Origin of the sequence: Microcystis sp. M144S2 (assembly GCF_020246065.1) — a bacterium.
Classification (GTDB): Bacteria; Cyanobacteriota; Cyanobacteriia; order Cyanobacteriales; family Microcystaceae; genus Microcystis; species Microcystis ichthyoblabe_A.
The window spans coordinates 1-42957 of sequence record NZ_JADBTR010000010.1 but is presented as its reverse complement, the minus strand read 5'-3'; the positions used below and the strand labels follow the sequence as shown (position 1 = coordinate 42957).

Sequence of the window (42957 nt, the reverse complement as noted above, 5' to 3'; positions counted from 1 at the left end):
CTTAAATGTATCTGGATACACGCCACACAAGCGTTTGAACTCTGTTGGCTTTAAAGTTTTTACTTGTTCGTAAGTCATCTTTCAATCTTAACTCTTGGACTATTTTATCCTATTTTGTCTAGACTTATGCAAGAGATCTACTGATGAGCGATCCGATCGCCACTCGTCCAATTCCCGAACATTTGCAAGAAGATCAGCGTTTAAGGGCTATGTGTCTATCGGGGGCCTTGACCTACGATGATTATATTCAACAGTTGATCGCTGCTGGTTTTGGTCAGGTAGAAATTCGGGCCCGTCGTCCCTATCGTTTACTGGACTGTCAGAGTTATAATTTAGCCGAGCCGCTCCTCTTAGAAAGTTTGGATTCCGTTGCTTTTAAATTAGCTATTCCCGAAGATGGGGCCTGTATTTTTACGGGCAGAACTGCTATTTATACTGGTAGGGAGGCAATTTTCGATGATGGTGCAGGGCATATTTTAGCCAAAGGATTGCCAGTGGCCGTCTGTGATAAAACTGCGAGCAACTTAGCTCGTTTCTCTCCCCAAGATATCCTCATCACCGAGTCCACTTGGCACTATAATGGGGGCGGTTGCTGTTAAAAAAGCACGGTCGAGGCAAGTTCGATCCCTAAGTTACCAGTTATCATTGATTAGTGATTGGTCACTGTTCACTGTTCACTGAAAAAAACTAGCCTTGCACTACCTGTTTAAGGGTGGTAAAGGTTTCTAGGTTGATTAACCCCCGGCGCTGGCCTTTTTGGTTGGAAATGCCCAAAAATACCGATTCTCCCTGTTTGGGATTGCGATCAAATCGGGGTGAAGAATTGATATAAACTAAAGCACTATCGGACTCCATGGCGAATTGACGACTTTCTCGATAGGATTCGGTGACAATACAATCGGCATGACCGCTACTATACTTATTAATCCAAGCGATCGCATCAGTGAGGGTATCCACTAACCTAAAGGCCACCGTTTTTTCTAAATAGGGTCTTTGCCAATCATTATCGGTAGCAATAGTTAAATGTTCCGGAAAATCCGCCGCTAATCGGGTATCTCCCCGCAATTTAAAGCCTTTTTCCTGCAAACTTTTAAACAAACGACTTAAAGTCGAAGAATTGTGATGGGGACTAATTAAAACTTTTTCGATCGCGTTAACCGGATCCGGTATGCTGCCATGACTATCGATAATTACCTGACGAGCTAACTCCAAATCGCCACTAGGAGACCAATACAAATAACAGTTTCCCATGGCCGCACGCAAAACGGGAACCGTTGCCAATTGACTCACCCGACCGATTAAACTAGGGCGACCGTAGGGAATAATCAAATTAACATAATTTTCTTGGGTCAGCAACTCCTCTAGGGAGGGACTAGAATCACAGGGTAAACCACTCACACAATCCACGGGTAAACCCACATCTTCCAATGCTTCTTGGATGATTTCCGTAATCACCCCATCGGAATGACTAGAGGCATTGGAACCGCGAATAATCAAACTATTGCCACTTTTTAGGCAAAATCCCGCCGCTACCATCGCTAATTCCGGAAAACCTTCATAGACGAAGGCAATCACTCCTAAAGGCATCCTTTGGCAATAGGTTTGGGAAGGATTGAGTTGATAGGCTGCGTTAATTACCTGTTGCAGCGGATCCGATGCTTCCGCTAGTTGTTGCAATACCTCCACCGTCGTCTCTAAACGTTCGGGAGTTAACCGTAGCCAGCGAATCATTTGTTCTGAGACAGCCATCTCTCGACTGACTTCTAAATCGAGGGTATTGGCTTCTAAAATACGATCAAAGCCAGTTTTAATGGCATTAGCGATCGCAATTACTCCGCGATTTCTTTCATTGCCATTAAATTGACCTAGAGCCAGAAAAGCATTGTATGCTTGCTTAAAGATCGTCAGGGGCGGGGTGGAGGAACTTTCGATCATAGATTCTTATCTAGCGTCGATAGGCTAACCAAAAGATGAACGCGGGCAAAATAACTAATAGCATAACTAGAATTGCCCCAAAAATCACGCTTACCCCCGCTTGCCCTGAGCCAAGTCGAAGGGGCGGTGATTTTAAAATTAAGGGTAGCCAAACGATCGATAATAACAGAATTATCCCCACCATCAGGGGTAATACCTCTTGTCCAAGTCGCTGATTGGTACTCACCCAACGAAATCCCGTCCAGCGCCAAGTGCGTTTATAGGGATAGTGGGAGGCTAATTGTTCGATAATTTGACCGTTTTCCTGTAGCACAAATATTTGTTGACAGCGATCACAACCAAAGGCATCGGTCAATAAAATTGGGCATAATGTCCCTTTCCGACGACAGGGACAGGGATAGTCTTGGTGTAGGTCGATTTTGGTATATTTATGCGGTCGCACAAGCTAAATTTTGTTTATAAACGGTTGTTTTTAGTCGCTCGTGGTCAATAGCTCAGGGATTCAATGGTTGCCCAAAATCCTCAACCCTATTGCTCACGGATAATTCCCATCTTAAGGGATACCTCTAAATTATTCACCCCAATCTTAAGGTCTATTTTAAGATTTTCCCAAGCGGGCAACGCGATTCGAACGCGCGACATTCACCTTGGCAAGGTGACGCTCTACCACTGAGCTATGCCCGCAAGCAGTTTTTTTACACTTCTATAAGTGTGCCAAATCTCAGAGCATTTGTCAAGTAGTTTGGAGCATTTTTTGACAATGATTCATTTTCTGGCAAATCCCCCAAACCCGTAATAGCTTCGAGAACCACTTCTATCTTAGCCTGTAGTCGGTTGAACTGATGTTCCAAGCGATCAAAGTGCTTGTCAATGGCGGCGAATTTTTCAGCGATATGGCGTTCCATAGCCTCAAAAGCTGCCGTAATCCGCCCCTCTGGTTCTAAATCTAATTCCAGAGTCTTGATTCTCTCGACAGCGTTGACTAATTGCCCTCTGAGTTGGTTAATATATTTGTTCTGTTCAGCTTCGCTCATCAGTGGAACTCCGGGGGAGTGGGGACACCTAAAACCCTAAATTCTCGGGGAATTTTCTTAGCCTTCTATCAGTGCCTGTGGGGGATTATTTTCCAATAATTCTAGGGGTTTATCTTCATCCCGGGGGCGCAATTGACGCATGAGACTAGCCATTTCTAGGGCAGATAGGCCATAATTCCAGCCCAAATTACTTTTAATCCCGGCCCGTTCGAGGGCCTGTTGTAGAGTATCAGTGGTGAGAATACCGAAGACAACGGGAACACCTGTCTGAAAAGAGGCCGCAGCGATGCCCTTAGCAGCCTCGGCGGCAACGTAATCAAAATGGGGCGTTTGGCCGCGAATAATTGCCCCTAAACAAATAACGGCATCGTAACGGTGGGAAAGGGCGACTTGACGGGCTACCATTGGCACTTCAAAGCTACCGGGTACCCAGATATAATCCACTTGTGTGCCATCGGGATTAACATCAACCCCGTGACGCTTGAGACAGTCTTGACAGCCTGATAACAGTTTATCAGTGACGAGATCATTAAAACGACCAATCACGATCGCAAAGTGCCAAGAGGATATATCCTCGGTAAAATTTCCCTCAAAAACAGTCATAGGTGGAAGGGGATAGGGGTTGGGGAGTGGGGAGTGGGGAGATGGGAGTGGGGAGATGGGAGTGGGGAGAATCAATAAAAATAGTCTCCTGTCTCGGAGTCTCCCGTCTCCTGAACAAGACTAAATCACTAAAAAGTTTAAAATAGCGACGGCAACGACTAAAATCGCCCAAATTGCCGAACCCACATAAAGAAGGGGTTTCGATTGATCCCAGTTTTGGGGGGAAGCATAGGCAACGGGGACACCAATAACCATCAGCAAGGAAAATAAAACTAGGGCAATGAGAAAAAATTGAAAGACAATAGACATGATTGGGTTCTCCTAAAACACTTGATATTAGATAATTCTCCCTGATATAGTACCCTACCAAATTTTGTTACTTAATGGAAATGTGGGGGAGTGGGGAGAAAAAAGCTGATTACTGATTACTTTTTACTGAAAAGCCCCCAACCCCTAAAACCTCAAAAAAACTATGGATTTAATTTTATGTCATCAAACGGCGGATTTTGACGCTTTGGGGGCAGCGGTGGGTTTATCGTTGCTGAAAGCGGGTAGTCGCATTGTGTTAACGGGGGGAGCGCACCCGACAGTGAGGGAATTTTTAGCCCTGCATCGGGATGAATTTGCTTTAATTGAAATGCGTAGTGTCAATCTGAACCGTATTCGCTCTTTAATTATCGTTGATAATCAGTGGCGGGAGCGTCTGGGAAAAGCTTCCCAGTGGCTCGATTTAGGGCATTTACAGGCGATCGAATTGTATGATCATCATTTGGATAGTGAAAGCGATATTCATGCCTCTAGCGTCCATTTAGAAGCGGTGGGAGCCACCACGACTTTAATTGTTGAAGCTTTACAAAAAGCCCAGATTAAACCAAACTCGATGGCAGCGACGGTAATGGCGCTCGGTATTCATGTTGACACGGGTTCCCTGACTTTTGCCGGTAGTACCCCCAGGGATGCCTATGCTTTGGCTTGGTTAATGACCTGTGCTGCTAACATTAAAACGATCGCCCAATACTGTCAACCGAGTTTTTCCCCGCGCTTACAGGAGTTATTTAGCCTTGCTTGGGAAAATCTAGAGATTAAAACGATCCATGACCGTAAAATCGCCCACGTTCTCCTCCATACTGCCGATTTTATCCCCGGTTTGTCTAGTGTGGCCGAGCGCCTACTGGAATTATCCGATAGTGATGCGCTACTTTTTGGGCATAGTTATAGTAAAGACGAGGAAGATAATTCCCGACAGCGTTTAACCGTGATCGGTCGCTCTAGAATCGATGGAGTGAATCTATATCAGCTTTTTTCCCCCTATAACGGCGGTGGTCATGCTCAGGCCGCTTCGGTGAGTTTTCGCGATGTTCAGCCAGTTCAACAGTTAAACCAACTACTGGGGGACTTAATTGCTCAAATTCCTCCTTCTCCCACTGCTAGGGATTTAATGTCTTCTCCGGTGCGGACAATTCGTCCCGATACTTCCATATCTCAAGCCGAGCGCATCCTTTTCCGTTACGGCCATTCGGGGTTATCGGTGGTAGATGAGCAGGATCGCTTAGTTGGGGTGATTTCTCGTCGTGACCTCGATTTAGCTCTCCATCACGGCTTTTCTCGCTCTCCCGTGAAGGGATACATGACTTGTAATCCGAAAACTATTACCCCCGACACTTCCCTTCAGGAAATCGAGTCGCTGATGGTAACGTATGATTTAGGGCGTTTACCTGTACTAGAAAACGGGCAGTTAGTCGGTATCGTCACTCGTACAGATGTATTAAGACAGATTCATCAAAATGAGCGGGTGCGTTTTGAAGGGGTTGCTTTGGTTTCCTGTCTTTTACCGACGATTAAAGAGCGTTTAGAGTCGATTTTATGGTCATTTCTGCAAGCTGCCGCCGCTGCCGCTCAAAAACGCGGTTGGCATCTCTATCTGGTTGGGGGTGCAGTGCGGGATTTATTGTTAGCCACAGAAAGGGATACTTTACTGTTACAGGATATCGATTTAGTGGTGGATGGCTGCCATCGTGCCGCCGGTGTGGGTGCGGGGGTAGAATTGGCTAATTGTTTACGCGAAATTTATCCGGGGGCCCGGTTATCGATTCACGGGGAATTTCAGACGGCGGCTTTGTTATGGCACAAAGATGAGCGTTTTGGCTCGTTATGGGTGGATATCGCCACGGCACGCACGGAATTCTATCCCTATCCCGCCAGTAATCCCCAAGTGGAGGCTAGTTCGATTCGACAGGATTTGTATAGAAGGGATTTTACAATTAATGCTCTGGCAATTCGCCTAACTTCGCCGAAAGAGGGGGAATTACTCGACTTTTTTGGCGGTATGTTGGATTTACGCGCCCAAGAAATCCGGGTTCTCCACGCTAATAGTTTTATTGAGGATCCGACGCGCATCTATCGAGCGGTGCGTTTTGCCACTCGGTTAGGATTTGTTATTGAACCCTTGACAGAAAGCTATATTAGGTATGCGATCGAAAGTGGAGTTTATGATCGCTCACGGCAACAAAATCAGAATGCACCCGCTTTACAGTCCCGTTTAAAAGCGGAGTTGAATTATATTTTAGAGGCGGATTACTGGGAAAGTGCCTTAGAAAAGTTGGCCGATTTGGGGGCTTTGCACTGTTTACACGGGGATTTAAGTTTAAATCGGGCTTTATGGCGACAATTGCGCTGTCTCAGTCGTTGGTTAGATTGTTTAAGTCTGGAATTGCCGGTGAATGCTTGGTTAATGCGGTTGGAATTATTAATCGCTTCTCTGGCTGTGGGGGAAAGAATAGCGATCGCTAATAATTTACAATTGCCCAAAGATACTGTGGAGCGTTTACAAAAACTAGAAGTTATGGAAAAGGAGATTAGCAATAATTTTGCTTATGATCGACCCGTTAGTCAAATTGTCAGCTTTTTCAATGGTTATCAGGTTCCTAGTTTGTTATTGGTGGCGGTGAGGAGTGAGACTAGGATTCGGGGTTTAATCTGGCAATATTTAACTAAATGGTCGCAGATTGAGGCTCCTATCGACGGCAATGACCTAAAAGCTTTGGGTTATCAACCGGGTCCCCAGTTTAAATCGTTACTTGCGGCGGTGTTGGGGGCGACTTTAGATGGAATGGTCAGCAATAAAAGCGAAGCTATGGCTTTTATTGCTAGATTAACTAAGTCAGCAGATTAGGTATCGGCTGCCCCTTCATTTTCCGAAGATTGTCTTTGATCGCTGGAATAACCGCCTCTACCTCCTCTGGTGGTGGTACGATTAGAGGCAGCCCGGAATTGACGAGCGTAGGCACGGTTGCGTTCCGCTTTTTCTTTTTTCAAATTACGACGTTTAGCCACAAGAATCTCCTTGGGATATTAGATAGATAAGCGGGGAAACGAGCGATCGCTTCCCCCATTGACAATGAAAAGAAGTTAATTGACATACCCCACGCCGTAAACGGACGTGGATTCTTCTAGCATCACTGCTGAGAATTTCTGGCTCAACGAGTCCACTTGAATTAGATTCCTGGCGAAATCTCACCCAGAGGTGGTTCTCTCCTCAGACTTTCGCGACCTTACAGAAGCCTGTTCTCGTATGCCCTACGATTATAGAACCCCATAACTCTAGTTTTCAAGGCTTCGGCCGTGAGCTCAGCCGAACGGTGCGTTCATCCGGCGATGACTGGGTTTTTTAAGCGGTTGCTTACCCTGCCCGCTATTCCTAATAGCATACATCATAATAAAGTCGCCCTAAAAGGGTGAGGCTTTAAACCCAATTTTTCGGTAATCATAGCCTAGAAGCGACGATCATTGGGACCTCTTGGACGAGATTGATTGACTCTTAATTGCCGTCCCTTGAATTCGGCGCCGTCAAGAGAGCCTATAGCACTCGCTTCTTCATCTGGGGTTCCCATTTCCACGAAAGCGAACCCGCGTTTTTTTCCCGTTGCCCGATCCGTGGGAATGTCAACGTACCTGACTGAACCATATTCGCTAAAAAGCTCCTTTAAGTCTTCTTCGACAACCTCCAAGGAGAGATTACCAACATAAATTGACATAAAACCTATCCTCGCACAGATAAAAACAACAGATTTATTGAACACCATTGACTGTCGGAAATTTTGAGATGACGGAGTAGGAAGTTTAACCTGCTTCCTCACGTTCTCACGGTTGGCAACCTGGAGCTATTCTGGCACAAAGCTGGCCTAAAAGAATGGGGTTTTCAACCCAAATTTCCGATAACCTAGAATGGTTACGATCGGGGATTAGTAGCGACGATCTCGATTGCGATTGCCACCACCGAAGGAAGGTTTGGGTTCTCTTTCACGAGCTTGATTGACTTTTAATTCCCGTCCCATCCATTGGGCGCCGTCAAGAGCGGCAATAGCCTTCGCTTCTTGCTCTGGGGTTTCCATTTCCACGAAAGCGAACCCGCGTTTTCTTTTCGTTTCCCGATCCATGGGAAAGTGAACGCGCTTGATCTCACCATATTCCTTAAAAACCTCAACCACGTCGTCTTGGTCAACCTCGAAGGGGAGATTACCAACATAAATTGACATAAAACCTATCCTTGCACAGATAAAAACAACAGATTTGTAGAGAACCAAGATTTCGGGAACTAGCTGAACCAATACTAAACAGAAACGCTTTGACCATTAATACTGACAACGAGCCGCAGTGCCGACTTTTATTCTCAACTTCCATCCTAGCACATAGCTATTAGCTTTGATCGATTCTGCCTGTCTCGCCACGGGAGCAGATAAACTAGACTAGAATGCTGCCCTATAAAATGCCCTAATTATGAGTTTATCCCCCCATCCGATCGAAACTGCCCTAAAAACCCTGGCAGCGAAAGCGGAAAATTCCATCGAACAAACAACAACCCTAGAAGACTTAGAACAGCTAAGGGTGAATTATCTCGGTAAAAAAGGAGAATTATCGCAGATTTTACGCGAAATGGGCAAATTAACCCCTGAAGAGAGACCGCGCCTCGGTGCGATCGCCAATGAGGTCAAAGAATTAGTACAATCGCTGCTGGAATCCCGGCGAGAAAGTCTCCAGAATGCCCAAATTAAGGCGAAATTAGCGGCGGAAACCCTCGATGTCACCCTACCTGCTCTGAGCCGTCCTTTAGGGCGAATTCACCCCTTAAATAGCACAGTTGATCGCATGATCGATATTTTCGTCGGTCTGGGTTACAGCATCGCCACCGGGCCGCAGGTAGAAAGCGATTATTATAATTTTGAGGCTTTAAATATCCCTGCTGACCATCCGGCCCGGGATATGCAGGATACTTTTTTCTTGAGGGATGGTCGTTTATTGCGGACCCATACCTCCCCGGTGCAGATTCGCTACATGGAAAGTCACGAACCCCCGATTCGGATTGTGGCCCCGGGCCGCGTTTATCGTCGCGATACCGTGGATGCAACCCATTCCGCGGTTTTCCATCAAGTGGAATTATTAGCGGTGGACCGGGGATTAACCTTTACGGATTTGAAAGGAACAATTAAAGAATTTCTTAAGCAAATGTTTGGGGCCGATTTACCAGTTAAATTCCGCGCTTCCTACTTCCCTTTTACCGAACCCTCGGCCGAGGTAGATGTGCAGTGGAAAGGCAAATGGTTGGAGGTGATGGGCTGTGGTATGGTGGATCCCAATGTCTTAAAAGCAGTCGGTTATGACCCCCAAATCTATACGGGTTTTGCTGCTGGTTTTGGTGTGGAAAGATTTGCTATGGTATTACATGAGATAGACGATATTCGCCGTTGTTATAATAGCGATATCCGCTTTCTCCGCCAATTTTAGGGGGATAAACCCGATGGTCATGAGTGAAGATTTAACCAAAAAAAGACTCCTATCCGTGGCTTGTCATGCTTCGATCTTTTTGAGTGCTACGCTGGTATCGGTGGGGATTCCCTTAGCTATTTATTTCATTTCTGATGATGAAACGGTGAAGGAAAACGCCAAAGAAGCTTTAAACTTTCACCTGAATATGTGGTTATACTACCTAATTGCTGGGATTCTGGTTTGGGTTTTAATCGGTTATTTGCTCTTACCGATTCTTGCTGTGGTGAATATTGTTCTCCCTATTCTTGCTATCCTGCAAGTCTGGAAAGATGCTTATAAGGTTTTCCGTTATCCTTTTATTTTCCGGGTTCTGTAATTAATTATCAGGGTTGAAACCTGTTCAACCCTGGGTGCATCTCATTTTTGTCAATCTGTTGAGTTGGGATTTTTAAATGCAAACTGTCTTCTAAAATTGGTAATTACTTCCGATTTTATCACTCAATCCAAGTCTTTGGGGGGTTCTACCCCCCAAACCCCCCGCGCATTAGTTTTTCGGTGGGATGCTTACACGCAGCTGCTGATATATTTGTAATAATTTAAAAGTCACTGATAATTGCTGATTGTCCGTATTTCTGCAAATGTGAGATGCAGCCTCAACCCCTTTTTAGTCCTATTCCCACTGGAAAAATAGCCTCTGGAGTTTATAGAGTTCTTGCATAATTAATTTTTGAGAGTGCAAAAATGAGAAAAATAGACATAAAATTGCGTAAAATCCCTAAATAGAGCATTTAATTGATTAATGCTCATTCTTAATTCTCCTGACGACCGGCTACTGGCTCCTGACTCCTCACCTAAAGGAAGATTTTTGATTTTTGCAAGAGGTCTTATGACTAAAATTGTCATCATCGGTGCGGGGATAGTGGGGGCCACCATTGCCTACGAATTAAGCGCCATCAAAGGATTAGAAATTACCCTCATCGATGAAAAAAAACCGGGACAAGGAGCAACCGGGGCAGCTTTAGGGATTTTAATGGGGATTATCAGCCATAAAACTAAAGGTAGAGCCTGGAAACTGCGGCAAGAAAGTTTAAAACGTTACGAAACCCTCCTTCCTGAGCTAGAATCCCTCACCGGACTGACTATTCCCTGTAACCGTGATGGTATTGTCCTACTGCGATCGAGTGCCGAAGACGAAGAAAATTGGCGCAAGTTAGCCCAAATCCGCCAAGAACAGGGATATTGTCTAGAAATCTGGGATAAAGAGACTTTAAAGCAAAAATGTCCCCAGGTGGCTGGGGAGCATCTCCAGGGTGCTATCTATTCTCCCAGTGATCGTCAAATTAATCCAGTCCTGCTCACGGAGGCTCTCGTCTCTGCTGCGGCAAGAAGGGGGGTTAAATTTCAATTTGGGGTAAAAGTTGAAAATTTCGGGAAGACAGAGCTTCAAGGCTCTAATTTGAGGCAATGCACCCAGGTTTATAGTTCCAATGGTATAGAGGAAACTGACTTTTTGATTCTTTGTGCGGGAATTGGTTCCACTGCTTTAACCGAAACTCTTACCCATCCAGTGGAGATCCGACCGGTTTTAGGGCAAGCTTTGCAGATAAAATTGACGCAACCCCTAGAAAGTTCCGATTTTAAGCCGATTTTAACGGGAAATGACCTGCATATTCTGCCTTTGGCTGGAGCAGAATACTGGATTGGAGCAACGGTGGAATTTATGGACGAAAAGGGCGAAATTATCGCCGATACTGCCCTATTAGAACAAGTGTATCAAAAAGCGATCGCTTTTTGTCCCTCTTTGGCCGCGGGTGCGATCGTGCGTACTTGGTCCGGTAAGCGACCGCGACCGGAGAAAAAATCCGCTCCCATCATCGAATATTTGCCCGGATACGATAACGTTATTCTGGCCACGGGACACTACCGCAACGGGGTTTTATTGGCCCCCGCTACCGCTAAAATCGTCAGGGAAATGTTAAGTGATAAGTTAGGGTTGGCTGAAAAAGTTTGTTGATGGGGTTAGGGGTCGGTATTCGGCTTTTTTCTCCCCTCTCTACAATAATTACTCGCAGCCAGAAATACGTTGGGGGAGTATCATACTTTGTGCTTTTTGTCAAAAAAACTTTTTTTTTGCAATAAAACTACATAAAAAAAAGATCATCGTTGTGGGTGAAATTGACTGATTTACCCGTCTTAATTAGGATCACCTTCTAGGTCTGGCAAGGGTTTCAACCATTGCTGCCCAAAAAAGCACAGAAAAACCCATTATGAAATTCTATCAAATCGCTGTAACCTTGATAACATCGTTGTTAAATAAAAATCTTTCTCAATTAATTCTTAAGAATTTATAAATATTGCGGAATGTTAATTTAAATATTCTCAAGTTTTTGCAGTCAATAAATAATTTTTGCTTATCTTTGTCGGAAAATAGAACTCCTGCAACAATCCAACATCTACCATTGGGTTAGGAGTCAGTTATCAGTTATCAGTTCACTGAGAAAACTCCCCACACCCTACACCCTACACCCTACACCCCACTTCCCCAATTCCCCAATTCCTGCTATCGGCAGCCGATGACCCTATCTGACCAAGAAAGACAACAACTCTGTGACACTGCTCGGGAAGTGGCGAAACTTTCCTATTCTCCCTATTCCTGTTTTCGGGTGGGGGCGGCGGTCTTGACAGATAAAAAGATTTATGCTGGTACTAATGTGGAGAACGCTAGTTATGGCTTGAGTTTATGCGCGGAAAGGGCAACTTTAGCGCAAATAATCGCAGCGGGCGATCGAGAAGTACGGGCGATCGCTATAGCCTGTATCGATGGGGTGAACAAGGATGATATTAGTCAGTTAACTCCCTGCGGAGCCTGTCGTCAATGGATAGCCGAATTAGCACCGCAAGCAGAGATTATTGTCTGTGGAACCCAGCAAAATTATTGTTTTAATCTCTCGGATTTACTGCCTTTTTCCTTTCGTTTTTAACTGTGGGTATAAAAAGGCGACTTAGCAGCTTGATTAGTCATATTTTCTTGTACTTGTTGCCATTCCAGGGTGATTTCTTGGTCAATTTCTTCTTGATGGTCAAAATAGTAACCCATGGCTGCATGAGCTTCGGCTAGGGTTAAATAAAGGTGTTGACGACAGATTTCTTCTACCGACCAACCATAGGCGATGTAGTCCATGACAATTTGAGCAACGCGGATACGCGGTAATCTTTGTAAATGTGCGGGTTGGTCGTCACTTTTTTCTATGTGTGGATAGGTTAGAGCTAACATAGGGCCTCTAGTTAATTGACTTGACCCATTCTAACAGTTTTAGGCGTTGCTGAATCAAGATATGAATGCTAATTGTGCATCCTATCCAAAAGTTATAGTCATTTCAGATAAGTCTGATACATTAGACCGTTAGGTGAGGAGTCAGACTTCGGACTGAACAGATGCGATCGCTATTATTCTCGTTTCTGATAGCCGAAGATTTCTTCAGTCTGTTATACTGGGTGTGTAATTCTGGATCAGATCAATTTGGTTAGACAGAAATATTGCAATATGTCCCAATTCAGATTAGGGCTGGCAGTATCATACAATCACCAAAGTTGATCAATTAAGTTAAACTAATTTAGTAACCCTATGGAAGTCAATTATGTTTGTTGAAACCATTGAGGCAATTGGTACAGGTGTAGGCGTAATTGAGATTTCGGAGAAACTATTTCCCACATTTAAGAGAATTTTTAATTTATTGAAGAATGGAGAATTAAAAATTGCAATTTTTGGTGCTGGTGGCACGGGTAAAAGCACCCTCGGTAAGCTATTATCGGGTGAGTTTGAGTTAAGCGGTCTCCTGCAAACTTATCAAGAGTCAATATCAATTGAACAGTACAAGCTGGAAAGTAATAAGATTGGCTCAGTAATAGTTGCTCCTGGCCAAAAGCGTCGAGAAGATACTTGGGATGATCTTTTAAGAACTTTGGTCGGTGGAAAAATTAAGCTAATTATTCATGTGGTGTCATGGGGTTATCACTCCTTTGGAGAGTTTAGCTATACTCAGCACCGGCTGTATCAAAGTGGTATGACTTTAGAGGAGTTTCTAAGAGAATATGCGGCAGTTTGTCGTAATCGAGAGTTAGATGTTTTAAGAAGAATAGAGCCACATTTATCAATTGCTGATCAAAGAAAAACCATAGTAATTACTTTAGTTAGCAAGCAGGATCTATGGTGGAACAACAGGTTAGAGGTTAATAAACACTATGTTGAGGGAGCCTATGAACAACTTATCCAAAATATTCGTAATAAGCGAGGAGCAAACAATTTTATTCATGAATATCGCTCTACCTCATTAGTAATGGAAAACTTTCTTTCAGGAGATAATGAGTTACTGATACCAACTACCCAAGGTTATGATCAAAGATTAAAAGTTGCCAATTTTAGGTATTTTCTTAATGCGATCGAGTCTCTTTTTCAAATCTCATTGAGCGTTTAGGAGAAGTAAGCTAATGGCTATTCTTGATGAGGAAGACAGAAAGCTGATTATCTCTTTGTTAAATGAATACTCTGAGAAGCTTCTTAATATATGCGAACAAATAGATAGGCAGCAAAGAAACTTAGATTTTTTATGGTTGCTGTCGTTGCTGTCGTTGCTGTTAGCATTTGCTGGGACGATGGTGGGTTTTTATTGGTTACTTTCTACAAAAATAACTACATTTATTAGAATTATTCCAATAACTAGCGCTGTTTCGCAACCATTCATAATTCACATTTATTTTAGAAAGCTAGAATTATTGCAAAAAGCTTCAATAATATCTGCAAAACTTGAGAAAGTTATACGAGCTGCCTCTCAAGCTCAGGAACATACTACCATGACATTTTTCGGCAATCTTGAAGTAGATTTGCGTTTATCAGATGCAGAATATGCTCTACAGCACTACAAGAATCTGGTCAAAAAAAGAAAATTCTTTTGATATTTCTAAGCTCAATTAGGGTTTGCTGAATAAATCTAAAAACCTTGTTGGGTAAGACTTTTAGACTTTTTTTCCCTCAAAAAGTGCCAACCATTGGAGTGATCGGGGGTAAAATCCCAGGACTTTTTCCCTGAAAATTAGGTAATTGACCCCCTCAAAATCGGTAAAACCCTACACCCCACCTGCCCCCCCGATGTCGGGGGGGTTGGGGGGCCACACCCTATCCCCACGAAAAACTTTTTGCCGCAAACCCTAATTATCTCCTCCCGTAGCGACATTTTTAAATCTTTCTTGGGCAGCAGAAAAAGCCTCTTTCATCACCCTTTGAATCCTCTTAGGATCGGGTTTTTTACCCCCCATTAAATCGCCAAAATAGACACAAGCGCCCTCTCCTAGGGCCCAGGTATAGGCAGCGGACCAAGAAGCGGCGATAACACTGCCAAAACCGGGGATAAATTTCACCAATTCCCGACCGATGGCCTGGGCCAAAAAGCCGCCAGCGATCGCACTGACGACTCCGCCGGCTTGGGATGGGGTTAAGACTTGACCGTATAATTTACCTAAAACCCCCACCATTGACACTTGTAGGGCGGTTAACACGGGCATAGTCGCTAAGGGTAAGGGAATCGCCGCCAAGGTTGCCGCTATGACGGAAAAGGCTAACATATAGCGTCGGGCCACGTCCCGATAGAGATTGCCTAATTTATTGCTGGTTTCCCGATCTAAAAGTTGGTGGATGGTGTTAGCTTCGGCTTTTGGCAATAAATCGGCTAAATTGTCTCTAAATGCCTCTAAACCGTAAAAAACGGGGTTATAATCGTCTTCCTCTAGGGTAAAATCTATTAGCACAGAATTGTCATATAAATCCTTAAAAGTTTCTTTAATTTCTTGATAGGCGCGATTGATATCCTCGAAATCGGGAGGATAGGGGGGATGATCAACGGTATTAGGAGGATAAAGCTGATGAAGACAGGTGACAGCCAGTAAACAGGGTATTTTAGGATATTTTTGCCGCAGTTGTTTGGTAATTTCCAGAAGGCTATCGGTGGCAAAATCATCAATTTTTACCGTCACGATAAAAACTTGGGCGCGTCCCGTGTTTTCGGCTAAATCTGCTAATAATTCCGCGATTACCGTGTCTGTGTGTTGATAGGCATCCCCTAACCCCACCGTATCGGTAAAAATCAACAGGGGTAAGTCTTCTGCGGGGTAGGTGTAGCGCTGGGTGTTTTGGGTATGGGGACGGAAACCTTGCCCGACGATTTCCGCCGAAACTCCCGTTATTCCCCGAATAATCGAACTTTTTCCCGTTTGCGGTTTGCCGATTAACAGCGCCTCGGTGGTGGGCAATTCTTGACGGACTTTTTCTAAAATTTCCGCCACTTGAGTGTCACTAACACTAAACCATTGCAGGACAGTATTAGTCAACTGGTCGATGGGGAGTCTTTTCATCACTTCCCCCGTGAGACTATTCCAAGTATTGACCAAAGAATCAATGGGCAGTTTATCAGTCATGGGGATTAGAAGGGTTTATGATAACTAAAATAGAGATTTTCAGCGATAGAATCAGACGATGACAAAAGCCGCAATAACCCCGCAAGACTTATCATGGCCTTTCTGGCCAATTGTACCACTTTATCCCTACGGTCAAAGACGGACAATTCGCCAAGAAGTGGTGAAAGATACGCTCTGGACATTTGAGCAATTGCAGGGTATTTTCTATGTGGTTGTGCCGATTCGCATGACGGTAATTAGGTTAGCATCCGGGGGTTTATTTGTTTATGCACCTGTGGCCCCGACTCCGGAATGTATTCGCTTAATGCGTGAGTTGGAAAGTGAACACGGGGAAGTTAAATATATTATTTTGCCTACGATTTCTGGGATTGAACATAAGGTTTTTGTTGGTCCTTTTGCCCGTTATTTTCCTAAGGCTATAGTTTATGTTGCTCCTAATCAATGGAGTTTTCCTCTTAATTTACCTTTGAGTTGGTTGGGTTTACCGGCAAAACGAACGGAAATTTTACCTGCTGACTCGGCAACCACTCCTTTCGGAAAAGATTTTAGTTATGAAATTTTACCCGCAATTGATCTGAATGTGGGATACTTCTCGGAAGTGGCTTTTTTTCATCACTACTCTCAAACTCTGCTGCTGACTGATGGCATTATTTCTATCCCAGAAAATCCTCCTGCTATTTTAGAATTAGACCCCTATCCGCTGCTGTTTCACGCTAAAAATAGTGCTAAGGATCTGGTAGAGGATACCCCAGAAAATCGCCGTCGGGGTTGGCAAAGAATTTGTCTTTTTGCTCTTTATTTTCAACCTCCTGTTTTAGCTGTTCCCAATTGGATTAAGGTGTTTAGAGATGCTTTTAATGCTAAGGAAAGGAGTAAAAAAGCCTATTTTGGTTTATTCCCTTTTCAATGGGGTGATGATTGGCAAAGGACTTTTTTAAATTTGCGTCGCGAGGGGAGGTTAATAGTCGCGCCAATTTTGCAAACTTTGATTCTTAATCGCACTACTGACGAGGTTAGTCAATGGGTTGAGCGAATTTGCCAATGGCCGATTAAACAGGTTATTCCTTGTCATTTTGCTAGTCCAATTCAAGCTGATAGTCAAGAGTTTCAGCAGGCTTTTTCTTTTTTGTTAAAAGATTCTTATTTACCTAAAGATGACTTGGAATGTTTAGAAAGTATTGATAGTTTTTTAGTGCGCTGGCGATTGACTCCTCCCCCCGATAAAAAATTGTAATTTATGGCTAAGAACTGCTATAATGTATTCGGTTGTTAGTTGATTGCTAATCAAGGTTATGCAAATTCCCGAAAATCCCAGTAATGATGACATCAGAGAAGCGTTGATTCAATTGCGAGAAGAACTTGGTCAAAAAGTTGACCGCTTAGAATATAAATTTGATGCCTATCAAAAAGGTACAGATGGTATGGTAAGAATGGCTACTACTATCATCATTGCCACCGCTTCTGTGGTGGTTTTATCTAGTCTTAGTCCTGCGGTGACAGCAATTATCACCGCTTTATATTCTGCTAATGCTCATTAGTTACTTTATCGCTAAATTCTGGTGCGATTCGGTGCGTTAGGCGCTTGCTAACACACCCTATCTTTCCTGAATTTTTACCCGTTGATTTAATTGATTCATAGCCAGAGAAATCACCAGATTAAAGAATAAATAGGTGGCCATAACTACTATTAACATTTCTACAGCTTTTCCTGTCTGATTAGCGATGGTACTAGAGATAGCATAAATATCATTATAACCAATAGCGATCGCTAAACTAGAGTTTTTAACCAGATTTAAACATTCATTAGTTAAAGGAGGAATAATCACTGGCAAAGCTTGGGGAAAAATTACTAATCTCATCACTAATAAAGGTTTTAATCCTAAGGCTTTAGCTGCTTCCCATTGTCCCCGATTAACCGATTGAATCCCTCCCCGTACCGTTTCCGCGATAAAGGCAGCTGTATAAACAGTTAAACCGATTAGGAGAGTAGCAAACTCGGAAGAAAGATGTAAACCAAAGTCAATATTTTGATTAAGAGGATTAACTTGGGGACTTTGCCATTGTAAACCCCAGATTAGAGGAATTATAACTAGGATTATTAGGCTAGTTAGGCATAAACCAAGTTTATTTTTTATGGATAAAAATAATGAGAGAATTATTCCTAAAATAATGATAGCTAAAGTTAACCATGTCCTGAAACTATTAGCGGGGAAAGGTAAATAGACTCCTGAGTTATTTAAAAATATACTGCCAAAGAACTCTAAAGATTCCTCAATCTTCGGCAGTTTCAGAAATACAGCAAAATACCAAAAAAATAATTGTAATAATAGGGGAGTATTGCGAATAGTTTCCACATAAATTGTTGCTAACTGACGAATTAACCAATTATCCGACAAGCGACCTAACCCGATGACGATTCCCAGACTAATCGCCAAAAATATGCCAGTAATCATAATGCGGAGAGAATTAACTAATCCCACCAAAAGAGCGCGAAAATAGGTATCGGTGGGACTGTAGGCAATAGGAGAGTCACCAATAGCAAAAGAGGCTGGTCGGTCAGGATCAAAGAGAAAGCCAAAGCCAAAACTTAAGCGTAGGCGTTGGAAATTAATCACTAAATTGCGACCAAAAAACCAGAAAATTAGGCAGACAATTAGCAGGATAATTACCTGTAGAAAAATCTTCTGAAATCGCTCATCGTACCAAAAAGAATTTTTTTGAGGTAAAGTCATATTTATTATATAGTCCAGAATTTTTCACAAAAGAAATCGGTGACTTTTGGCCACCGATTAAGAAAATCAAAACATATTTAGATAACTCCCAGACGGGAGAGACCGAGGATGACACCGGCACCGAGGACATGACCAAAACTGGTAGTACCCAGTAAAGCGCCTAATCCCATACCACCGAATAAAGCGGGGGAAGGTAAAGCAGGACCGACATTTTGTTGTTGAATAGTCGCTTTACCGAAAGCAATAGCGAGAATATTGCAGATAATCATGACAATCGCCACTTTGGGACTCCATTCGCTGGAACCTTGTACGGCGGTGGCGGCCATTAATAGGGTTGAATACATTGAAATTCTCCTGAACAGGTCGTTTTAAGTTTTTAATCTTAAAGGTAGTTTTCACCCCACATCACGCCCTGTTGCAATACTTAATAATCAAAAGCAGAGGAGTCAACAATAAGGCCGATTCGTCTCCACTCATGAACTACTCGCTTAGTACAAATTCAAGTTTAAGCCTACTTCTCTAGCGAAGACGGCTAATCCTTTCTTTTCAATGGTTTTGATAGCTTTGGTGGAGATGCGTAGTTTTACCCAACGGTTGCCTTCCGACCACCAAACTCTTTTCCATTGTAGGTTAGCTTCTTGTAATTTTTTGGTGCGACGGTGGGAGTGGGACACCGCATAGGCGTTATTGGCCTTTTTCCCCGTCATAGTACAGACTCTAGACATAATTTACTCCTGTGCGATCGATGTTTGTCAATAGTCAACCTTTCTAGTTTAACTCAAATCTCGCCAGAAGTCCCCCCCTTCCCCTGGGTGAAGTGAACGGAGATAAATTTAACAGCAAGTGGGGGGATTAAGAAGTTGATTAAACCGGTTCACTGCTCAGACAATTTCGACAATTGCATCAAAGGTAATGGTGAGAATATTGTCAACAAATTTAGCTGTAATTTTTTACTGAATAAAAAATATTTTAATAAGTTTTACATAGTTTCTATTATTCTAGTTAATTCATTTTTATTTTTCCACAATTTTACTTGAAAATCTTGGTATATTTTGGCGATAAAAGGGGCTTGATTATCTTGGGTTATTCTTTCGATTTTATCGATTGTTTCGACAAAAATATTAATCATGGTTTGACGAGGTAAGTTGCCAGAAACTAGAACAAATACTTGAGCCTGATAACGGGCTATCTGTTGAACTTCTAAAATATTTCTACCAATGTTTACATCTTTAGTTAATACTATCCATCCTCTTTGACTAACAATAGGTAGCCACTCCGTATCCGGTGCATCTGGGGCAAAATGGGCATGATGAAATTCAATTTTAACCCCTATTTCTTGCAAAGCTTCACCGATAGATTTTCCTAAAGCGCGGTCTATAAAATAGGTGTATTGATAGGTCATGCCGCTTGCCAATTGGACTCGAATAAAATCGCTTTTTCAATTTGCCAAGGTTGACAATTATAATCATTGGCAATATCTTCTATAGAGTCCCCCGCATCATAAAGTTCTGTGACAACTTTAGTGGGAATTCCTGTTCCTGTGATCACGGGGTTTCCGAAGGAAATATTAGGGTCTATCTTTAGGACTTTATTGCTGAAGTCTTCCCCATTTATGTCGATAGTGGGAAAAAGCCGTGTGGCGATATCTTGTTCATCCCATTCAATACGAGTTAAGAGATTATTTAAGAATTGTTTCATCGTCAATTGTCCCGAACGGGAGGCATTAATTAAATGTTCAAATTGTTCAATAAAAAGGTCAATTCCATCGGTACTAAATTGTTTTTGAACCAGAGGATGATCGGTGTTAAATTCTTCACTAATATAGTCTAGGGTAAGTCTAACTTTATCGAGAGGGATGTTATGAACGGTGCGAATGACTCTTAAAACGTGCGCTTCCACTAAGTTAGTAAAGGAAAGTTGCGGAATATTCGGATTAGGTCGTTGAATGAGGGGTAAAAACTCTTTTTGTCCTTTTTTAGTGGGGTAGGTGCGTCCTCGTACCCACGTTCTCAGAGTGGGTAAAGGAATATGGAGATAGCGCGCAGTATCGGCTATAGTGTAGGTGGGAACATGATAGAGATGCTCTAGAGATAAGGGAGATGATGCTTTGACCATCGTTAATATTTTGGTGAAGTTGTTGAGATGAGATTATCGCCTATTATTTCATTCTAGCTAATTTTGGTATCCTTGAGGATAGGGATAAAGCAGGATGAGGGCATCTCAGTGGACATTGGGGGCAAATGAGGTTATATTTTATCTATAGAAGAACGTTTGTATGCAACACTGATAATGAGTAATTCACTGCCAAAATATCTAGAGGAAATCACAGGCATTTATCAACAGGGTAAGGCCACAGAACACAGTTATCGTCCTGCTTTAAAAAAATTAATTGAATCCCTAAATAATAACCTACAAGCTCTCAATGAACCCAAAAGGATTGCTTGTGGCGCTCCGGATTTTGTGATTAATCAGGGTATAGTAGAAGTTGGCCATCTAGAAGCAAAAGATATCGGAACTTCTCTCAAAAAGGTTGAAAATACTCCCCAAATAAAACGTTATTTACAGGCTTTGGGTAATTTAATTATCACCGATCATTTAGAATTTCGTTGGTATGTATCGGGAGAATTGCGTCTATCAGCTGCCGTGGCAAGTCTTAATCAAAAAAAGCAAATTAAACCTGATTCCCAGGGTATTTTGCAAGTAGAACAATTGTTCTGTAAATTTTTCCTCTCAAAAGTTATTCAGATAACAACACCCCGAGAATTAGCCAAAAAAATGGCCGCTTTAGCGCAGTTAATTCGAGACGCAATCGGCCAAGCTTTAAAAGATCAAGATTGCGGGGGAATGTTGCGGCAACAATTGCAATCTTTTCAACGAGTTTTAATTAGTGATCTCAATGAAGCGCAGTTCGCGGATATGTATGCACAAACAATCTGTTATGGGTTATTCGCAGCACGCTGTAATACGGATCAAATAAGTTCTTTTTCCAGGGAAACGGCAGCATTTCGACTACCGAAAACTAACCCTTTTTTGCGGGGAATTTTTCATCAAATTGCTGGTACAGAATTAGATGAGCGGATTACTTGGGCCGTGGATACTCTAGCGACTATTTTACAACAAACGGACATGGAGGGAATTCTTAGCAGCTTTGGAAAACGCACGCGCAAGCAAGATCCTGTGGTTCACTTTTATGAGACTTTTTTAGCAGAATACGATAGTAAAATGCGTGAGTCTAGGGGGGTTTATTATACCCCTGAACCCGTGGTTTCTTACATGGTTCGCAGTGTGGACTATATTCTAAAAAATAAGTTTCAGATTCCTAAAGGTTTGGCCGATGCCAAAAAAATTACGATTAAAAATCCTAATAATAGCCAAGAAACTCAGGAAGTTCACCAAGTTTTAATCCTCGATCCTGCTGTGGGAACTGGCACTTTTTTACACTCTGTTATTGACCATATCTATGACAGTTTTCGTCAACAGAAAGGGATGTGGTCTAGTTATGTCAGTAAACATTTATTACCCCGTCTCTTTGGGTTTGAATTACTGATGGCTCCCTACACCGTAGCACACATGAAGTTAGGTTTACAACTTCAGGAATTAGGCTATGATTTTAGTGCCGATGAACGCTTGGGAATCTATCTCACTAACACCCTACAGGAAGCTTTTCAAATTCCCCCTGCTGATGGGTTTTTAAATCGCATTCGCGATGAAGCAGAGTCAGCGCAAGGTGTTAAGCAAGAACATCCTGTTATGGTGATTATTGGTAATCCTCCCTACTCTGGACATTCCGTAAATACAGGAGAATGGATTAAGGAATTATTGAAGGGAAAAGATATTATTTCTGGAGAAAAAACTGCTAGTTATTTTGAAGTAGATGAGCAACCTTTAGGCGAAAAAAATCCCAAATGGTTAAATGATGATTATGTCAAATTTATTCGCTTTAGTCAATGGCGCATCGAGAAAACTGGTTACGGAATTTTAGCTTTTGTTACTAATCATGGTTATCTGGATAACCCAACTTTTCGGGGAATGCGTCAAAGTTTATTAAAAACTTTTGATGATATTTATATTCTCGATTTACACGGCAATAGTAAGAAAAAAGAAGTTTGTCCCGACGGTTCACCGGATCAAAATGTGTTTGATATTCAGCAAGGTGTAGCTATTGGTATTTTTATTAAATATCACAATGGTTCTTCAAATTTAGCTAAAGTTTATCATGCTGATTTATGGGGTAAAAGAGAGATGATTGAGAATCAAGTTATTGTCGGTGGTAAGTATCATTGGTTAGATGAAAATGATCTTTATTCTACTTCTTGGCAGGAATTACAACCTGATTCTCCTTTTTATCTATTTAAACCTCAGAATATTAATCTGCGCTCGGAATATGATCAATTTTGGAAGATTACTGAAATTATGCCAGTTAATAGTGTTGGTATCGTCACAGCTAGAGATAGTTTAACAATTCAATGGAATAAAAAAGAAATTTGGGATATAATCAATGATTTTGTCAATCTCAGTCCAGAAGAAGCTAGAATTAAGTATAATTTAGGTAAAGATTCTAGGGATTGGAAAGTTAATTTAGCCCAGAAAGATATTAAGCAATCAAATTTATGCAAGGATAAATTAACTCCTATTTTATACAGACCTTTTGACAAAAGATATACATATTATACGGGTAATTCAAGAGGCTTTCACTGTATGCCAAGAAGTAATGTTATGTATAATCTAAAAGATCAACAAAATTATGCACTAATTACCTCTAGGATGACTAAAGGAGAAAGCTTTAATCACGTTCAAATATCAGGAAATATTGTTGAAGTGATTTGTCTCTCTCCCAAAACATCAAATAATGGCTTTGTTTTCCCCCTTTATCTTTACCCAACTAATACCCCAACCTTATTTGACACAGAACCAACCAACTCGCCAAATGGTCGCCGTCCCAATCTAGCACCAGAATTTATTAAGGAACTTTCGGCAAAACTTGAATTAGAATTTATCAATGATGGCAAAGGAGACGAAAAGAAAACCTTTGGACCAGAAGACATTTTTAACTATATCTATGCTGTCTTTCACTCTCCCCAATATCGCCAACGTTACGCCGAATTTTTAAAAATAGACTTTCCTCGTGTTCCTCTAACCAGTAATAAAGAATTATTCTGGGAATTAGTCAAAAAAGGTGACAGATTAGTGCAGTTACACCTAATGAAAGCAACGGGAAAAGAAATTAGTAGCTATCCCGTGGCGGGTTCCAATCTAGTCGAACAGGTGAAATATGACGAAAATAAACAACAAATTTCGATTAATTCTGACCAGTATTTTGCGGGGATTCCGCCCCAAATTTGGAACTTTTATATCGGCGGTTATCAAGTGTGTCAGAAGTGGCTAAAAGACCGCAAAGGTCGCCACCTTAGCTACGATGACCTAGAACATTATCAACAAATTATCTCCATTTTGGGCGAATCGATCGCAATTATGGAAACTATAGATATAATTATCAATAAATATGGTGGTTTCCCCTTTAGTTAAGCCACCGGTGAGAGAAGATTAACTTAATTTTTGCCCACTGGCAAGAGTCCCTTTTCACCGATAAATGATTCTCCACTCCCAACCAGAGTGATACAATTGTTAACACCACAGACCAAGAGCCAATCGAAGCGAGAGAATAAAAACTGCTATGTTAAAAGCCCTACTCGGAGACCCTAACGCCCGCAAAATTAAAAAATTTCAGCCCCTCGTCACCGAAATCAACCTGCTGGAAGAAGACATTAAAAACCTGTCCGATGAGGAATTAAGGAGCAAAACCAGCGAATTTAAGGAAAGATTGGACAAAGCCAGAAATTATGACGAAAGAGAGGAGATTCTCGAGGAAATCCTCCCCGAAGCTTTCGCCATTGTCCGGGAAGCGGGAATCCGAGTCTTAGGGATGCGTCACTTTGACGTGCAGTTATTGGGGGGAATGGTACTGCACAAAGGACAAATCGCCGAGATGAAAACCGGGGAAGGAAAAACCCTAGTTGCCACTCTCCCCGCTTATTTGAATGGATTGACCGGAAAAGGGGTTCACGTCGTCACCGTCAACGATTATCTCGCCCGTCGTGACGCGGAATGGATGGGGCAGGTACACCGCTTTTTAGGGTTAAGTGTGGGACTAATTCAAGCCGGCATGAGTCCAGAAGAAAGAAAGAAAAATTATGCCTGTGACATCACCTACACCACTAACAGCGAACTCGGCTTCGATTATCTGCGCGATAACATGGCTACAGTGATGGGGGAAGTTGTCCAAAGACCCTTTAACTACTGCGTTATCGACGAAGTGGACTCCATTCTTATCGATGAGGCCAGAACTCCATTAATTATATCAGGACCGATCGATCGACCCACAGAAAAATATATTCTCGCCGCCGAAATCGCCAAGCAATTAGTGCGCCAAAAAGTAGAAGACGGACCGGGAGACTACGAAGTTAACGAAAAAGACCGTAACGTTTTAATGACCGATGAAGGCTTTAAAAGAGCGGAAGAACTATTAGGAGTTACCGATTTATACGACCAAGAAAATCCCTGGGCGCACTATATTTCTAACGCTATTCGTGCCAAAGAACTCCAGAAAAAAGACGTTAACTATATCGTCCGCAGTGGTGAAATTGTTATCGTTGATGAGTTCACGGGACGGGTATTACCGGGGCGACGTTGGGGTGATGGTTTACATCAGGCAGTGGAAGCTAAGGAAGGGGTAGAAATTCAACAGGAAACCCAAACCTTAGCCACGATTACCTATCAAAACTTTTTCCTACTCTATCCGAAATTATCTGGCATGACCGGGACGGCCAAAACCGAAGAAACGGAACTAGAAAAAGTCTATAACCTGCAAGTAACAATTATTCCCACTAACCGCGTTTCTCGTCGGCAAGATTTAGCCGATGTGGTCTATAAAAATGAACAGGCAAAATGGAACGCCGTCGCTGAAGAATGTCAACAAATGCACGAACAGGGTCGCCCGGTTTTAGTCGGTACCACCAGTGTGGAAAAATCGGAAGTGCTTTCGCTTTTATTACAGGGAAGGAATATTCCCCATAACTTACTTAATGCTCGTCCGGAAAACGTGGAAAGGGAATCGGAAATCGTCGCCCAAGCAGGCCGGGCCGGGGCCGTAACCATTGCCACGAACATGGCGGGACGGGGAACCGATATCATCCTCGGTGGTAACTCCGACTATATGGCCCGATTGAAAATTCGCGAGTATTTAATGCCGAAATTAGTTATGCCCGAAGATGACAATTTGGCCTTTAGTTTACCCAGTTTAGGAGAACGCAATCGCCCGCAAGGATTCGCCCCAGGTAAGAAGAAAAAAAACTGGCGCGCCTCGGCGGAAATTTTTCCCACCGAGTTACCGAAAGAGGTAGAAAATGCCCTGAAAGAAGCGGTTAAATTTGCCGTTGATACCCACGGAACTCAAAGTTTACCCGAATTAGAAGTGGAAGAAAAAATCGCCATCGCGGCCGAAAAAGCCCCCACGGATGACCCGGTTATTCAAAAGTTACGCGAAGTCTATAAATTAATTCGCAAAAGTTATGAAGATTACACAGGCAAAGAACACGATGAGGTAGTAGAAAGGGGCGGACTGCACGTTATCGGGACGGAACGCCACGAATCCCGCCGTATTGACAACCAATTGCGAGGCCGGGCGGGCAGACAGGGCGACCCCGGTTCTACACGCTTCTTTTTAAGCCTAGAAGACAATTTATTGCGGATTTTTGGGGGCGACCGCGTGGCGGGTTTAATGGATGCCTTCCGGGTGGAAGAAGATATGCCCATTGAATCGGGAATGTTAACTCGTTCTCTGGAAGGCGCGCAAAGAAAAGTGGAAACCTTCTATTATGATGCCCGGAAACAGGTGTTTGAATACGACGAGGTGATGAATAATCAACGGCGCGCTATTTATGCCGAACGTCGTCGGGTTTTGGAGGGGATGGACCTAAAAGAACAGGTGCTGCAATACGCCGAAAAAACCATGGATGAAATCGTCATGGCTTATGTTAATCCCGAACTGCCGGCGGAAGAATGGGATTTGGAAAAACTGATTAGTAAATCTCAGGAATTCGTCTATCTGTTGGCAGATATTACCGCTAAAGATGTCGAGGAGATGAGTGTCAATGATATCAAGATGTTCCTACACGAAGAAGTTCGCAAAGCCTACGAAATTAAAGAACGTCAAGTGGATAATATTCGCGCCGGTTTAATGCGCGATGCCGAACGTTATTTTATCCTGCAACAAATCGATATGTTATGGCGCGAACACCTGCAAGCTATGGAAGCTTTACGCGAGTCGATTGGTTTACGCGGTTACGGTCAAAAAGACCCTCTAATTGAGTATAAACAGGAAGGCTACGAGATGTTTTTAGAAATGATGATTGATATCCGTCGTAACGTGGTTTATTCCCTGTTCCAATTCCAACCGCAAGGACAACCCCAAGCAGTGGCTAGTGAACAGTAAAAACTAAAAGTTGGCTTAAATTGGGGAGAATTGGCTAAGGCTGATTCTCTCATTTTTTTCTACCGAGAAATCAGTCACCCACAATCCACACTAGGACTAAAATTATCAGTCCGATTACTCCATAGGACAGCAACGACCCCAAAAAATTGATGATTTGTATGGGAAAATGAATCAAAACTTGGTAAGTAAAATCCGTAACTGCCAGCAAGGCAGTGAAAAATATAGTTACAAGTGTTATCATAAGTAAGTAGGATAAAATTAACTTTTTGGTTAGGATAAGCAAAAGGCAAGAGGCTTCGGCCGTGAGCTCAGCCGAACGGCAAAAGGCAAGAGGTGGTTAGATATGTGTAATTAATTGTGTTTAGTTAGTTCTTACCTAATATCTTCTCATTCTGATAGAATAAATGGCTATCCTTTGCGGTAATCGGCAGTGGATAGTTAGAAGTTAGGAGATTATCCCCAAGAAAATTCTACCGCAATTTGGGTGCATCTCACATTTGCAGAAACACCGACAATGAGGACTGCTCTATGAATATTCGTATTGGTAACGGCTACGATATCCACCGATTGGTAACAGGAAGACCTTTAATTTTAGGAGGAGTAGAGATTGCCCATACTGTGGGTTTATTGGGTCACAGTGATGCCGATGTCTTAACCCACGCTATTATGGATGCCATGCTGGGTGCGCTTAGTTTAGGCGATATCGGTCATTATTTTCCCCCCACAGACCCGCAATGGCAAGGGGCGAATAGTTTAAAATTATTAGAACAAGTTAATCAATTAATTATCGATAAAGGTTGGCAGATTAATAATATTGATTCGGTAATCGTTGCCGAAAAACCGAAAATGAAACCCCACCTTAATGCGATGCGAGCCAAATTAGCAGAAACTCTCAAGATTAATCCAGAACAGGTGGGAATTAAAGCCACTACTAACGAACAATTGGGACCAGTGGGACGAGAAGAAGGTATCGCAGTTTATGCCGTGGTTTTATTGGTTAAGGAATAAGTAATTAGTAAAAATTTGCTGAGATTAAGTATCCAGAACTTATGAATATAGACACAAAAATCTTAGAAACTGTCGAAACAATGCCAGAGTTCTTAAAAATAGAGCTGCTTCACTATGCTGAATATTTGATGGCCAATTATCAATCAGATGCTATTATAGAGAAACCTTCTCTTAGAAAACGTCGTTCAGGAATTTTACAAGGTACATTTACCTTACCTTTGTCTGATGATTTTGATGAGTCTTTGGAAGATTTTCAGGAATATATGTGATGACATCTTTTCTTCTGGACACCCATACTTTCATCTGGTTAACTGAAAACGATTCTAACTTGCCTAATAATCTTCGGGAGGAAATTGATTTTGCTCCTGAAGTTTATGTCAGTATTGTTAGTCTCTGGGAAATCGCGATTAAGTTAAATTTAGGTAAGTTAGCCCTACAAAAAAGTTATGAAACCATTGAAACTAAACTAGAAGCATCAGATATAAACTTACTGTCTATATCATTTTCTAATACTCTAAAAATTTGTACTTTACCCTTGCATCACCGTGATCCATTTGATAGAATGCTAATTGCTCAGTCTCTAAACAGATCGCTAATTCTAATTAGTAAAGATACTAAATTTGATGCTTATAATGTACCAAGAAAATGGACATAATACCCCGTCCGGCTCAATTCTATTCAAGATGAGAGCAAGATAAATTTCCTAATTCCCCATAGACTTCTAACATTCATTGCTAAATTCTCTCTATGACTGCCATTATCCAACAAATAAAAGAGCGTTTTTCCCAATCCCTAGTTAAATCCTTTGGGGAAAACTTCGCTGATACCGATCCCCTAATTGTGGTCGCTAGTAACCCCCGTTTTGGCGATTATCAATGTAATATTTCCCTCTCTTTAGCCAAAGAATTAAAACAAAAACCCCGGGAAGTGGCGGCAACTTTACTAAAAAATCTAGAGATAGATGATCTCTGTCAACCCCCCGAAATTGCTGGACCCGGTTTTATCAATCTTACCCTTAAACCTAGTTATCTAGAAACCCAATTAAAAGACCTAATTACTGACAACCGTTTAGGAGTTGCCGCTGCTAACCCCAGTCAAAAAATTATTGTCGATTTTTCCAGTCCCAATATTGCCAAAGAAATGCACGTCGGCCACTTGCGATCAACTATAATTGGTGATTGTATTGCTCGGATTTTAGAATTTCGTCATCATCAAGTAATTCGTCTTAATCACGTCGGGGATTGGGGTACTCAATTCGGGATGTTAATCACCTATCTACAAGAAGCTTATCCTAGTGCTTTAACCCAAGCAGATGCTCTGGATTTAGGGGATTTAGTTAGCTTTTATAAAAAGGCTAAAATTCGTTTTGATGAAGACGAAAACTTTAAAGAAACTGCCCGTCAAGCCGTAGTAAAATTACAGTCAGGTGATCCTCAAAGTCGTCAAGCATGGCAGTTACTTTGTCAACAATCACGGCGGGAATTTCAGAAAATCTATGATATTCTCGATATAAAACTGACTGAAAGGGGGGAATCTTTTTATAATCCCTACCTTGAGACAGTAATCAGAGAATTAGATCAACAGGGATTGCTAACAGAAGACAACGGCGCTTTATGTGTCTTTCTCGATGGTTTTACCAACAAAGAGGGAGATCGTTTGCCCCTAATTGTCAAGAAATCCGACGGCGGTTATAATTACGCTACCACCGATTTAGCGGCAATTTGTTATCGAGTGCGTCAAGATAAAGCCGAAAGAATAATTTATGTTACCGATGCTGGACAAGCTAACCATTTTGCCCAAGTATTTCAGGTGGCTAAAAAAGCGGGATTTTTACCCGATAATGTGGCAGTGGTTCACGTCGCTTTTGGATTAGTTTTAGGGGAAGATGGTAAAAAATTAAAAACTCGTTCCGGGGAGACGGTAAAACTACAAGAATTACTCGATCAAGCGATCGCCTGTTCCCTAGCTGACTTAGAAAAAAGACTGGCAAGCGAGGAAAGAGAAGAAACTGGCGATTTTATCACTAAGACTGCCGAAACTGTCGGGTTAAGTGCTGTTAAATACGCCGATCTCAGCCAAAATCGTAATAGTAACTACGTTTTCAGTTACGACAAAATGCTCAATCTCCAAGGCAACACCGCCCCCTATATGCTGTACGCTTACGCTAGAGTCCAGAGTATCAGTCGCGAAGGTGGTATTAATTTTCAGGATTTAAGTGCCAATTCACCGCTAATTCTCAAGGATGAAAGCGAATTAATTCTGGCTAAACAATTACTGCAACTGCCGGAAGTAATTAGTGCCGTGGAAGAGGATTTATTACCCAATCGTTTATGTGATTATCTTTACGAACTAAGTAAAAAGTATAATCGTTTCTACGAGAATTGTCCCGTTCTGAAAGCGGCAGAACCGATTAAAACCTCTCGTTTAGTTCTGTGTGATTTAACGGCAAGAACCCTAAAATTAGGCTTATCTCTGCTGGGAATACCCGTTTTGGAAAGAATGTAAATCAGTTATCAGTGATCAGCTATCAGTTATCAGTTGACAGTTATCAGTTGACAGTTATCAGTTGACAGCAAAAAACCACCCAATTCATAATTGATAATTGATAATTCATAATTCCCACACCCCACCCCTTGGATTGCGTATCTTTGACAAAAGCGGGTGCTATTTTATACCCAGAAAAAGTGTACTATGCTGACGTGAAAAAACCTGAGTTTTTGCTAACCTAGAAATAGCTCTAATCAGAGCCAATATTTTTGGGCGAAGCTTAGAGATTAATCTAGTTAAACTCACTCGTGACGTTATCTTATTGTCGTCTGTTGCCTATTAGCTTTCAGGTGATAACTCGGAGGTAGAGAATTAGTACAAATGCTCAAACTTCCTCTCCCTACTCCCTGCTCGCTCATAGACAGTCTTAACGAGTAATTTAGATAGTTAACAGCTTACTCCCGCATCTAGGCCGCTGACGCAATAAGCCACATCTGTTATCCCAGAGATGTTATCGTTAAAGCGGCCAACTATCCGAACACCCTAGGTGATTTTCGGGAAAGATTGTTCGCCCTCTCGTAATCTTAGATAGAACCTTATGAGTCAATCAATAGAAGGTAAGGCTATGGCCGATGCTGATGTATCAGATTATACCACAAATAAAATAATTTTGTCTAATTGGATCGCCCCTTGGTCGAAAGGCAATCGGAAAAACCCGTCACCGCAACCAAAATGGGATTTATGGCAACCCCTGCGGCAACGAATTGATCGCCTAGAGATTAATACACCTGCACTAGCCCACAGGATTTGTCGTCTAATTCCGGCTCAATGTCCCTTTGCGCGGAAAATTACCCTATTTAGCTGGACAATTCTAGAGATTCCACCCCTTTGCAAGCTAAATCCCCTCTACGAAAACCTGATGATGTTAAGATTTCGCGCTCTTTCTTACCTTGCCGATGAATGTGGAGAGGATATCGGTGCTTACTGCTAAAATGGGAGAGTGTCTTTAATCGCCACACCTATGGCCATCATCGCTCTGAAAGCTTGGTATCTGGACAAATACGAACCTATCCGCGAGGTTGTCAAACGTCCCCACGACTTGCGCTTAAGTCGCAATAGTCTCTTAAAATCGGGTTTAAGGGCCGATTTTCTCGATGATAGTCTGACGATACAGGGTTCTGTCTGGTTCCAACGCTATCTAGAAGGGGAAAGGGTGGAATTTTACCTCGAAGGTAGTGGCGGTTACGTCATCTCGAATATTGACCTGATTTCCCAAGAAATTTACTTTACTAAACAGGACCTCAGCACTTGGCTGGATCCCGTCATTTATTTTAGCTCCCAAAGCAAATTTAAGGACTCTAGCACCGCTTTAAAAACAGTTTTGACCGAAACCGTCGAAAATCTTAATAAACGCTCCCGTTTGCCCTTAACTATCGAAGAAACGCCTCGAACTGAGGGCAATGTCACCCGGTTGAGTGATAGTCAATTACGCAAAATTCGCAAAAGTTTATTATTTATTGCTGATGCTACGGCGATTAGCCAAAAAGAAACGGAATTACTGCCCAGTCCCCTAGTGGGTGTAGAATTAGGTTATGCGATCGCTTGTAAACAGGGCGGACAAATTCTGCTAACCTATCAAAATCGGGCGGAATTAAAGGGTAAACTAGCTTTTGACCTGCCAAGCTACCAAAAATTAATTTTCTCCGATCTGAGCGAATTGCGTCTGACTTTCCCGCCTTTAATGGCAACTTTATTACAAAAATTCAATCTGATTAGTTAAAAAAATGAGTAGAAAAGCTGACGAGTACGCTGTACATTTGTTCTTGAGCAGTGGACATCGCGAGGAAGTCCGTTTTTTGACTATCCAAGAATTTCAAAAGTGGTACAGTAAGGAATTAGTTCCGAAAGCCGATTCTCGGGATTTTATCAATGTTCCGATCAGAAATATCCAAGGGGAATATATGGTTTTACGTCCGGCTAGTATCGTTGCTATTCGGGTGGAACCCGTCTTTTTTGGCAGTGTGGAAAGAATGTAATTTGTCGTTATCGCTAAAAAAGATAGTTAGATGGAGAGAATTTTAGAGATTATTGATAATTCTCTCAATATCAGCTTGAATTTGATTGCTGACTTTGCCTTGCCAGCGTTCTTTTAATTCCCTTAATCCCACTTCTGCGTATTGACAGATCTTATCTAAAACTTCTTTGCCATCGCTGGGTTGAGGATAGGAATTCTTTTTACAGATAATATAAATTCCGGCAGTTAAAGCTAAAATAACTTCTGGATCGATTTGGCTAATAGCAATTAAATCCTGTCGATTACTCAGAGTGGTTCCGTAGATACTGAAGTCTTGTTTAATGGCAAAAGCAGCGGCGAATAAATAAGCATCTACCATGCGCTCAAAAGTTTTATTATCTTTTAGTACCTGTAGATAATTTCTGGAAGTTTCCGAGGCATAAATCTTCAAACTGGGATCGATTCTCTGCATTAGTAATTCTCCATCACTTCAATCACGGAAGCATCTTCATCGGCAGCCAAACGGTGTATTTTTAAAATATCGGTAGTGTGAGGAAGCAAGAGATTTAAAAGTGGATCAGGTAGATCGCGATCCGTGGCTAAAATAATCACTTGGGAGTTTAAATTAGGGAGAGAGTTAATAATATTTTTTTGATGTTCTTCGTCTAAATGTCCAAAAGGTGTATCCATAATTATGGGAACACAGGTATCAGTTATTTGATTTAAACCAGTGATAAAAGCAAAAGCTAAAGCTTCCTTTTCTCCCGCACTTAAGACATCGGGATTTAGTAATTTTCCCGTGATGGTACGGATTCCTAAAGTGTATTCGGGAGTGATTTCTACTCCTCTATATTCTTCTGGTTTATTGGTTACTTGTAAATAGCGATCACTGGTTACTTGATTAATCATTTTTTGGGAATTATCGATATGCCATTCGATTAATTCGTTAGTGGCATTTTTTAAACCTCTGGCCATTTTAACCTGATTAGATAACATCAATGTGGTTTTATTTTCACTAGCTAAAATTTCCACTTCTTTGCGTAAATTTTCTAATTGCTTTTCTTTGATTTCAATTTCCTTTTGCAAGCGTTCGATCCTTTCTTCACTCTCCTTGACTTTTCGTTCCCATTCGCCAACTGTTCGCCAAATCTCATTAGCTGATTCTTGATTTATTCCCGTGGTTTCCTGTTTTAGCTGTTTAATATGTTGATTAATTTCTTCGATTTCTTCTTCTAAAAGATCTCTTTGTAAAAGCAATTGACTATAATTGCTAAATTTGGCATTATCTCGGATAATTCCCTGTAAATAAATTCTAAGTTGGTCTTTTTCTATTCTGGTGGCGTTGTCCACTTCTAAGGACTCTAGTTCGGCAATTTGTTGCAGGATAAAGTCACGAGAATTTTTATCTAAACAACGACCACATAGACAGCTTTTATCCTCAAGTATTGCTTTTAAAACTGCTGTAGAATTAGTTTTAAAAGTGCTTTTTAAGCTAGTAACTTGTAAATCGTCAGCCATTTCCTGCACAAAGTTAATCAGCAAAGGTATCGCAGCTTTTTTTAACCAAGAATCGATAGACTTTTGTAGGTTATTTAACTGAGTTTGTAAACCGATACGCTTTTTCTCTAAGTTATGAATTTCCTCTTGTTTTTCTCGTAAACCTTCAATCTGTGCGGCTTTTTCTTGAGCATCATGATGGATAATTTTAGCATTTTTTTCCTCATCTTTAGCATTTTTAAGCTGACCTTTTTTAAGTTCAATGTCTCCTTCTAATTCTCGCAATTGTTTTCTCTTATCTTTTAAAGCTTGACTGGTTCCCTCTGCTTTATTGAAACGGTTTTCTAATTCTTGTAAGGCTTTTTCTGTATCATCGCGCAGATTTCTTAATTCCGGGATACCCAAAACTTTTTCAATTGCTTCTTTTGCTTCTTTAGTTTGGGTTATCTGGGTATATTGTTCAATTTTTAAGCCATCAAAACAGAAAAAATCTCGAATAGATTTAGGAAGCAATGCTTCGATATATTCCCTAGAGTTACTTCTCATGGTTCCATCTTCATAAAATAATGCTTCCTCTACGCTGGGATAAGAAGTGCTACCATTAACTTTTAATTTCGCTGTGCGACTGATAAAGTAATTTTTCTCGTTTCTAGTAAAATTTAATTCTACCCGCATTTCTTTTGCCGGTGAAGAATCATCCTTACCTCGATAAAAATAGGTTTTCAGAGTCTCTTTAGATACAATATCTCCCCCATATAGACACCATAAAATCGCCGTCATCAGAGAAGTTTTACCGTGGCCATTATTACCAAAAATAATCTGAATTTTTCTGTCGGGATGCAGGTTAAAAGTAATATTTTGACTAGGGTAACATTTCCAATTAGTTAAGCGAATTTGTTTCAGTCTCAAAGTCATAGAGTTTATTTATTGTGAGGAGTCGGTATATTTTTCGATAAGTTCGACAATTTTAGGTGATAGCCGCCGATTTTTGAGAGTAATTTTTTCTACTTCTAAAGCCATGGCTTCCCCCAGCAGTTGGGGAGGTATCTCATATTTTTGTGCCAGTTCTTCAATTTTAGCAGTTATATCCATGGATTTTCTGGGGGTTGGGGAGTGGGTATTGTCAAGTCTTAATGCTTATTTGCCAAGAGATACCTTGATGAGGATAAATTTTATAACAGATCTGAGTAGGTAAGGCCATAGTAACTTAATTCTTGGACTAATCTGTTGATAACTGTAGCTTGATTGCTGGCTGCCCGGGCAAAATCAATAACTCTTTTGATCTCCGATGCAATTAATTTTACCTCACCATCGCCCCAAGGAGGAACCACCAAGACATCGATTAAAGTCGCTTTCTTCTTTGCCACGGCTGCCCGGAGAATTCTGCCGCGACGTTGAATAAATTGACGAGGAGAAGCATCAGCAGCGAGGATAATTCCCTGACTGACTTGTGGGATATCAACTCCCTCATCGAGACATTTTACCGCCACTAATGCGTCAAGATTTCCCGAAGATAACTGTGATAATAACATAACTCGATCGCTGTCTAAGGAACTATAGCGAGCGACTCTTTTTCCCTGACGCGCCAATCGGGTACTAATAGCAGTTGCTTGGGCAATATCGGCACAATAAATTAATGTTTGTTCTAAGGTGTGTTCAGCCAGAATACGATCAATTATAGTTAATTTTGCCCCCGCTGCTTTAATTAATTGCGCCCGTTGAATTAATAAACAATTCACTGCTTTACTGTCTTCTTGAGTAAATAAGCGAGCAATTTTTGCAGTTAACTGACAATATTTTTCCTGTTCTTCTTCTGCGAGATAGGTGACATAAACGTGATAATCGTACTCGCACAAAATACCCTGCTGAATAGCTAACTCTAACCCGTATTCATAGACAATTCCCCCAAAATAATCTAAAACTTTTTCCGTACCGAGTTCATCGTAGGCACGCAAAGGAGTTGCTGATAAACCCAAACGATAACTAAAATCATCCCGTAAAAGACGCTGATAAACTCCCGCACCAGTAGCGTGAACTTCATCGGCAATTAATAAAGATTCTTTTGGCAAACCTCCCGCATCAGTAATTAAATCACTAACGGTATTTTTAGCCAACTCTCCATAGGTTCCCACCACAATTACAGGATATCTCTGAGAGGGCAATTCTTGATGATTAATTAACCGTAATTTGCGAAATAAAACCTCACGCCAAGCACGAGAATTACCCATCGCTACCACAGGAAAAGCATAGGTAGTTCGACAGTTTAATTCTTTCACCCACTGCTGGACTAATTCTTTAGTAGGTACACCGATAACAATTAATTCTAACCTTGATAAACCACTAGCGGCAGCCAGGGCTGTAATCGTTTTTCCCGCTCCTGTTGCCATGGCAAGTATCCCCTGATATTTGGCTTGTTTCCATGCACTTATTGCCTCAATTTGACGGGGCTGGGGTGTTATTTTTAGGGGAGAGGATAACTGATATTTGCTGGTATCGGCGGCAACTTTAAAAGTTTTTTTGCTACTGCTATCGGGTTCGGTAGTGGGTGGAAAATCAGGACGAAATTTTAAGAGAGATTGGGCTGCTGCTGCGGGAAAATCCCAAATATCTAGATGGGGAGTTTGATTGTGCCAGAGTTTTTCAAAATTATCAATTTTTCTCTGAACTCTTAGCTGTTCCTGAGATTGCCAAGAGCGAAAAACATCGATACACTCGAAATTATCCTGTAAACTGCTGTGACTTTCATTCGCAGAACCAGTAAAAGCGATCGCATTTTCAAAAGCATCAATAAATAGTCCTAACTTTTCATGATATAAGCCAAAATTAACTAAGTTTTTGGGAATGGCTAATTTAATTTCTAAGACTCCTTGACTTAATAGCCACGCTAAACAGGCAAAACGATTTTTAGTAATTTCGTCTAAGTCAATTTCTAGAACTGATAACAAAGATTTAGTAATCACTTCTTCCCTTTGCTTTAATCCCTGAGTAATCGCCTCTATATCCTCTCTCGAGAGATAGGGAGAAGCAATTAAACGCATTTTTCCACCTCCGCGAATTAAAGCGGTTAATCCTTTAGCTAGAGAGACAAGGGAAGAACTAGAAAAAAAGCCGACTGCTCGACAATAGAGGGTAGATTGTGCTAAACAAGGTAGATAAAAATCGGCAATGAGATTATGGCGATCACTACGGTATTCTTCTAATAAGTCTAATTGTTGTAGTGGCAATTTAAATTCCTCCTCGATCTCGTTTTAAATCATAAATAACTTTTTCATAACACCAGCTTTTACTGCGTTGGGGATTTCTCAATCTAATACTTAAAAGCAATCGACTCGCTAAAGCTTTATCTCCATTCACGAGGGTTAAAAGTTCTCTTTCTAAGTAGAAAAGTTTAGGCTGACTGATTGGCAAATTTTGACGATTATTTTTAGAAGTAGCTCTTTTCGGTTTAGTGGGGGATAAAGATACGGTATCGACTAACCACCAGATAGCTACAGCTAACCCCAACAACAGCACCCCCATAAAAGAGTATAAAACGATGCCTAGTAAATTCATTAATCAATTCCCGTGTTTGTTAATGATCAAGGTTTTAGGCTAATCTACCCCATACAAAAACACCACAAAAGCTAAAATAGATAACTGACAGTGATTCTGAACACAATAGTAATATAGACTAAACCGCCTTGTATTATCGTCTTCTTCTTGATTTTAACACCCTAGAAAACGGGTTAATTGTCTTAACACCCGAACAAAGTCATTATCTTAAAAAAGTTGTTCGTTTAAAATCCCATGACCGTTTTATTGCCCTAAATGGACAAGGACAAGCGTGGTTAGCGGAAATAATTGATAATTCGGCCCATCTTTTAGAAGCGATAAACGAAACTACCGAACTACCAGTACAAGTGAATTTAATGGTAGCAATTCCCAAAAATGGCTTTGATGATATCGTTCGCGCTGCCACCGAATTAGGAGTTTATCGGATTATCCCGCTGCTGACAGAACGGGGTTTAGTTAATCCTAGTCCTCAAAAAATCGACCGTTGGCGAAAAATTGCCCGGGAAGCTGTAGAACAATCAGAAAGACAGATTATTCCTATTATCGAAGAACCACAATCATTTTTAGCCATCCTTAGCCGGGGAGCTAACCCACAGACAACTTGTTATATTGGTGTTACCCGTAGAACAGTGGCCCCGCTACTTTCTCAATTGCAAACATCAACCGAGATAACCATGGCTATCGGACCGGAAGGGGGATGGACGGAGACAGAAATAGAACAAGCACTCGCCGCTAATTTTCTACCTGTATCATTGGGAAAACGCATTTTGAGAACAATTACCGCTCCCTTAGTGGCTCTTGCTATCATTAACGCCTATTTAGACAGCTAATTGACTAGAGTTTCTATGACCAAGACCAGCAATCCAGATAACTGGAATCATTTCGCTTCTTAACTAGGGTTTGCGGCAAAAAGTTTTTCGTGGGGGCAGGGTGTGGGGTGTAGGGTGTAGGGTGTAGGGTTTTACCGGTTTTCAGGTGGTCAATTACCCAATTTTCAGGGAAAAAGTCCCGGAATTTTCCCCCTGCTCACTCCCATGCCCGGCACTTTTGGATTTCAAAAAAGTCTAGAAGTCTTATCCAACAAGGTTTTTAGATTTATTCAGCAAACCTTACCTAAAGCAAAAACTAGCAGCAGTTCCCCAGTGGTCAGATTTTCCCTTTTTTGTCGAATAGCACCCTCATCCTCCTCGAAAAAACTCCCCCTAGCGCAACTTTATGACCTCTAGTAGCCCTTCTAACCCCTCTTTTGACTGGTTTAACCCCTCGCCCCAGCAAGACAGCGATTTACTGGCACAAATCGGCTTTATCCCCGGTTTCAAAGAATTTCTCACCCTGCGACAGGTTCACGCCTTGGAACACGCCACCGTCTGGGTATTAAGCGAAATGGTTGCCCGTCGTCAATCGCCTTTTGACCACTCCCCTGCGGATAACGAGGCCCTGGGGGGACTGTCCACCGATAGGGGTTTTTATCTCTACGGACAGATTAATACAAATGAACTGCAAATTGCGGCCAAACAGGCTCTTCATCGTCTCAAAAATGGCGAGGGGCAATTGGCACTACATCCGCGTTGTGGCACCAATTTATCGGTAACTTTAGCCTTAACCGCTGGCTTAGTCTTAGGAACTCATCTTCTCTTACCCAGAGGTCCGATTTCTCAGTTATTAGGCTTAGGTTTAGCCACCGCCACCGCTTTTCAAATCGGGCCAGATGTGGGAATGTCGGCCCAAAAATACCTGACTACGGCCATTCCTTTTAACTTAACAATCGTTAACATTGCACCAAAGGCAGACCTATGGGGACGTTCGGGGCATTTTGTCCAAACAGAGTGGCAAGATTTGCAATAAAACTTAAAGTAAAAACCCTTTCGGCAAACTCGCTCTGATTGTAACCTGTTAACTAAACCCTAAAAAAAAACAACAGCTATGCCTGGAATCGAACGCGGAGCCGAAGTTAGAATCAAACGTAAAGAGTCTTACTGGTACAACGATGTAGGAACCGTAGCCAGTGTTGACAAAAGTGGTATCCTCTATCCCGTTATCGTCCGTTTTAACACTGTTAACTACCACGGTTTTAGTGGTAGCGCCAGTGGACTGAATACCAATAACTTCGCTGAAAGTGAATTGGAACTCGTTAAGGCTGCCCCCGCTAAGAAATAAAGCTGAGTAAAATTCGGCCTATCATCACCGACTGACTGACGGGAATTCTCTCTTGTTGGTCGGTTTTTTTATAGCTAAGTAGCTGGTTATAATTAAATTAAAAATGGATTTTAGGTTCGATCCCCCCTGCCCCCCTTGATAAGGGGGGTGCCGATAGGCGGGGGGATCCCCCCTTAATCCCCCCTTAATAAGGGGGGCATCTGACAACTTTTAACGCCTACCTACTTATCAGTAATCAGTAATCAGTTATCAGTAATCAGTTATCAGTTATCAGTGAACAGTAAACAGTTTACTGATATTACATTTTGGGCGCATCGCTTGCGCGCCAACCATATAAAAACTGACTAACAAATTATCTAAAAGTCGCTTGAACCTTTAGCCAACAAGAGTTAATTAGTTTCATTATCCTAGATAAGTTTTTAAATACTTGACAAAATATATCAAATAATTTATAATATTAGATAGCCAAAAATCATGATAATGTGCTATCAACATAATCGGGTTTTAGGTGTTTAAAAATTAGTTTTTCAGTAATCAAATCTGGAATTTATGAGCATTTTAGAACTGATAGAAAAAAGACTAGAAGAAAACTTTGCCCTCCACGAACAATACCTAAACCCCCAGATGGTTAGGGTACTAAAAACGATCGGCTACGATCGCCACTACGTTAAAGCCGAAGGTCCGTACCTCTTCGACAATCAGGGGGACAAGTATCTGGACTTACTGAGTGGTTTTGGTGTTTTCGCTCTCGGACGCAATCACCCCAAGATCGTGCAAGCTTTACAGGAAGTGCTAACGGCAGCATTACCCAATTTAGTCCAATTGGATGCTTCTATCCTAGCGGGATTGCTGGCCGAACGGTTAGCAGCGATCGCCCCGACCGGATTAGAACGAGTTTTCTTTGCTAATTCCGGCACAGAAACCGTCGAGGCTGCCATTAAATTCAGCCGCTACGCCACCGGACGCAGCCAAATTGTTTACTGTCAGGGAGGCTACCACGGGTTAACCATGGGTTCCCTTTCCGCCACCGGCGATCCCCATTATCGTGAGGGATTTGGGCCTTTTGTCGCCGATTTTAAGGAAATTCCCTTCGGCGATCTGGCCGCGCTCGAAAAAGCTCTAATTAACCAAGAAGTAGCGGCTTTTATTACCGAACCGATCCAAGGTCACGGGGTGAGAATTCCCGAACCGAACTATCTCCCGGCGGCGGCTGCCCTTTGTCGTCGTTATGGCACTCTTTTTGTAGCCGATGAAGTGCAGACCGGTTTAGGCCGGACTGGCAAAATTTGGGCTGTAGAACATTGGGGGGTAGAACCGGACATTTTATGTGTTGCCAAGGCTCTTTCGGGTGGTTTTGTGCCAGTGGGAGCGGTTCTCTGTCGTCGCTGGATCTTCGATCGAGTATTCGATCGCATGGATCGTTCTGTGGTTCACGGTAGCACTTTTGGTAAAAATAATCTGGCCATGGCCGCCGGTATTGCCACTTTACAGGTGATTGAAGAGGAAAAATTAGTCGAGCGATCGGCCGTAATCGGTCAACAAATTATCGCAGAACTACAGCCCCTCGTAGATCAGTACGAATGTTTGCAGGAAGTGCGGGGATTGGGTATGATGATCGCCTTGGAATTTGCCGAGCCGAGCAGTTGGTCCCTAAAAGCCGCCTGGAAAATGCTAGAAACCGCCAATAAAGGGCTATTTTCCCAGTTAATCGTTGTTCCCCTCTTTACCCGCCATCAAATCCTCTCCCAGGTTTCCGGCCACGGCATGAATATCATCAAGTTTATCCCCCCCCTCACCCTCTCCGATGAGGATTGCCGTTGGCTTGTCACCGCCGTTAAAGATGTGGTCGCTGATGCTCACCGCTTCCCTGGGGCCGCTTGGGAATTCGGCAAAACCTTGGCCAGCCAAGCTATCCGCCAAAAAACCGCTAAAAAATAGTTAATATGTCCAGTTTGTTTCATCCCCTCTGCGGTAGTAACCTTAGCACTCTCCTTCGTTTATTTTTGACCAATGGCGGCATTAATCGCCCCAATTTGGCCCCGGCAACCCTGGCGCTGGCAGTTACCCTAGCGCGACTGCCTTTTTCTACCCTAGAACGAATTTTAATGACAGGGTTTTATGAGCGTAGGGTGCAGGTAAAAGCACCCATTTTTATTGTCGGCTATTGGCGCAGCGGCACGACCCATCTGCACAATTTACTCGGTCAATCGGAGCATTTTGGCTATATTTCGCCCCTAGCGGTGGGATTACCCTGGGATATCCTCGGTATCGTCCGCTTATTACAACCGCTGCTAGAATTAGCCCTACCGAGCGATCGCCATGTGGATAACGTCGCTGTTACTCCCAATTCACCCCAAGAAGACTCGATCGCCCTGGCCAGCATGATCCCCCTTTCCTACTACCATGGTTTATACTTTCCCCAACGTTTTCAGTACCATTTCGATCGAGGGGTTTTTTTTCAGGGCTGCAGCGAGAAAGAAATCGCCAATTGGCAACGTTGGCATACTCATCTATTAAAAAAAGTTTCCATCCATCAAAAAGGCAAACGATTACTCATCAAAAACCCCGTTTATACGGCACACATTGCCAAATTGCGAGCTATCTGGCCCGATGCTAAATTTATTCATATCTACCGCAATCCCTATCTAGTTTTTCCCTCAACCCGCCACTTTTTTACCCGCATCCTACCGGAACTAGCACTACAATCCTACGATAATTTATCCCAGGATGAAATCGAGCAGGTAATTCTGAAAAGTTACCCCCCAATGCTTAATTCTCTCCTGCGAGATAGTGCCGATTTACCCGCCGATAGTTTTGTAGAAATCCGTTTTGAAGATTTAGAAAAAGACCCCCTAGCACAAATCGAGAAAATTTACGATCAACTGCAACTTCCCGACTTAAAAATATCCAGGCCTCGCTTTGAGAAATATATCGCCAGTCTGCAAGGATATAAAAAAAATAATTATCCCCCAGATGCAAAAGCGATCGAGTTAGTCGAATCTCATTGGCTCCCATTTATTCAACGTTGGAATTATTATCAGTGACCAGTTATCAGTTATCAGTTATCAGTCATAAGTAACCTGAGTTCGGGTTAAGCAGATTGAGGTAAAACCCAGTCCATTTGGAGGGAGGGCTTCTTGGGTTGGTGACAGTAAGCAATTAAGCCACACAAGACGTTGACACAAAAATTGACCGGGCTTCGGTGACGAGAATGTT

General features: G+C 42.1%; 42 protein-coding genes, 1 tRNA gene and 3 pseudogenes. 24 read left to right on the top strand and 22 right to left on the bottom strand.

Annotated elements, in window-relative coordinates; translation table 11 throughout:
• Nucleotides 1-137: 137 nt before the first annotated feature.
• A pseudogene (locus IM462_RS01490) lies at nt 138-599 on the top strand (arsenosugar biosynthesis arsenite methyltransferase ArsM); the annotation flags it as partial.
• 88 nt (nt 600-687) lie between these two features.
• Here IM462_RS01490 and IM462_RS01485 read toward each other — a convergent pair.
• The 6 genes and pseudogenes from IM462_RS01485 to psbZ all read right to left on the bottom strand — a co-directional run bounded on the left by IM462_RS01485 (nt 688) and on the right by psbZ (nt 3881).
• Complete coding sequence (locus IM462_RS01485; RefSeq protein ID WP_287703357.1) at nt 688-1935, bottom strand: glutamate-5-semialdehyde dehydrogenase; 1248 nt, start codon at nt 1933-1935, stop codon at nt 688-690.
• A 10-nt stretch (nt 1936-1945) separates the two neighbouring features.
• Entirely contained in the window at nt 1946-2377 is a 432-nt protein-coding gene (locus IM462_RS01480) for a hypothetical protein (protein WP_287703355.1), read from the bottom strand.
• A 170-nt stretch (nt 2378-2547) separates the two neighbouring features.
• Nucleotides 2548-2619: transfer RNA gene (locus tag IM462_RS01475), tRNA-Gly, on the bottom strand.
• A gap of 74 nt (nt 2620-2693) precedes the next feature.
• Nucleotides 2694-2969: pseudogene (locus IM462_RS01470) on the bottom strand (hypothetical protein); the annotation flags it as partial.
• Nucleotides 2970-3026: 57 nt separating this feature from the next.
• Complete coding sequence (gene ribH / locus IM462_RS01465; RefSeq protein ID WP_287703351.1) at nt 3027-3572, bottom strand: 6,7-dimethyl-8-ribityllumazine synthase; 546 nt, start codon at nt 3570-3572, stop codon at nt 3027-3029.
• Between the two features lie 120 nt (nt 3573-3692).
• Nucleotides 3693-3881, bottom strand: coding sequence for a photosystem II reaction center protein PsbZ (gene psbZ / locus IM462_RS01460; protein WP_002732865.1), 189 nt, complete (start codon nt 3879-3881; stop codon nt 3693-3695).
• A 163-nt stretch (nt 3882-4044) separates the two neighbouring features.
• On the opposite strand from psbZ, the gene IM462_RS01455 reads away from it, so the two are divergent.
• Complete coding sequence (locus IM462_RS01455; protein ID WP_287703349.1) at nt 4045-6744, top strand: CBS domain-containing protein; 2700 nt, start codon at nt 4045-4047, stop codon at nt 6742-6744.
• Here the strand turns inward: IM462_RS01455 and IM462_RS01450 are convergent.
• The 3 genes from IM462_RS01450 to rbp (IM462_RS01440) form a co-directional block, all read right to left on the bottom strand.
• A complete protein-coding gene (locus IM462_RS01450) occupies nt 6741-6905 on the bottom strand; it encodes an Asl3888 family RNA-binding protein (protein WP_002733784.1) in 165 nt (54 codons plus the stop codon). The two genes, IM462_RS01455 and IM462_RS01450, sit on opposite strands and share 4 nt — an antisense overlap.
• 437 nt (nt 6906-7342) lie before the next feature.
• Nucleotides 7343-7606, bottom strand: coding sequence for an RNA-binding regulator (gene rbp, locus IM462_RS01445; protein WP_287703347.1), 264 nt, complete (start codon nt 7604-7606; stop codon nt 7343-7345).
• 207 nt (nt 7607-7813) lie between these two features.
• The gene (gene rbp / locus IM462_RS01440) at nt 7814-8107 is read right to left on the bottom strand and encodes an RNA-binding regulator (protein ID WP_104397937.1); all 294 of its coding nucleotides are present in this window, start codon (nt 8105-8107) and stop codon (nt 7814-7816) included.
• A 241-nt stretch (nt 8108-8348) separates the two neighbouring features.
• Between rbp (IM462_RS01440) and pheS the strand changes: the two genes are divergently transcribed.
• From pheS to cdd, 4 genes are all read left to right on the top strand, one after another.
• Nucleotides 8349-9353, top strand: a complete 1005-nt coding sequence (pheS, locus tag IM462_RS01435; RefSeq protein WP_287661838.1) for a phenylalanine--tRNA ligase subunit alpha — start codon at nt 8349-8351, stop codon at nt 9351-9353.
• Nucleotides 9354-9366: 13 nt separating this feature from the next.
• Nucleotides 9367-9711, top strand: coding sequence for a DUF4870 domain-containing protein (locus IM462_RS01430; RefSeq protein WP_287703345.1), 345 nt, complete (start codon nt 9367-9369; stop codon nt 9709-9711).
• 510 nt (nt 9712-10221) lie between these two features.
• Nucleotides 10222-11349 carry an NAD(P)/FAD-dependent oxidoreductase gene (locus IM462_RS01425; protein ID WP_287703343.1) on the top strand — a complete coding sequence of 376 codons (1128 nt, stop codon included), beginning with the start codon at nt 10222-10224 and terminating at the stop codon, nt 11347-11349.
• Nucleotides 11350-11908: 559 nt separating this feature from the next.
• Nucleotides 11909-12316: a cytidine deaminase gene (gene cdd / locus IM462_RS01420; protein ID WP_287703341.1), complete on the top strand. Its 408-nt coding sequence runs from the start codon at nt 11909-11911 to the stop codon at nt 12314-12316.
• Here the strand turns inward: cdd and IM462_RS01415 are convergent.
• The gene (locus IM462_RS01415) at nt 12313-12609 is read right to left on the bottom strand and encodes a DUF433 domain-containing protein (RefSeq protein WP_061432135.1); all 297 of its coding nucleotides are present in this window, start codon (nt 12607-12609) and stop codon (nt 12313-12315) included. The two genes, cdd and IM462_RS01415, sit on opposite strands and share 4 nt — an antisense overlap.
• A gap of 364 nt (nt 12610-12973) precedes the next feature.
• Between IM462_RS01415 and IM462_RS01410 the strand changes: the two genes are divergently transcribed.
• Both IM462_RS01410 and IM462_RS01405 read left to right on the top strand, forming a co-directional pair.
• Complete coding sequence (locus tag IM462_RS01410) at nt 12974-13810, top strand: ATP-binding cassette domain-containing protein (RefSeq protein ID WP_287703339.1); 837 nt, start codon at nt 12974-12976, stop codon at nt 13808-13810.
• 13 nt (nt 13811-13823) lie between these two features.
• Nucleotides 13824-14288: a hypothetical protein gene (locus IM462_RS01405; protein ID WP_287703337.1), complete on the top strand. Its 465-nt coding sequence runs from the start codon at nt 13824-13826 to the stop codon at nt 14286-14288.
• 252 nt (nt 14289-14540) lie between these two features.
• On the opposite strand, the gene IM462_RS01400 is transcribed toward IM462_RS01405, so the two are convergent.
• On the bottom strand, nt 14541-15803 hold the full coding sequence (locus IM462_RS01400) for a YcjF family protein (protein ID WP_287703335.1): 1263 nt from the start codon (nt 15801-15803) through the stop codon (nt 14541-14543).
• Nucleotides 15804-15861: 58 nt separating this feature from the next.
• Between IM462_RS01400 and IM462_RS01395 the strand changes: the two genes are divergently transcribed.
• Nucleotides 15862-17037, top strand: coding sequence for a DUF4336 domain-containing protein (locus IM462_RS01395; protein WP_287703333.1), 1176 nt, complete (start codon nt 15862-15864; stop codon nt 17035-17037).
• A gap of 58 nt (nt 17038-17095) precedes the next feature.
• Nucleotides 17096-17341, top strand: coding sequence for a ssr2422 family thylakoid membrane protein (locus tag IM462_RS01390; RefSeq protein ID WP_004157920.1), 246 nt, complete (start codon nt 17096-17098; stop codon nt 17339-17341).
• Between the two features lie 57 nt (nt 17342-17398).
• Here IM462_RS01390 and IM462_RS01385 read toward each other — a convergent pair whose 3' ends face one another.
• The 5 genes from IM462_RS01385 to IM462_RS01365 form a co-directional block, all read right to left on the bottom strand.
• Nucleotides 17399-18535 carry an amino acid ABC transporter permease gene (locus IM462_RS01385; RefSeq protein ID WP_287703331.1) on the bottom strand — a complete coding sequence of 379 codons (1137 nt, stop codon included), beginning with the start codon at nt 18533-18535 and terminating at the stop codon, nt 17399-17401.
• 77 nt (nt 18536-18612) lie between these two features.
• On the bottom strand, nt 18613-18879 hold the full coding sequence (gene psaK / locus IM462_RS01380) for a photosystem I reaction center subunit PsaK (protein WP_002760753.1): 267 nt from the start codon (nt 18877-18879) through the stop codon (nt 18613-18615).
• A gap of 144 nt (nt 18880-19023) precedes the next feature.
• On the bottom strand, nt 19024-19260 hold the full coding sequence (gene rpmB / locus IM462_RS01375) for a 50S ribosomal protein L28 (RefSeq protein WP_002732080.1): 237 nt from the start codon (nt 19258-19260) through the stop codon (nt 19024-19026).
• Nucleotides 19261-19514: 254 nt separating this feature from the next.
• Nucleotides 19515-19937 carry a PIN-like domain-containing protein gene (locus IM462_RS01370; RefSeq protein WP_061432129.1) on the bottom strand — a complete coding sequence of 141 codons (423 nt, stop codon included), beginning with the start codon at nt 19935-19937 and terminating at the stop codon, nt 19515-19517.
• Nucleotides 19934-20650 carry a DUF433 domain-containing protein gene (locus IM462_RS01365; protein WP_287703329.1) on the bottom strand — a complete coding sequence of 239 codons (717 nt, stop codon included), beginning with the start codon at nt 20648-20650 and terminating at the stop codon, nt 19934-19936. Before IM462_RS01365 ends, IM462_RS01370 begins: the two co-directional genes overlap by 4 nt.
• A gap of 174 nt (nt 20651-20824) precedes the next feature.
• Between IM462_RS01365 and IM462_RS01360 the strand changes: the two genes are divergently transcribed.
• The 9 genes from IM462_RS01360 (at nt 20825) to IM462_RS01320 (ending at nt 32557) form a co-directional block, all read left to right on the top strand.
• On the top strand, nt 20825-24061 hold the full coding sequence (locus IM462_RS01360) for a type ISP restriction/modification enzyme (RefSeq protein WP_287703327.1): 3237 nt from the start codon (nt 20825-20827) through the stop codon (nt 24059-24061).
• 148 nt (nt 24062-24209) lie between these two features.
• On the top strand, nt 24210-27026 hold the full coding sequence (gene secA / locus IM462_RS01355) for a preprotein translocase subunit SecA (RefSeq protein WP_287703325.1): 2817 nt from the start codon (nt 24210-24212) through the stop codon (nt 27024-27026).
• Between the two features lie 528 nt (nt 27027-27554).
• Nucleotides 27555-28034: a 2-C-methyl-D-erythritol 2,4-cyclodiphosphate synthase gene (ispF, locus tag IM462_RS01350; protein ID WP_045361179.1), complete on the top strand. Its 480-nt coding sequence runs from the start codon at nt 27555-27557 to the stop codon at nt 28032-28034.
• 41 nt (nt 28035-28075) lie between these two features.
• On the top strand, nt 28076-28303 hold the full coding sequence (gene vapB / locus IM462_RS01345; RefSeq protein ID WP_002800430.1) for a type II toxin-antitoxin system VapB family antitoxin: 228 nt from the start codon (nt 28076-28078) through the stop codon (nt 28301-28303).
• On the top strand, nt 28303-28689 hold the full coding sequence (locus IM462_RS01340) for a type II toxin-antitoxin system VapC family toxin (protein ID WP_287703359.1): 387 nt from the start codon (nt 28303-28305) through the stop codon (nt 28687-28689). The genes vapB and IM462_RS01340 overlap by 1 nt, the downstream gene beginning before the upstream one ends.
• Nucleotides 28690-28781: 92 nt before the next feature.
• Entirely contained in the window at nt 28782-30539 is a 1758-nt protein-coding gene (gene argS / locus IM462_RS01335) for an arginine--tRNA ligase (protein WP_287703323.1), read from the top strand.
• Between the two features lie 580 nt (nt 30540-31119).
• The gene (locus IM462_RS01330) at nt 31120-31512 is read left to right on the top strand and encodes a Mo-dependent nitrogenase C-terminal domain-containing protein (protein WP_287665976.1); all 393 of its coding nucleotides are present in this window, start codon (nt 31120-31122) and stop codon (nt 31510-31512) included.
• A gap of 30 nt (nt 31513-31542) precedes the next feature.
• Nucleotides 31543-32301, top strand: coding sequence for a hypothetical protein (locus IM462_RS01325; RefSeq protein WP_287703322.1), 759 nt, complete (start codon nt 31543-31545; stop codon nt 32299-32301).
• A 4-nt stretch (nt 32302-32305) separates the two neighbouring features.
• Complete coding sequence (locus IM462_RS01320; protein WP_287703320.1) at nt 32306-32557, top strand: hypothetical protein; 252 nt, start codon at nt 32306-32308, stop codon at nt 32555-32557.
• 42 nt (nt 32558-32599) lie between these two features.
• Here IM462_RS01320 and IM462_RS01315 read toward each other — a convergent pair whose 3' ends face one another.
• The 5 genes from IM462_RS01315 to IM462_RS01295 all read right to left on the bottom strand — a co-directional run bounded on the left by IM462_RS01315 (nt 32600) and on the right by IM462_RS01295 (nt 37584).
• Nucleotides 32600-33007, bottom strand: a complete 408-nt coding sequence (locus IM462_RS01315; protein ID WP_004160914.1) for a hypothetical protein — start codon at nt 33005-33007, stop codon at nt 32600-32602.
• Complete coding sequence (locus IM462_RS01310; protein WP_287703318.1) at nt 33007-34947, bottom strand: AAA family ATPase; 1941 nt, start codon at nt 34945-34947, stop codon at nt 33007-33009. Before IM462_RS01310 ends, IM462_RS01315 begins: the two co-directional genes overlap by 1 nt.
• A 9-nt stretch (nt 34948-34956) precedes the next feature.
• A complete protein-coding gene (locus IM462_RS01305) occupies nt 34957-35124 on the bottom strand; it encodes a hypothetical protein (protein ID WP_192846025.1) in 168 nt (55 codons plus the stop codon).
• Nucleotides 35125-35204: 80 nt separating this feature from the next.
• Nucleotides 35205-37256, bottom strand: coding sequence for a DEAD/DEAH box helicase family protein (locus IM462_RS01300; RefSeq protein WP_287703315.1), 2052 nt, complete (start codon nt 37254-37256; stop codon nt 35205-35207).
• A 1-nt stretch (nt 37257) separates the two neighbouring features.
• Nucleotides 37258-37584 (bottom strand): hypothetical protein, encoded by a 327-nt coding sequence (locus IM462_RS01295; RefSeq protein WP_287703314.1) that lies wholly within the window; start codon nt 37582-37584, stop codon nt 37258-37260.
• Between the two features lie 128 nt (nt 37585-37712).
• Here IM462_RS01295 and IM462_RS01290 point away from each other — a divergent pair, with 128 nt between their 5' ends.
• The 5 genes from IM462_RS01290 (at nt 37713) to IM462_RS01270 (ending at nt 42785) form a co-directional block, all read left to right on the top strand.
• Nucleotides 37713-38414: a 16S rRNA (uracil(1498)-N(3))-methyltransferase gene (locus tag IM462_RS01290; RefSeq protein WP_287703312.1), complete on the top strand. Its 702-nt coding sequence runs from the start codon at nt 37713-37715 to the stop codon at nt 38412-38414.
• A gap of 385 nt (nt 38415-38799) precedes the next feature.
• Nucleotides 38800-39429, top strand: coding sequence for a DUF6391 domain-containing protein (locus IM462_RS01285; protein WP_287703310.1), 630 nt, complete (start codon nt 38800-38802; stop codon nt 39427-39429).
• Between the two features lie 78 nt (nt 39430-39507).
• Nucleotides 39508-39741: a photosystem I reaction center subunit IV gene (locus IM462_RS01280; RefSeq protein ID WP_004160927.1), complete on the top strand. Its 234-nt coding sequence runs from the start codon at nt 39508-39510 to the stop codon at nt 39739-39741.
• Nucleotides 39742-40290: 549 nt separating this feature from the next.
• Nucleotides 40291-41679: an aspartate aminotransferase family protein gene (locus IM462_RS01275; protein WP_287702070.1), complete on the top strand. Its 1389-nt coding sequence runs from the start codon at nt 40291-40293 to the stop codon at nt 41677-41679.
• A 5-nt stretch (nt 41680-41684) separates the two neighbouring features.
• Entirely contained in the window at nt 41685-42785 is a 1101-nt protein-coding gene (locus IM462_RS01270; RefSeq protein ID WP_287702068.1) for a sulfotransferase family protein, read from the top strand.
• A gap of 47 nt (nt 42786-42832) precedes the next feature.
• Here IM462_RS01270 and IM462_RS01265 read toward each other — a convergent pair.
• Nucleotides 42833-42957: pseudogene (locus tag IM462_RS01265) on the bottom strand (IS982 family transposase); the annotation flags it as partial.

Excerpts from the sequence above, each read along its gene's own strand:
- ribH (WP_287703351.1), bottom strand. The coding sequence starts at position 3,572 with ATGACTGTTTTTGAGGGAAATTTTACCGAGGATATATCCTCTTGGCAC.
- IM462_RS01295 (WP_287703314.1), bottom strand. The coding sequence starts at position 37,584 with ATGAATTTACTAGGCATCGTTTTATACTCTTTTATGGGGGTGCTGTTG.
- IM462_RS01285 (WP_287703310.1), top strand. The coding sequence starts at position 38,800 with ATGACCTCTAGTAGCCCTTCTAACCCCTCTTTTGACTGGTTTAACCCC.
- IM462_RS01270 (WP_287702068.1), top strand. The coding sequence starts at position 41,685 with ATGTCCAGTTTGTTTCATCCCCTCTGCGGTAGTAACCTTAGCACTCTC.
- pheS (WP_287661838.1), top strand. The coding sequence starts at position 8,349 with ATGAGTTTATCCCCCCATCCGATCGAAACTGCCCTAAAAACCCTGGCA.
- IM462_RS01390 (WP_004157920.1), top strand. The coding sequence starts at position 17,096 with ATGCAAATTCCCGAAAATCCCAGTAATGATGACATCAGAGAAGCGTTG.
- IM462_RS01275 (WP_287702070.1), top strand. The coding sequence starts at position 40,291 with ATGAGCATTTTAGAACTGATAGAAAAAAGACTAGAAGAAAACTTTGCC.
- IM462_RS01395 (WP_287703333.1), top strand. The coding sequence starts at position 15,862 with ATGACAAAAGCCGCAATAACCCCGCAAGACTTATCATGGCCTTTCTGG.
- IM462_RS01360 (WP_287703327.1), top strand. The coding sequence starts at position 20,825 with ATGAGTAATTCACTGCCAAAATATCTAGAGGAAATCACAGGCATTTAT.
- IM462_RS01400 (WP_287703335.1), bottom strand. The coding sequence starts at position 15,803 with ATGACTGATAAACTGCCCATTGATTCTTTGGTCAATACTTGGAATAGT.
- rpmB (WP_002732080.1), bottom strand. The coding sequence starts at position 19,260 with ATGTCTAGAGTCTGTACTATGACGGGGAAAAAGGCCAATAACGCCTAT.
- psbZ (WP_002732865.1), bottom strand. The coding sequence starts at position 3,881 with ATGTCTATTGTCTTTCAATTTTTTCTCATTGCCCTAGTTTTATTTTCC.
- IM462_RS01425 (WP_287703343.1), top strand. The coding sequence starts at position 10,222 with ATGACTAAAATTGTCATCATCGGTGCGGGGATAGTGGGGGCCACCATT.
- IM462_RS01430 (WP_287703345.1), top strand. The coding sequence starts at position 9,367 with ATGGTCATGAGTGAAGATTTAACCAAAAAAAGACTCCTATCCGTGGCT.
- IM462_RS01365 (WP_287703329.1), bottom strand. The coding sequence starts at position 20,650 with ATGGTCAAAGCATCATCTCCCTTATCTCTAGAGCATCTCTATCATGTT.
- IM462_RS01340 (WP_287703359.1), top strand. The coding sequence starts at position 28,303 with ATGACATCTTTTCTTCTGGACACCCATACTTTCATCTGGTTAACTGAA.
- IM462_RS01410 (WP_287703339.1), top strand. The coding sequence starts at position 12,974 with ATGTTTGTTGAAACCATTGAGGCAATTGGTACAGGTGTAGGCGTAATT.
- argS (WP_287703323.1), top strand. The coding sequence starts at position 28,782 with ATGACTGCCATTATCCAACAAATAAAAGAGCGTTTTTCCCAATCCCTA.
- cdd (WP_287703341.1), top strand. The coding sequence starts at position 11,909 with ATGACCCTATCTGACCAAGAAAGACAACAACTCTGTGACACTGCTCGG.
- IM462_RS01415 (WP_061432135.1), bottom strand. The coding sequence starts at position 12,609 with ATGTTAGCTCTAACCTATCCACACATAGAAAAAAGTGACGACCAACCC.
- IM462_RS01315 (WP_004160914.1), bottom strand. The coding sequence starts at position 33,007 with ATGCAGAGAATCGATCCCAGTTTGAAGATTTATGCCTCGGAAACTTCC.
- IM462_RS01310 (WP_287703318.1), bottom strand. The coding sequence starts at position 34,947 with ATGACTTTGAGACTGAAACAAATTCGCTTAACTAATTGGAAATGTTAC.
- IM462_RS01280 (WP_004160927.1), top strand. The coding sequence starts at position 39,508 with ATGCCTGGAATCGAACGCGGAGCCGAAGTTAGAATCAAACGTAAAGAG.
- IM462_RS01330 (WP_287665976.1), top strand. The coding sequence starts at position 31,120 with ATGAGTCAATCAATAGAAGGTAAGGCTATGGCCGATGCTGATGTATCA.
- IM462_RS01485 (WP_287703357.1), bottom strand. The coding sequence starts at position 1,935 with ATGATCGAAAGTTCCTCCACCCCGCCCCTGACGATCTTTAAGCAAGCA.
- IM462_RS01325 (WP_287703322.1), top strand. The coding sequence starts at position 31,543 with ATGGCCATCATCGCTCTGAAAGCTTGGTATCTGGACAAATACGAACCT.
- IM462_RS01455 (WP_287703349.1), top strand. The coding sequence starts at position 4,045 with ATGGATTTAATTTTATGTCATCAAACGGCGGATTTTGACGCTTTGGGG.
- IM462_RS01320 (WP_287703320.1), top strand. The coding sequence starts at position 32,306 with ATGAGTAGAAAAGCTGACGAGTACGCTGTACATTTGTTCTTGAGCAGT.
- ispF (WP_045361179.1), top strand. The coding sequence starts at position 27,555 with ATGAATATTCGTATTGGTAACGGCTACGATATCCACCGATTGGTAACA.
- IM462_RS01370 (WP_061432129.1), bottom strand. The coding sequence starts at position 19,937 with ATGACCTATCAATACACCTATTTTATAGACCGCGCTTTAGGAAAATCT.
- IM462_RS01305 (WP_192846025.1), bottom strand. The coding sequence starts at position 35,124 with ATGGATATAACTGCTAAAATTGAAGAACTGGCACAAAAATATGAGATA.
- psaK (WP_002760753.1), bottom strand. The coding sequence starts at position 18,879 with ATGTATTCAACCCTATTAATGGCCGCCACCGCCGTACAAGGTTCCAGC.
- IM462_RS01405 (WP_287703337.1), top strand. The coding sequence starts at position 13,824 with ATGGCTATTCTTGATGAGGAAGACAGAAAGCTGATTATCTCTTTGTTA.
- vapB (WP_002800430.1), top strand. The coding sequence starts at position 28,076 with ATGAATATAGACACAAAAATCTTAGAAACTGTCGAAACAATGCCAGAG.
- rbp (WP_104397937.1), bottom strand. The coding sequence starts at position 8,107 with ATGTCAATTTATGTTGGTAATCTCCCCTTCGAGGTTGACCAAGACGAC.
- IM462_RS01385 (WP_287703331.1), bottom strand. The coding sequence starts at position 18,535 with ATGACTTTACCTCAAAAAAATTCTTTTTGGTACGATGAGCGATTTCAG.
- secA (WP_287703325.1), top strand. The coding sequence starts at position 24,210 with ATGTTAAAAGCCCTACTCGGAGACCCTAACGCCCGCAAAATTAAAAAA.
- rbp (WP_287703347.1), bottom strand. The coding sequence starts at position 7,606 with ATGTCAATTTATGTTGGTAATCTCTCCTTGGAGGTTGTCGAAGAAGAC.